Origin of the sequence: Donghicola sp. (genome assembly GCF_025210255.1) — a bacterium.
Lineage (GTDB): Bacteria > Pseudomonadota > Alphaproteobacteria > Rhodobacterales > Rhodobacteraceae > Donghicola > Donghicola eburneus.
Genome location: NZ_JAOARZ010000027.1, coordinates 1 through 55,574, shown reverse-complemented (window position 1 = coordinate 55,574; position 55,574 = coordinate 1). Strand labels below are relative to the sequence as shown.

General features: G+C 59.5%; 59 protein-coding genes (1 of these 59 running past the window's edge). 26 read left to right on the top strand and 33 right to left on the bottom strand.

Annotated features, from left to right (window positions below; translation table 11 throughout):
• The 7 genes from rnr to dapD all read right to left on the bottom strand — a co-directional run.
• Positions 1 to 763: the beginning of a ribonuclease R gene (rnr, locus tag N4A58_RS13520; protein ID WP_293710421.1), read on the bottom strand. Its footprint begins 1,493 nt before the window's first position; 763 of the gene's 2,256 nt are visible here — the first part of the coding sequence; the start codon lies at positions 761 to 763; its stop codon lies off the left edge, out of view.
• Positions 764 to 816: 53 nt separating this feature from the next.
• Positions 817 to 1,242 carry a GNAT family N-acetyltransferase gene (locus N4A58_RS13515; RefSeq protein ID WP_293710419.1) on the bottom strand — a complete coding sequence of 142 codons (426 nt, stop codon included), beginning with the start codon at positions 1,240 to 1,242 and terminating at the stop codon, positions 817 to 819.
• Positions 1,239 to 2,384, bottom strand: coding sequence for a succinyl-diaminopimelate desuccinylase (dapE, locus tag N4A58_RS13510; protein WP_293710417.1), 1,146 nt, complete (start codon positions 2,382 to 2,384; stop codon positions 1,239 to 1,241). The genes N4A58_RS13515 and dapE overlap by 4 nt, the downstream gene beginning before the upstream one ends.
• 57 nt (positions 2,385 to 2,441) lie before the next feature.
• A complete protein-coding gene (locus N4A58_RS13505; RefSeq protein ID WP_293710415.1) occupies positions 2,442 to 2,777 on the bottom strand; it encodes a hypothetical protein in 336 nt (111 codons plus the stop codon).
• 60 nt (positions 2,778 to 2,837) lie between these two features.
• A complete protein-coding gene (locus N4A58_RS13500; protein WP_072708476.1) occupies positions 2,838 to 3,869 on the bottom strand; it encodes a sodium:calcium antiporter in 1,032 nt (343 codons plus the stop codon).
• Positions 3,870 to 3,947: 78 nt separating this feature from the next.
• Positions 3,948 to 4,202, bottom strand: a complete 255-nt coding sequence (locus N4A58_RS13495) for a GlsB/YeaQ/YmgE family stress response membrane protein (protein ID WP_072708478.1) — start codon at positions 4,200 to 4,202, stop codon at positions 3,948 to 3,950.
• A gap of 132 nt (positions 4,203 to 4,334) precedes the next feature.
• Positions 4,335 to 5,162, bottom strand: a complete 828-nt coding sequence (dapD, locus tag N4A58_RS13490) for a 2,3,4,5-tetrahydropyridine-2,6-dicarboxylate N-succinyltransferase (protein WP_293710412.1) — start codon at positions 5,160 to 5,162, stop codon at positions 4,335 to 4,337.
• A gap of 162 nt (positions 5,163 to 5,324) precedes the next feature.
• Between dapD and N4A58_RS13485 the strand changes: the two genes are divergently transcribed.
• The gene (locus N4A58_RS13485) at positions 5,325 to 6,137 is read left to right on the top strand and encodes an LOG family protein (RefSeq protein WP_293710411.1); all 813 of its coding nucleotides are present in this window, start codon (positions 5,325 to 5,327) and stop codon (positions 6,135 to 6,137) included.
• Between the two features lie 31 nt (positions 6,138 to 6,168).
• Here the strand turns inward: N4A58_RS13485 and lpxK are convergent, their stop codons facing one another.
• The 5 genes from lpxK to N4A58_RS13460 all read right to left on the bottom strand — a co-directional run bounded on the left by lpxK (position 6,169) and on the right by N4A58_RS13460 (position 12,208).
• Positions 6,169 to 7,170: a tetraacyldisaccharide 4'-kinase gene (lpxK, locus tag N4A58_RS13480; RefSeq protein ID WP_293710410.1), complete on the bottom strand. Its 1,002-nt coding sequence runs from the start codon at positions 7,168 to 7,170 to the stop codon at positions 6,169 to 6,171.
• A gap of 3 nt (positions 7,171 to 7,173) precedes the next feature.
• Positions 7,174 to 8,388, bottom strand: coding sequence for a glycosyltransferase N-terminal domain-containing protein (locus N4A58_RS13475; protein WP_293710409.1), 1,215 nt, complete (start codon positions 8,386 to 8,388; stop codon positions 7,174 to 7,176).
• A 107-nt stretch (positions 8,389 to 8,495) separates the two neighbouring features.
• Positions 8,496 to 9,272 (bottom strand): 3'(2'),5'-bisphosphate nucleotidase CysQ, encoded by a 777-nt coding sequence (locus N4A58_RS13470; protein WP_293710407.1) that lies wholly within the window; start codon positions 9,270 to 9,272, stop codon positions 8,496 to 8,498.
• On the bottom strand, positions 9,259 to 10,605 hold the full coding sequence (locus N4A58_RS13465; RefSeq protein ID WP_293710405.1) for a TldD/PmbA family protein: 1,347 nt from the start codon (positions 10,603 to 10,605) through the stop codon (positions 9,259 to 9,261). The genes N4A58_RS13470 and N4A58_RS13465 overlap by 14 nt, the downstream gene beginning before the upstream one ends.
• A gap of 100 nt (positions 10,606 to 10,705) precedes the next feature.
• Positions 10,706 to 12,208, bottom strand: a complete 1,503-nt coding sequence (locus N4A58_RS13460) for a hypothetical protein (RefSeq protein ID WP_293710403.1) — start codon at positions 12,206 to 12,208, stop codon at positions 10,706 to 10,708.
• Between the two features lie 127 nt (positions 12,209 to 12,335).
• On the opposite strand from N4A58_RS13460, the gene N4A58_RS13455 reads away from it, so the two are divergent.
• Positions 12,336 to 13,088 carry an SDR family oxidoreductase gene (locus N4A58_RS13455; protein ID WP_293710401.1) on the top strand — a complete coding sequence of 251 codons (753 nt, stop codon included), beginning with the start codon at positions 12,336 to 12,338 and terminating at the stop codon, positions 13,086 to 13,088.
• On the top strand, positions 13,085 to 13,696 hold the full coding sequence (locus tag N4A58_RS13450) for an enoyl-CoA hydratase/isomerase family protein (RefSeq protein WP_293710399.1): 612 nt from the start codon (positions 13,085 to 13,087) through the stop codon (positions 13,694 to 13,696). The genes N4A58_RS13455 and N4A58_RS13450 overlap by 4 nt, the downstream gene beginning before the upstream one ends.
• 70 nt (positions 13,697 to 13,766) lie before the next feature.
• On the opposite strand, the gene hemN is transcribed toward N4A58_RS13450, so the two are convergent.
• The gene (hemN, locus tag N4A58_RS13445; protein WP_293710397.1) at positions 13,767 to 15,122 is read right to left on the bottom strand and encodes an oxygen-independent coproporphyrinogen III oxidase; all 1,356 of its coding nucleotides are present in this window, start codon (positions 15,120 to 15,122) and stop codon (positions 13,767 to 13,769) included.
• A 61-nt stretch (positions 15,123 to 15,183) separates the two neighbouring features.
• Here hemN and fnrL point away from each other — a divergent pair, with 61 nt between their 5' ends.
• Complete coding sequence (gene fnrL, locus N4A58_RS13440; RefSeq protein WP_072708500.1) at positions 15,184 to 15,930, top strand: transcriptional regulator FnrL; 747 nt, start codon at positions 15,184 to 15,186, stop codon at positions 15,928 to 15,930.
• A 58-nt stretch (positions 15,931 to 15,988) separates the two neighbouring features.
• Here the strand turns inward: fnrL and N4A58_RS13435 are convergent, their stop codons facing one another.
• Entirely contained in the window at positions 15,989 to 16,828 is an 840-nt protein-coding gene (locus tag N4A58_RS13435) for a universal stress protein (RefSeq protein ID WP_072708502.1), read from the bottom strand.
• 210 nt (positions 16,829 to 17,038) lie between these two features.
• Between N4A58_RS13435 and ccoN the strand changes: the two genes are divergently transcribed.
• The 11 genes from ccoN (at position 17,039) to N4A58_RS13380 (ending at position 28,776) form a co-directional block, all read left to right on the top strand.
• A complete protein-coding gene (ccoN, locus tag N4A58_RS13430) occupies positions 17,039 to 18,643 on the top strand; it encodes a cytochrome-c oxidase, cbb3-type subunit I (RefSeq protein WP_072708504.1) in 1,605 nt (534 codons plus the stop codon).
• 13 nt (positions 18,644 to 18,656) lie between these two features.
• Positions 18,657 to 19,382 carry a cytochrome-c oxidase, cbb3-type subunit II gene (ccoO, locus tag N4A58_RS13425; protein ID WP_072708506.1) on the top strand — a complete coding sequence of 242 codons (726 nt, stop codon included), beginning with the start codon at positions 18,657 to 18,659 and terminating at the stop codon, positions 19,380 to 19,382.
• Between the two features lie 11 nt (positions 19,383 to 19,393).
• Positions 19,394 to 19,582, top strand: coding sequence for a cbb3-type cytochrome c oxidase subunit 3 (locus N4A58_RS13420; RefSeq protein ID WP_072708508.1), 189 nt, complete (start codon positions 19,394 to 19,396; stop codon positions 19,580 to 19,582).
• Positions 19,579 to 20,442 carry a cytochrome-c oxidase, cbb3-type subunit III gene (ccoP, locus tag N4A58_RS13415; protein WP_293710392.1) on the top strand — a complete coding sequence of 288 codons (864 nt, stop codon included), beginning with the start codon at positions 19,579 to 19,581 and terminating at the stop codon, positions 20,440 to 20,442. The genes N4A58_RS13420 and ccoP overlap by 4 nt, the downstream gene beginning before the upstream one ends.
• A gap of 446 nt (positions 20,443 to 20,888) precedes the next feature.
• A complete protein-coding gene (locus N4A58_RS13410) occupies positions 20,889 to 21,764 on the top strand; it encodes a LysR substrate-binding domain-containing protein (protein ID WP_293710390.1) in 876 nt (291 codons plus the stop codon).
• Between the two features lie 101 nt (positions 21,765 to 21,865).
• The gene (gene ccoG / locus N4A58_RS13405) at positions 21,866 to 23,299 is read left to right on the top strand and encodes a cytochrome c oxidase accessory protein CcoG (protein WP_293710388.1); all 1,434 of its coding nucleotides are present in this window, start codon (positions 21,866 to 21,868) and stop codon (positions 23,297 to 23,299) included.
• A complete protein-coding gene (locus tag N4A58_RS13400; RefSeq protein WP_072708517.1) occupies positions 23,299 to 23,772 on the top strand; it encodes a FixH family protein in 474 nt (157 codons plus the stop codon). The genes ccoG and N4A58_RS13400 overlap by 1 nt, the downstream gene beginning before the upstream one ends.
• Positions 23,773 to 23,776: 4 nt before the next feature.
• The gene (locus tag N4A58_RS13395; RefSeq protein WP_293710386.1) at positions 23,777 to 25,969 is read left to right on the top strand and encodes a heavy metal translocating P-type ATPase; all 2,193 of its coding nucleotides are present in this window, start codon (positions 23,777 to 23,779) and stop codon (positions 25,967 to 25,969) included.
• 3 nt (positions 25,970 to 25,972) lie between these two features.
• Positions 25,973 to 26,131 (top strand): cbb3-type cytochrome oxidase assembly protein CcoS, encoded by a 159-nt coding sequence (gene ccoS, locus N4A58_RS13390; RefSeq protein WP_072708521.1) that lies wholly within the window; start codon positions 25,973 to 25,975, stop codon positions 26,129 to 26,131.
• A 164-nt stretch (positions 26,132 to 26,295) separates the two neighbouring features.
• Complete coding sequence (locus tag N4A58_RS13385; protein ID WP_293710384.1) at positions 26,296 to 27,867, top strand: hypothetical protein; 1,572 nt, start codon at positions 26,296 to 26,298, stop codon at positions 27,865 to 27,867.
• 12 nt (positions 27,868 to 27,879) lie between these two features.
• Entirely contained in the window at positions 27,880 to 28,776 is an 897-nt protein-coding gene (locus tag N4A58_RS13380; RefSeq protein WP_293710382.1) for a hypothetical protein, read from the top strand.
• Here the strand turns inward: N4A58_RS13380 and N4A58_RS13375 are convergent.
• The 3 genes from N4A58_RS13375 to N4A58_RS13365 all read right to left on the bottom strand — a co-directional run bounded on the left by N4A58_RS13375 (position 28,773) and on the right by N4A58_RS13365 (position 33,486).
• Positions 28,773 to 31,010, bottom strand: a complete 2,238-nt coding sequence (locus N4A58_RS13375; RefSeq protein WP_293710381.1) for a glycosyltransferase family 2 protein — start codon at positions 31,008 to 31,010, stop codon at positions 28,773 to 28,775. The genes N4A58_RS13380 and N4A58_RS13375 overlap by 4 nt on opposite strands.
• Positions 31,011 to 31,129: 119 nt before the next feature.
• Entirely contained in the window at positions 31,130 to 32,575 is a 1,446-nt protein-coding gene (locus tag N4A58_RS13370; RefSeq protein ID WP_293710380.1) for a D-alanyl-D-alanine carboxypeptidase family protein, read from the bottom strand.
• Positions 32,576 to 32,784: 209 nt separating this feature from the next.
• The gene (locus tag N4A58_RS13365) at positions 32,785 to 33,486 is read right to left on the bottom strand and encodes an HAD family hydrolase (protein ID WP_293710378.1); all 702 of its coding nucleotides are present in this window, start codon (positions 33,484 to 33,486) and stop codon (positions 32,785 to 32,787) included.
• Between the two features lie 87 nt (positions 33,487 to 33,573).
• Between N4A58_RS13365 and clpS the strand changes: the two genes are divergently transcribed.
• From clpS to N4A58_RS13350, 3 genes are read left to right on the top strand one after another with little or no spacing between them, the layout of a single operon-like run.
• Positions 33,574 to 33,912, top strand: coding sequence for an ATP-dependent Clp protease adapter ClpS (gene clpS / locus N4A58_RS13360; RefSeq protein WP_072708530.1), 339 nt, complete (start codon positions 33,574 to 33,576; stop codon positions 33,910 to 33,912).
• 19 nt (positions 33,913 to 33,931) lie between these two features.
• Positions 33,932 to 34,915 carry a class I SAM-dependent methyltransferase gene (locus N4A58_RS13355; protein ID WP_293710376.1) on the top strand — a complete coding sequence of 328 codons (984 nt, stop codon included), beginning with the start codon at positions 33,932 to 33,934 and terminating at the stop codon, positions 34,913 to 34,915.
• Between the two features lie 30 nt (positions 34,916 to 34,945).
• Positions 34,946 to 35,755 carry an SDR family oxidoreductase gene (locus N4A58_RS13350; RefSeq protein ID WP_072708534.1) on the top strand — a complete coding sequence of 270 codons (810 nt, stop codon included), beginning with the start codon at positions 34,946 to 34,948 and terminating at the stop codon, positions 35,753 to 35,755.
• Between the two features lie 7 nt (positions 35,756 to 35,762).
• On the opposite strand, the gene N4A58_RS13345 is transcribed toward N4A58_RS13350, so the two are convergent.
• The 3 genes from N4A58_RS13345 to N4A58_RS13335 form a co-directional block, all read right to left on the bottom strand.
• The gene (locus tag N4A58_RS13345) at positions 35,763 to 36,131 is read right to left on the bottom strand and encodes a hypothetical protein (protein WP_293710373.1); all 369 of its coding nucleotides are present in this window, start codon (positions 36,129 to 36,131) and stop codon (positions 35,763 to 35,765) included.
• 63 nt (positions 36,132 to 36,194) lie between these two features.
• Positions 36,195 to 36,428 carry a DUF2798 domain-containing protein gene (locus N4A58_RS13340; RefSeq protein ID WP_072708538.1) on the bottom strand — a complete coding sequence of 78 codons (234 nt, stop codon included), beginning with the start codon at positions 36,426 to 36,428 and terminating at the stop codon, positions 36,195 to 36,197.
• Between the two features lie 188 nt (positions 36,429 to 36,616).
• Positions 36,617 to 37,243, bottom strand: coding sequence for a DUF3047 domain-containing protein (locus N4A58_RS13335; RefSeq protein WP_293710371.1), 627 nt, complete (start codon positions 37,241 to 37,243; stop codon positions 36,617 to 36,619).
• Positions 37,244 to 37,414: 171 nt separating this feature from the next.
• Here N4A58_RS13335 and hemF point away from each other — a divergent pair, with 171 nt between their 5' ends.
• Positions 37,415 to 38,308 (top strand): oxygen-dependent coproporphyrinogen oxidase, encoded by an 894-nt coding sequence (hemF, locus tag N4A58_RS13330; RefSeq protein WP_293710369.1) that lies wholly within the window; start codon positions 37,415 to 37,417, stop codon positions 38,306 to 38,308.
• A 78-nt stretch (positions 38,309 to 38,386) separates the two neighbouring features.
• Here the strand turns inward: hemF and nagA are convergent, their stop codons facing one another.
• Genes nagA through hemE form a run of 3 tightly spaced genes read right to left on the bottom strand, consistent with a single transcriptional unit; the run spans position 38,387 to position 41,371 of the window.
• The gene (gene nagA, locus N4A58_RS13325; RefSeq protein ID WP_293710368.1) at positions 38,387 to 39,496 is read right to left on the bottom strand and encodes an N-acetylglucosamine-6-phosphate deacetylase; all 1,110 of its coding nucleotides are present in this window, start codon (positions 39,494 to 39,496) and stop codon (positions 38,387 to 38,389) included.
• Entirely contained in the window at positions 39,493 to 40,332 is an 840-nt protein-coding gene (locus N4A58_RS13320) for a BadF/BadG/BcrA/BcrD ATPase family protein (RefSeq protein WP_293710367.1), read from the bottom strand. Before N4A58_RS13320 ends, nagA begins: the two co-directional genes overlap by 4 nt.
• Positions 40,333 to 40,336: 4 nt before the next feature.
• Positions 40,337 to 41,371: a uroporphyrinogen decarboxylase gene (gene hemE / locus N4A58_RS13315; RefSeq protein WP_293710365.1), complete on the bottom strand. Its 1,035-nt coding sequence runs from the start codon at positions 41,369 to 41,371 to the stop codon at positions 40,337 to 40,339.
• Here hemE and N4A58_RS13310 point away from each other — a divergent pair.
• Positions 41,370 to 41,498, top strand: a complete 129-nt coding sequence (locus tag N4A58_RS13310; protein ID WP_293710363.1) for a hypothetical protein — start codon at positions 41,370 to 41,372, stop codon at positions 41,496 to 41,498. The two genes, hemE and N4A58_RS13310, sit on opposite strands and share 2 nt — an antisense overlap.
• Positions 41,495 to 42,454 (top strand): hydroxymethylbilane synthase, encoded by a 960-nt coding sequence (hemC, locus tag N4A58_RS13305; RefSeq protein WP_293710361.1) that lies wholly within the window; start codon positions 41,495 to 41,497, stop codon positions 42,452 to 42,454. Before N4A58_RS13310 ends, hemC begins: the two co-directional genes overlap by 4 nt.
• A gap of 16 nt (positions 42,455 to 42,470) precedes the next feature.
• Here the strand turns inward: hemC and N4A58_RS13300 are convergent, their stop codons facing one another.
• From N4A58_RS13300 to N4A58_RS13290, 3 genes are read right to left on the bottom strand one after another with little or no spacing between them, the layout of a single operon-like run.
• Positions 42,471 to 43,586, bottom strand: coding sequence for a CaiB/BaiF CoA-transferase family protein (locus tag N4A58_RS13300; protein WP_293710359.1), 1,116 nt, complete (start codon positions 43,584 to 43,586; stop codon positions 42,471 to 42,473).
• On the bottom strand, positions 43,583 to 44,278 hold the full coding sequence (locus N4A58_RS13295; protein ID WP_293710357.1) for a DsbA family protein: 696 nt from the start codon (positions 44,276 to 44,278) through the stop codon (positions 43,583 to 43,585). The genes N4A58_RS13300 and N4A58_RS13295 overlap by 4 nt, the downstream gene beginning before the upstream one ends.
• Entirely contained in the window at positions 44,275 to 44,799 is a 525-nt protein-coding gene (locus tag N4A58_RS13290) for a DUF721 domain-containing protein (RefSeq protein ID WP_092463966.1), read from the bottom strand. The genes N4A58_RS13295 and N4A58_RS13290 overlap by 4 nt, the downstream gene beginning before the upstream one ends.
• An 82-nt stretch (positions 44,800 to 44,881) precedes the next feature.
• Here N4A58_RS13290 and mutY point away from each other — a divergent pair, with 82 nt between their 5' ends.
• Together mutY and N4A58_RS13280 are read left to right on the top strand one after the other, a co-directional pair.
• Positions 44,882 to 45,952, top strand: a complete 1,071-nt coding sequence (gene mutY / locus N4A58_RS13285; protein ID WP_293710355.1) for an A/G-specific adenine glycosylase — start codon at positions 44,882 to 44,884, stop codon at positions 45,950 to 45,952.
• Between the two features lie 56 nt (positions 45,953 to 46,008).
• Positions 46,009 to 47,142, top strand: coding sequence for an alkane 1-monooxygenase (locus N4A58_RS13280; protein WP_293710353.1), 1,134 nt, complete (start codon positions 46,009 to 46,011; stop codon positions 47,140 to 47,142).
• Here the strand turns inward: N4A58_RS13280 and N4A58_RS13275 are convergent.
• The 4 genes from N4A58_RS13275 to N4A58_RS13260 form a co-directional block, all read right to left on the bottom strand.
• Positions 47,139 to 47,468: a potassium channel family protein gene (locus tag N4A58_RS13275; protein ID WP_072708560.1), complete on the bottom strand. Its 330-nt coding sequence runs from the start codon at positions 47,466 to 47,468 to the stop codon at positions 47,139 to 47,141. The two genes, N4A58_RS13280 and N4A58_RS13275, sit on opposite strands and share 4 nt — an antisense overlap.
• A 111-nt stretch (positions 47,469 to 47,579) precedes the next feature.
• The gene (locus N4A58_RS13270) at positions 47,580 to 48,695 is read right to left on the bottom strand and encodes a site-specific DNA-methyltransferase (protein WP_072708562.1); all 1,116 of its coding nucleotides are present in this window, start codon (positions 48,693 to 48,695) and stop codon (positions 47,580 to 47,582) included.
• 91 nt (positions 48,696 to 48,786) lie between these two features.
• Entirely contained in the window at positions 48,787 to 49,428 is a 642-nt protein-coding gene (locus N4A58_RS13265) for a ribonuclease HII (protein ID WP_293710347.1), read from the bottom strand.
• Positions 49,429 to 49,522: 94 nt separating this feature from the next.
• Positions 49,523 to 50,092, bottom strand: a complete 570-nt coding sequence (locus N4A58_RS13260) for a hypothetical protein (RefSeq protein ID WP_293710345.1) — start codon at positions 50,090 to 50,092, stop codon at positions 49,523 to 49,525.
• A gap of 157 nt (positions 50,093 to 50,249) precedes the next feature.
• Here N4A58_RS13260 and N4A58_RS13255 point away from each other — a divergent pair, with 157 nt between their 5' ends.
• Positions 50,250 to 50,528: a hypothetical protein gene (locus N4A58_RS13255; RefSeq protein WP_293710452.1), complete on the top strand. Its 279-nt coding sequence runs from the start codon at positions 50,250 to 50,252 to the stop codon at positions 50,526 to 50,528.
• A complete protein-coding gene (locus N4A58_RS13250) occupies positions 50,506 to 51,192 on the top strand; it encodes a helix-turn-helix domain-containing protein (protein ID WP_293710343.1) in 687 nt (228 codons plus the stop codon). The genes N4A58_RS13255 and N4A58_RS13250 overlap by 23 nt, the downstream gene beginning before the upstream one ends.
• A gap of 45 nt (positions 51,193 to 51,237) precedes the next feature.
• Here N4A58_RS13250 and N4A58_RS13245 read toward each other — a convergent pair whose 3' ends face one another.
• Together N4A58_RS13245 and N4A58_RS13240 are read right to left on the bottom strand one after the other, a co-directional pair.
• Complete coding sequence (locus N4A58_RS13245; RefSeq protein WP_293710341.1) at positions 51,238 to 52,458, bottom strand: acyl-CoA dehydrogenase; 1,221 nt, start codon at positions 52,456 to 52,458, stop codon at positions 51,238 to 51,240.
• Positions 52,459 to 52,605: 147 nt separating this feature from the next.
• Positions 52,606 to 53,679, bottom strand: a complete 1,074-nt coding sequence (locus N4A58_RS13240) for a hypothetical protein (RefSeq protein ID WP_293710340.1) — start codon at positions 53,677 to 53,679, stop codon at positions 52,606 to 52,608.
• A 303-nt stretch (positions 53,680 to 53,982) separates the two neighbouring features.
• Between N4A58_RS13240 and N4A58_RS13235 the strand changes: the two genes are divergently transcribed.
• A complete protein-coding gene (locus N4A58_RS13235) occupies positions 53,983 to 55,272 on the top strand; it encodes a tyrosine-type recombinase/integrase (RefSeq protein ID WP_293710338.1) in 1,290 nt (429 codons plus the stop codon).
• Between the two features lie 66 nt (positions 55,273 to 55,338).
• Here the strand turns inward: N4A58_RS13235 and N4A58_RS13230 are convergent.
• On the bottom strand, positions 55,339 to 55,574 hold a 236-nt coding region (locus tag N4A58_RS13230), incomplete at its 5' end, for a hypothetical protein (protein WP_293710336.1).

The following is a 55,574-nucleotide window of genomic DNA, read 5'->3' as shown; positions in this document are numbered from 1 at the left end:
TGTCGCGCATGTCCTCGCGACCCTTCATGCCAGCGGGCTTCATCGCGTCAGCTTCGGCAATCACCTTATCCGGGAAGGCATCCGGGATCCCGTGATGGTGTATCGCGATCAGGGATACGGCGCGCGGCGCGCTTGGGTCGCCAAGGCGTTCTACAATCCGCGCTTTGGGCAAGCCCATCCGGTGCTTGGGCCCAGCGGTTTCCGCCTCGACCAACTCGCCGTCTTTGGCTCCGCCAGTCAGACCTGCGGGCACGATCCATTCCTTGTCCGACCCCTTGTCGATCGGCACGATCCGGGCCCCTTCGGAGCCCTCGCGGTAGACCCCTAGCATCCGCTGCGGGTTTGCACCAATTTTGCGGATCAGGCGCGCCTCATAATGGTAGTCCTGATCCTTGACAGCCTGCAGCTTGCCCAGAATGCGGTCCCCTTCGCCAAGCGCCGGATCGGTCTGACGTTTGATATACAGGATGCGCGGCTCCACCCCTTCGCCATGCCATTCCAAAGGCTTGGCAAACTGATCCCCATCGATATCGGGTGCGTGCATCATCAACACGCTCACAGGCGGCAGGGTGTCAGGGTCACGATAGGATTTCTTGCGCTTTTCCAGATGCCCCTCGTCCTCAAGCTCTCGCAAGAGAAGCTTTAATTCGATGCGCGCAGCCCCTTTGATGCCAAAGGCTTTGGCAATGTCACGCTTGTTGGCTTGGGTCGGGTTCGCTTCGATCCAGTTCAGGATGTCAGCTTTTGTGGGCAACTGCTTCATACCTTCGCCCCTATCACAGGCAAAAGGCGCCGTCATTCACAAAGCGAGAGCCCTTATCGCAGGGGCCTGCGCATCAAGAGGTGCGGAATTCCCGCGTCCTCGAATTCATCGCCTTCGGCCACATAGCCCAGTTTTTCGTAGAACCCCAGCGCACTGGTCTGCGCGGTCAGGATGGTTTCCTTGACGTCGGGCAGCTTCTTCATTTCTTTCTCGCACGCCCGAACAAGCGCTGCGCCAAGGCCTGTGCCCCGAGCCTCTTTCAGCACTGCGACACGCCCGATTTTACCCGCGCTGCCCTGCAAAACGATACGCGCGGTGCCGACGGGACGGCCGTTCTTAGTCGCCAAAAGGTGCCGCGCGACCATGTCATAGTCGTCATGCTCAATCTCGGCGGGGACGCCCTGTTCATCGACGAATACGGTGAACCGGATCGCCATGCAGGCATCCAGATCATCGGTCGGGGTAATCTTGTAACTCATGCAAAATAGTCCGTCAGGATGCGGGTGTAGATGTCCTTGAGTTGGCGAATTTGCTCAACCACCACGTATTCATCCACTTGGTGCATCGAGGTACCAACCAGCCCGCATTCCACCACAGGGCAATGGTTTTTGACAAACCGCGCGTCCGATGTCCCGCCAGAGGTCGACAGTTCCGGCGTCTTGCCCGTCACGGACTGCACTGCACTGACGATCATTTCGCTAAAGGCGCCCGGTTCGGTCACAAAGCTGTCGCCCGAGATGTTGGTGGTCATCTGGACGTCGACCCCGAACTCTTCGGCGACTTTGTCCGCCTCTGCCCGCATCCAAGCGAGCAGACTGTCGCCCGTGTGAGCGTCGTTGAAACGGATGTTAACCGTGGATTTAACCTGATTTGGGATCACGTTCGTCGCAGCATTGCCCGTGTCGATTGTCGTGATCTGCAGGGTCGACGGATCGAAATGATCGGTCCCCTCGTCCAGCGTGTGACTGGCAAGGCGATCCATCAGGCGAACCATAGGCGCCATCGGCGTTTTCGCGCGGTGGGGATAGGCGACGTGCCCCTGCTGGCCAATGATGGTGAACTTTGCGGTCAGCGACCCACGGCGACCGATCTTAATCATCTCGCCCATTTCATTCGGGCAAGTCGGCTCGCCCACCAGACAGTCAGTCATGCGCTCGCCCTGCGCATCCATCCAGTCCAGCAAGGCGACGGTGCCGTCCCGCGCCGGACCTTCTTCGTCACCGGTGATAGTCAGGATCACTGCGCCGTCGGGCTTCTGGCTCTGGACGAAATCCACAGCCGCCGCGGCAAAGGCCGCCACGCCCGATTTCATGTCGCACGCGCCGCGGCCGTACATGTTCGGGCCTTTGATTTCGGCACCAAAGGGATCGACGGTCCAGTCCGCCACATCGCCCACGGGCACCACATCCGTGTGCCCGTTGAACCCCAGCGATTTCGCCGCGCCTTTGGCACCCCAACGGGCAAAAAGGTTTGGCGTGCCGTTCCGGTCCACCCGCGTGCACTCAAAGCCCGCATCTCCCAGAACACCAGCCAGCAATTCCAGCGCACCACCTTCTTCGGGGGTAACCGAGGGGCAGCGGATCAGGTTGGCGGTGAGATCGACAGGGCAGGTGTCAGTCATGGGTGGCTCCTTTGCTTCGGGGCCACTTTTATCGAAATCCGGACGGGATGACAGGGGTCAGTCGTAATAGGGGTCCATCTGCGCGATGATCACAGAGTTCTCGGCCAACGCGCGTTCCATCAACTCGCGCTCTTCAGCGCCAATCTCGTGGCCCTGCTTTTCTCGCTCTTCCAGCGTACCGTAACCGGTCACATCCAGCGGGGCCATATCGGCCTGCTTCAGGATGGCGACGGTTTCACGAACCGCCTCAGCCTCGTCTACGCCGCTGGCATAGCACATAAGGCCCGCGCCGGTGGCGTTCTTGGGCAGGCCGTCGCCCTTCTTGCGGCCAAGCTCGATCACCAGCGTGTAGACCTGCTGTTTCTTGCGGGGTTTTTCGCTTTTCTCGGACATATCGGCCTCTGGATAACTGGACGGCCTGTCGATGGGGCGCGGCGGGCGCGAAGTCAAGCCTTAGCGGGCTGTGACCTCGACCGCGACGGCGGTGGCGTAGACCGCCATCATCAACACACTCTCGATCCCGATCTTGGCGGGACCCTTGCGCTGACGCAGGATCAGCCCCCCCAGCAGCACCGCAGTCATCAGCATGCCCGTGGCCAACCAATACAGATCGCTCATCCCCACCGCGTGGTAGAGCGAACCGTCTCGATAGGCCACGTCCGAGAACACAAGGAACAGCGTGTCAAATGTGTTGCCGCCGATGATCCCACCCACCGCAAGCTGGAGCGCCCCGCGGCGCACGGCGACCAACGTCGTCACAAACTCGGGCAGAGACGTCACGACTGCCGTCACAAGTGAACCAACCAAGGATGACGACAGGCCAAAGCGTTCGATGAATTCACCGCCCACCTGCGAAATCACAAAGCCGCACGCGCCCATGATCGCCACCAGCACAACGAATACAGCGATGGGTTTAGATGCGGACTTGCCTGCCTCGTGGTCATCTTCAGGCTCGTCATGGCGGGTCTCGCGGGTTTCTACAGGTTTCCACATCGGGTTGTCGCTGACATCCCCTGCGATACGGACACCCCACACATACGCTAGGAACAGCGCGATAGAAGCCGGATGCACGCCGAAATAGGCGATGTCCGGTCCCGACATGGCCGCGATGGGCAAGGACAACAGGATCAAAAGCAGGACAGCTTGGAACAGGTTCGCGGGCTCTGCGGCAGCGTGTTCTAGATTGGCGCGCTTGTGCAGTAGGTCCGCGATCGCCAAGAAGAGAGTCTGCGCCGCGATCCCCCCAACCGCGTTCGAAAACGCGAAACTGGCGTCCCCGCTATAAGCCCCCGTTACGGAAACAACGACTCCCGATAGGGACGTCGCCCCGCCAAGGATCAGCGCACCTACCATCGCCTCGCCCAAGGCGGTGCGGTCGGCAATAATATCGGCCAATTCGGTGGCTTTGATCGAGACGACCACAACCACAAACGCAGCAATCGCAAAGACGGTAAACAAAAGCGGGGTGGACAGGTCTGCGAACATGGATCCTCAGCGCAAGCAAAAGGCCGGCATTTCCACGTGGAACAACCGGCCCTTGGTTATCCGGTAAAAGGTCCGGACTTATGCAGGTTTACGAACCGCACGAGCGATGGCGATTAGAATACACGCACCGATGATACCAACGATCAGCTGACCGATCACACCACCCAGAGTGCCACCAAACACAACCATCAGAACCGCGTTCAGAACGATCGCACCTAGAATACCCAGAACAATATTCAGCAACAAACCCATGCGTGCATGCATCAGCTTTTCAGCAATCCAGCCCGCAAGAGCACCAACGATAATAGCAAGAAGCCAACCAAGACCGGCCATAATTATTCTCCTCAAAGACGAAACAGTTACTGCCCACTCAAGTCCGAACGTCCGAGGATTGTTCCCAATAAAAAAGGGCGCCCCGCGATGGAACGCCCACAATCCGTTCACAAAACTGAACAGAATTCCTGATCAGTCACGCAGCAGTTCGTTGATGCCGGTCTTGCTGCGGGTCTTCTCGTCCACGCGCTTCACGATGACCGCGCAGTACAGGTTGATGCCGTTCTTCGAAGGCATAGAGCCCGAAACGACGACCGAGTACGGGGGAACTTCGCCGTACATGACTTCGCCGGTCTCACGGTCAACGATCTTGGTCGATTTGCCGATGTAGACGCCCATACCCAGAACCGAACCTTCGCGGATGATGCAGCCTTCGACGACCTCGGAACGCGCGCCGATAAAGCAATTGTCCTCAATGATGGTCGGGCCAGCCTGCATGGGCTCCAGCACGCCGCCGATGCCGACGCCGCCGGACAGGTGCACGCCCTTGCCGATCTGCGCACAAGACCCGACGGTCGCCCAAGTGTCGACCATGGTGCCTTCGTCAACGTAAGCACCAAGGTTCACAAACGACGGCATCAGCACAACGCCGGGCGCAATGTAGGCCGACTTGCGCACTACGCAGTTGGGCACGGCGCGGAAGCCAGCGGCTTTCCACTGGTTCTCGCCCCAGCCTTTGAACTTGCTGTCGACTTTGTCCCACCAGCCACTGTCCTGCGGACCGCCGGTCTGGATTTCCATGTCCTTGATGCGGAAGCCCAGAAGCACGGCCTTTTTCGCCCACTGGTTCACATGCCAGTCGCCGCTTTCGGTCTTCTCCGCGACGCGCAGGCTACCGCTGTCCAGAGCGTTCAGCGTGTCTTCGATCGCTTCGCGGGTCTCGCCAGTGGTGGCGGGGGTGATCTGGTCGCGGTTTTCCCACGCTGCCTCGATGGCGGCTTCCAGCTGCGCGTTGGACATTGGCAGGCTCCTTAGCAAGTGTTTGGCTGTTTCAAAACTTGCGGGCTTTTAGCCTGATAATCGGTCACTGTGAACGGGAAATACACATGTTTGATACGCCCGACTGGCAAAGCTGTTGGGAAACACTTAGCTCTTAAAGAACAGATCCCTATCGGAGCCATTATGAAAGATCATCGACAGAACCCGCTACCCGACGCCGAACGCGACATTCGCCTGGCCGAAGGCGTGCCCCGCACACCGCAAACTCTGTCCCCCTCGTACCAGTTGGCCTTCCACGATCTGGACTTCCTGAAGCAGGACGAACTGCGCCCCGTGCGGTTGCAGCTGGAATTGCTGAAGCCTGAACTGATCCTGAATGAACAGAACGTGCAGTCGACCGTCGTAATGTTCGGCGGCGCACGCATTCCCAGCCCAGAGCGCCGCGATATGGCCCGCAGCCCCGCGATGGCAGAGCTGTCACACTACTACGACGAAGCCCGCGAATTCGCCCGTCTGATGACCGAAGAGTCGCTGAAGACCGGCGGGACCGAGAATGTCGTCGCCACAGGCGGCGGCCCCGGCGTGATGGAAGCAGGTAACCTCGGTGCGATTGATGCAGGCGGCCGGTCCATCGGTTTCAACATCGTTCTGCCCCACGAGCAGGCACCGAACCCCTATGTGACGCCCGAGCTCAGCTTCAACTTCCACTACTTTGCCATCCGCAAGATGCACTTCCTGATGCGCGCCCGCGCGATCACGATTTTCCCCGGTGGCTTTGGCACCTTGGACGAGCTGTTCGAAACTCTGACCCTGATCCAGACCAAGCGGATGAAGACTGTGCCGATCCTGCTGTTCGGTCGCGAGTTCTGGGAGAGCATCGTGAACTGGGACGCCCTGAAAAACGCGGGCACCATCGCGCCCGAAGATTTGGACCTGTTCCACTATGTCGAGACCGCGCAAGAGGCGATCGATCTGATCAAGGCCTCCGAAGCCTAAGACCTCTGGGGGCGTGCATAGCGCCCCCGTTTCACGAGATGGGCAGCCCGATCTCGGCGAGTTTGGCATCCAACGCCGACCAATCCGCGATTTCCAGCCGCACGGGCAGCGTCAGCACCTTGCGGCGGAAGCTGTCCGGCAAACGCACCGCATCCTTCTCTGTCGTCACCAATTGCGCCCCTGCCCCGCGAGCGTCGGCCTCGAGCCTTTGCATCAAGGCGGGTGTCAATTCCTGATGGTCCGACAATGCCTCTGCCCGCACCAGCGGCGCGCCGAGGCTGCGCAAGGTGGCGAAAAACTTCTCTGGATGCCCAATCCCCGCAAAGGCGAGCAAGGGCATCATCGACCAGTCCATGCCCGTCCTCAACGGCTTCAATTGCCCTGTCATATGCGGCGTTGTGACGGCGTTGGCCCACTGGGCAGCGAACCGTTCCTGTGCCTCGGGCAAGCCAATCGACAACGTGATGTCCGCGCGCGCTTGTCCAACGCTCACAGGTTCGCGCAAAGGCCCCGCAGGCAGGCAGCGCCCGTTCCCGAACCCTTTGTCCGCGTCCGCAACAACGATCGCGATGTCCTTGTGCAGAGCGGGGTTCTGAAAGCCATCATCCAGCAGGATCACGTCTGCCCCTTCGGCAATTGCCAAGGCCGCGCCCGTCGCACGATCCTTTGCCACATGCACAGGCATGAAGGCAGCCAGCAGCAGCGGCTCATCCCCAACCTGTTGGGCCGTGTGCACCTGCTCTTTGACCGTCGTCGGTTCCGTAACAGACCCGCCATATCCACGGCTGACCGCGTGCGGCTTGTACCCAGCCTCAATCAGCCGCTGCGCAATTGCGATGGTGGTCGGCGTTTTGCCCGTGCCGCCCGCGTTGATGTTGCCAATGCAGATCACAGGGACACCCAGTTTTTCCCACGCGCCTTTGGCCAGCCGCCGCGCGGTCGCCGCCGCGTACAGCGCACCAACAGGGGCCAGAAGTCGGGCCCGCCAGTTCGGACGCTCCGGCGTAGTGTACCAGAAAGACGGTGCTTGCATGGATCAGAAAGCCTTTTCGTCGAGCTGCTCTTGCAGAATTTCGAGCACTTTATCAGTCACTTCGGCCCCGCGCGAGGCCACTTCCCACGCAGCATGGGCCTGCGCAGCCGCCTTGTCCGGCGCGAGCAGCAGTTGCAGCCCCTGCGCCAAGGAACTGGCATCCTTGACGATCCGCGCGCCGCCCGCGTTCACCAAACGGCTGTAGCTGTCCAAGTAATTGCCCACGTTGGGCCCATAAAGTAACGCGGACCCAAGCGCAGCAGGGGCAAAGGGGTCTTGCCCACCGAAGCCAGGCACAAGCGAACTGCCGACGAATGTGATCGGCGCAAGTCGGTACCACAGCCCCAACTCCCCGCAGACATCCACAACGACGACCTGCACATCCTCGGTGATGGGGTCGTCTTTGCTACGAAGAGCCACATGCCAGCCTTGGGCGCGCAGTGTTTCGGCCAAACCTATGCCTCTGCTCGGATCATCAGGCGCAATCACGCTCAGGAGCCTGTGAGAGAAGCGTGTCATCTGCCGTTGGGCCTCGGCCACCATCGGCTCTTCGCCGGGGCGGGTTTCAGCAGCCAGCCAGACGGGGCGGCCAGCCAGCGCGGGACGCAAGGCCTCTAGCTTGATCGGATCGGCGGACGGCGCAACACTGCCTTCCTCCAACCGGCCTAGAGGGATGGCCGGCGCTTTGGTCCCTCGCAGCTTGTTAATCCGGCGCGCTGCCAAATCGTCCTTGCAAATGATATGGTCAAAGCACTGGGCCAAGGCCTGCTGCGCCGCGCGATCAAACCGAAATCCTGGCGGGTCCAGCTCTGACGCGCTGGCGTTCGTCAGGGTCAACGGCACCTTTTGACGTTCCATCGCCCAGAGCAGCGTCTGCCGCAGCGGCGCGCCGCAATACAGCCCCATGTCCGGTTTGAAATGCTGCACAAAAGCCGTGGCCTGCGCCAGCGTATCCTGCGGCGGATGTTCGACCATTACATGATCAGGCAATGCACCGGGGCAGCCCAACCCCTCTTGCATGGTGAGTAAGACCGACGGCATCGGCTCGAGTGTTTCAAGCCGTGGGATCAAATGCAGCAATGCCGCCAAGTCGGGCGCACTGGCGGCATGGAGCCACACCAACATACCCTCGGGGCGCGGTGCCCAGAGGGCGTCTGCGTCCACACGGCGACCGGGTTTCAGGCCGACAGCAAGAGAAAGGGCAAGTTGGCGATACATGAGCGGATGTTAAGAAAGCCGAAATGGCGCAAAAAGCCTGCGCAGCCTACGGGTCTGGTCCAATCGGTCAAGCAAGTGTTGATCAGAGCAGCGTTTCGCAGCCAATTCTAGCGCAAAGCAGCGTAGATTTCCTGATGAAGCGCCGGATTCGCAGCGATCACGCCCTCGCTTGCGGGGTCAGGGCGGTTAAAGATCAGTGGCACATTCTTACGATCCGTCACGCTCACGCCAGCCTCGGCCGCAATCAACGTGCCAGCAGCAATGTCCCACTCCCACGCATCGCGCAGGGTCAGCATCGCATCGAACCGTCCCTCAGCCACCAGACACAAGCGATAAGCCAGCGACGGGCGATGGTGCCGCGTGATCTGGGGCAAGGATCGCCAGTTCTGCGCCTCCATGTTTGGGCGCGTGGCCAGAATGTCTGCACCAGCGAGCGTGTCGCGCTGCGCTGCCTTCAGGGCCGCACCGTTGCAGGTCGCACCCTGCCCAAGCGCGGCGGTGTAGTGCAAATCCTTGACCGGCAGATAGACGTGACCCGCAGTGATCTGCCCCTTGTCCGCAATGGCCAAGGAATGGGACCAGCTATTCTCGCCTTGGATAAAGGACCGTGTGCCATCAATCGGATCCACGATAAACACGCGATCCGAGTCCAAACGGGCAGCGTCATCCTCTGTCTCTTCGGACAACCAACCGTAATCTGGGCGCGCCTGCGTCAGGAACCCGCGCAAGAAGGCATCAACCTCTAGATCAGCTTCGGTGACGGGGCCCGCGTCCCCCGGTTTATTCCAGACCTGCGGCGCATTTCGAAAGTGGCGCAAGGCGATTTCACCCGCCTTCTGCGCCGCCTCTGCCAGCAAGGCCCGATCTGCATCAAGCTCCGGCAATGGTGAGCCCTTCGACAAGCAAGGACGGCACAACACGGCTCAGGTAGTCGCGGGCGTCGTTTGCGGGGGTGATCTGCATCAGCATATCGCGCAGATTTCCGGCAAGCGTACATTCGTTGACCGGATACGCGATCTCGCCATTTTCGACCCAGAAGCCCGAGGCACCGCGCGAATAGTCGCCCGTGGTCGGGTTGATGCTGCTGCCAATTAGCGATGTGACCAATAGGCCGGTGCCCATCTCGCGCAGCAATTCATCGCGAGTCTTGTCCCCTTGGGTAAGAGCAACGTTTGACACAACCGGCGACGGCGACGATCCCGTGCTGCGGCCTGCGTTCGCTGTAGACGGCATACGCAACTTGCGACCCGTCGACAGATCCAGCGTCCAGCCCATCAGCACACCGTCTTGCACAATGGTGCGCGGCGCGGTCGGCAGACCTTCGGCATCAAAGGGACGCGAGCCGGTTTGGCGCAAACGGTGGGGGTTCTCCAAGATAGACAGAGCCTTGGGCAGCACCTGACGCCCCAAGTCTTCGCGCACGAAGCTGGAGCCTCGTGCCACCATCGCGCCGTTCACGGCAGACAGCAGATGCCCGATCAATCCGGACGAAATACGCTCGTCATACATCACTGGATAGGCGCCGGTCGGGGGCTTGCGCGCGCCTTGACGTTCAACAGCCCGCTGGCCAGCCGTTGCGCCAATCTCTTCAGCGCTGCGCAGGTCCTCTTGGAAGGTACGGGAATCGCCGTCGTAGTCACGCTCCATCTTCAGGCCCTCGCCCGCGATAGCAACGCAAGACAGACTGCGTCCGGTGCGCCCGTACCCACCCGAAAACCCATTGGTGGTTGCGATCCAGATTTCGCGCGCGCCATAGCTCGCGCCAGCGGATTGCACTTGAGTTACGCCCTCTTGGGCAAGCGCTGCAGCCTCGGCGCGGCGCGCATCCTCTTGAAGCTCTGCCGCCGAAGGTTCCGCCGAAGAATCAGCGAGTTCCAGCGCCCCTGCATCGTAGTCAGTAGCGAACTGACCTGCTTCTGCCAGACACAGATAGGGGTCTTCGGGGGCTTCTTTGGCCATCGCGACAGCGCGCGCAGCCAGTGTTTCGATGGTCGCGCTGCTGGTGTCAGAGGCCGAAACATTGGCTTGGCGCTGGCCAACCATGACACGCAGGCCAATATCGACCCCTTCGGAGCGCTCCGCCTGTTCCAGCTGCCCCTGACGCACATCGATTTCCACCGAAGTGCCGTGCATCGCCATCGCGTCGGCGCTGTCTGCGCCCGCGCGCTTGGCGGCCTCGAGCAATTGCTGGGTGAGGGTTTGTAGCCGTTCCGTCATGCGGTACCTCCGATCTTAGGGTCCTGAGGTAGCCTTTGAGAGCCGCGCTTGCAAGGTTGGCCCCAACCGCAAAGGGACCAACCAATCTCTGTACGCACGATTAGCGGATGCGCTGGCCGTTGGCCTTGATCTGGCCACCGCTCAAGAACTCGATGGTCGAGGTCAGGGTGTCTTGGGCCTCAACCACGGTGAACATCGACAGCATCATGCGCGGGCCCATCAACTGTTCGGCAGGCAGGATGCCCATCTGGCCCAGATTATCGAGCAGACCGTTCAGACCGACCGCGCGCAGGCTGACTTCGCCCTCGGGACGGGGAAAGCCGTTAAAGGTCTCCAGATCCTCGTTGTCAAAGGTCAGATCGCCGGTGCCGGTGATCATCGCGCCAGCGGCCGTAACTTCCAGTTCACTCAGGCGCAGATTATCCAGCGTGACGGGCGGATTGCCCTCTTCGAACATTTCGGCGATTTTCTCGGACTGGGCAGGATCAAACAGCGCCTCGCGGATGATCGCATCCCCTTCGAGACCCAGCGCGATGGTGGCCGGAATGCGGGGCAGGATTTTCGCGGGATCAAAGATATCCCACAGCGCATCCGACATGGTGAAATCACGCAGCGCAACGCCGATCGCCGCAGGCGCAGGCTCTTCGGACGGCAGAACTGGGATCGTCGCGTTGGTGCCATATTCGGCGATCGCCAGCTCGATCGGCTGCGGGAAGGCATTCACTTCGATGGTGGCCGTGACGTCTTTGGTTAGCGAGTCATAGACAAGCCCCGCGTCGCTCAGACCTGACGAAACCGATCCGGCACCAGATGCGAGTGCGACCGCAAAGGGGCTGCCCTCTGCCACGCCGCTCACCGTGATGTCAGTGCCAGCAATGCCGCCGTCGAACGAGAAGGTGCCGCCTTCGCTTGCCATCTGGTGCAGGTCGGCCATCGCCGCCATGTTGCCCTCAGATTTCGAGGTAACCTCAACCGCATTCAGCAGCGCATCCAGCTTGACGGTGTCGTCGGTGTCGGGGTTCTTCATCGACACATCCATGTGGATGTTTTCGACCTGATAGGCTTGTTCCGTCGACGTCTCCTGCAGGTTTGACGTCCCCGACATGCCGTTCAGGGTGATATCGACCAGAGCATTCGGGATGGTTTGGCCGTCGGCCTTCAACTCATCCAGTCCAACCGACACAGATTCAGCGCTGTAAGTAGAAGTTAGGTCTTCGGGCGACCCGCTGACGATCATCGACGCACCGATCTGGCGGACATACAGATCCATATCCATGGTCTGGCCGTCTTCTTCGATGCTGACCATGCCGTCATACTCATTCGCGGTGGTCACGGTCACAGTGCCGTCGCCATTATCCTTCAGCTCGATGCTGGGCACGGTGAAAGACATTGTACCTTCGGGAAAATCTGTCGAAACCTTCAGGTCCATGATGACGAGCGTGTCGCCATTCATTTCTTCGCTGGCCGCCGTGTAGCCGCCATAGATGCTTTCCATCGCGGTCTGCCAACCGGCCCACACCTCTTCGGGGGTGACATCAGCGGCCGCTGCTGTGGCCAGTGCGCCCCACGCGACAGAGGCGCCTAGTAATAAACGGGTCGTCATAACGTACCTTTCAGAAAATAGCATTTGGCCAGACCTTCGGCGTTTCCTCGCAAAATCGTCAAGGCTGAATTTCTGGACCTCAACTTAGGGGTTTATTACGAATGTGCAAAGATCACAGGAGGACCAGATGGCAGACTTCGCGGGAAAATGTGTATTTGTGACCGGTGCGAGCCGCGGGATCGGTGCCGCCGCAGCACGGGAATTTGCGGCCGCCGGTGCCAACGTGGTTCTGGCCGCCCGCAAGGGAGACGAGATCGCAGAGTTGGCAGGTGAAATCGGGCCGCAGGCCTTGGCTATTCCCTGCGACGTCAGCCGCTATTGGGAGGTTGAGGCCGCCATTCAGGCCGCGGTCGGGACATTTGGCAGCCTCGATGTTTTGGTGGGCAATGCAGGGGTCATCGACCCCATCGGCCACCTACAGGACAACGATCCCGACGCGTGGGGCCACCTGATCGACATCAATGTCAAAGGTGTCTTTCACGGCATGCGCGCAGCCCTCCCCGTCATGAAAGCCCAAGGCGGCGGGTCTATCCTGACCATCAGCTCCGGCGCAGCCTCGCGCCCCGTCGAGGGGTGGAGCGCATACTGCGCGTCCAAAGCTGCAGCCCAGATGCTGACCCGTTCGCTCGATCTAGAGGAGCGCGCCAACGGCATTCGCGCCATTGGCCTGTCACCGGGAACTGTGGCCACTGATATGCAGCGCGACATCAAGGCCAGTGGTATAAACGAAGTCAGTCAGCTTGATTGGTCCGAGCATATTCCCGCCGAGTGGCCCGCGAAGGCGCTGGTCTGGATGTGCAGCGCCGAAGCCGATGACTGGCTCGGCGGGGAAATCTCTCTGCGGGATGAGGACATCCGGCGCAAGGTAGGACTGATATGATCGACGTAACCCGCGATGGGGACCTGTGGACCATCCGCATCAACCGCCCTGACAAGGCAAACTCTCTGACCAAAGAGATGCTGACGACGCTGGCCGATACCTTTGAGGCCGCCAAAGACGCCCGCGCCGTGATCCTCACGGGCGAGGGCAAAGTGTTCAGCGCTGGTGCCGATCTCGAAGAGGCCCGCGCGGGACTCGCCGTTGATACGGTGTGGGAACGTCTGTCCTCGGCGGTGGCGGCAGTTCAGGGTCTCACGGTCGCGGCGCTGAACGGCACACTTGCGGGCGGTGCGATGGGTATGGCACTGGCTTGCGACCTGCGGATCGCGGTGCCGACAGCAAAATTCTTTTATCCAGTGATGAAGCTGGGATTCATGCCCCAGCCCAGCGATCCCGTCCGCATGGCCAAATTGATCGGTCCGTCGCGGACGAAGCTCATCCTCATGGGCGGGCAAAAAATCACCGCAGACGAGGCCTTTGCCTTTGGCCTTGTGGACCGGCTGATCGCACCCGAGGCCCTGATGGACGAAGCGCACGCCATCGTTCAGGACACTTTGGCAGCGAAACCCGAGATCGCCATGGGCATCAAGGAATTATGCCGCCGCTGAGCGCGCCAAAGACGAACGCCCGAAGGATATCTCCTTCGGGCGTTTTTTATATATGGGCTTTGTTGCGATGTCAGATCGCGGAACTGTGGCCAGCTTTACTCAGGTCATAGGCGTCGAAATCACGCGCAATAATGCGGGTCATCGCGCGGGCCTCGGGCTTGATCGTCAGTTGCGTTCCCACAACCTCGATCATGCCTTCGTATTTCGTGGCGACCTCTTCGTAGTATGCCCGCAGCGTCGCGGTGCCCAACCCATAGTCGCGCTGGAGCTCATCCCCGTCGATCCCGAAGGTGCACATCAGCATCTCGATGATCCGGCCGCGCATCAGGTCCCCACCCTTGAAGGTGTGCCCGCGCGCTGTCGCGAACTGCCCCGCGCGCACAGCCGAGGTGTAGGCCGAAGTCGAGGACGCATTCTGTGCGTACCCCTGCGGAAACCGCGAAATCGACGATGCCCCCAGACCGATCAGCACATCAGCCGTATCGTCGTTGTAGCCTTGGAAGTTCCGGCGCAGCTTGCCCGTGCGCAGAGCCACGTCCAAACCGTCCCCCTTCAGAGCGAAGTGGTCGATGCCGATCTCGGTGTAACCGTCCCACATGAATAGTTGGCGAGCCGTCTCGAACAGATCGAGCCGCTCTTCGGGCGTGGGCAGCGCGTCAGACGGGATCATCTGCTGGCGCTTGGCCATCCATGGCACGTGTGCGTAACCGTACAGGGCCACGCGATCCGGCGACAGAGACAGCAGCTTTTGCACCGACTCGTTGATCCGCTCTTTGGACTGGTGCGGCAGGCCATACAGGATATCCGCGTTCAGGGACTGGATGCCCCGCGCACGGATCATGTCGACCGCCTTTTTGGTGACATCAAAGCTCTGGATCCTGCCGATCGTCTCTTGGATTTCATCGTCGAAGTCCTGAACCCCGATCGACGCGCGGTTCATCCCCGCTGCGGCCAGCGCATCAAGACGGGCCTCGTCAATCTCGTTGGGGTCGATCTCGACCGAAAATTCATAGTTCTCGGCGAACGGCGCAATCGCAGCGATGGACTGCGCCAAATCGGTCATCAGCTCGGCCGACAGCAAGGTGGGCGTTCCGCCACCCCAATGCAGACGCGACAGAGTGACGCCCTTAGGTAGAATTTGACCAAGCGATGCAATTTCTGCCTTGAGTGTCTGTAGATAGACCCGTACCGGATCATCGCTCTGCGTGCCCTGTGTGCGGCATGCGCAGAACCAGCAGAGCCTACGACAGAAGGGCACATGGATATACAGCGAGATACTGTTCCCGGCCGGAATAGCCTTCACCCACCCTTCGAAATCGGTCGGCGAGACGTCGTTCGAAAAGTGCGGCGCGGTGGGGTAACTGGTGTAACGCGGGACTTTTGCGTCAAACAGACCCAATTTGGCGAATTGTGTTTTCGTGTCCATACGCCTACCGTTAAAGATGACTCCTCGGGTCATCCTTGACCCAGATCAAGCGCGAACGATCATGTTGAACGATACTTTGAAATTTGATGCCCATAATTGCGATGGGTGCCCGATCCGGCATCGTGCCGTCTGTGCGCGATGCGAAACAGACGAGCTAGAGCTGCTCGAATCGATCAAGTACTATCGCAGCTTCGAAGCCGGCCAGACCGTGATCTGGTCCGGTGACCAGATGGATTTTGTGGGCTCTGTCGTGTCTGGCATCTCGACCCTGACCCAAACCATGGAAGACGGCCGCACCCAGATGGTCGGCCTGCTGCTGCCCAGTGACTTTGTCGGTCGGCCTGGTCGCGACCGTGCGGCATATGATGTGGTCGCGATCACAGACATGGTCATGTGCTGCTTCCGGCGCAAACCGTTTGAACAGATGATGGCTAAAACGCCCCACATCGCCGAACGCCTGCTGGAGATGACATTGGACGAACTGGATGCGGCCCGCGAATGGATGCTGGTTCTGGGTCGCAAGACTGCTCGGGAAAAGATTGCGTCGCTTTTGGCGATCATCGCCCGCCGCGACGCCACGCTCAAGATGCAAGCGACCCAAGGGCGTCTGGTCTTTGACCTGCCCCTGACGCGCGAGGCGATGGCCGACTATCTGGGCCTGACGCTGGAAACCGTGAGCCGCCAGATCAGTGCCCTGAAGCGCGAAGGGGTGATCGAGCTGGAAGGCAAACGCCACGTGACCATCCCCGACATGGGTCGCCTGCTGGAAGAGGCCGGGGACGACTCAGACGGTGGGATGCTCGCCTAACACCGGAATATAGAAAAGGCGCGGACCCCCGCGCCTTTTGTCATTCTAGCGTCCTGTCTTAGTGCGACAGGAACACGGGCAGCTTGGCGTTCTCTAGAATGCCGCGGGTTGCCCCGCCCAGAATCGCCTCGCGGAATCGAGAATGACCGTAGCCCCCCATCACCACCAGATCGGCGCCGCTGTCTTCGGCATGACGGGCCAGCACATCAGAAATCCGCGGCATGGTTTTCGCCAGAACCGAGATTTCCACGTGCACGCCATGACGCGACAGGAATTCCGACAAACGGCCACCGGGATCAGACCGTTCGGGCCCATGGGTCGGAGGATTGATGATCGCGATCGAGACGAACTCTGCCGCCTTGAGCAACGGCAGTGCGCGGCGCACGGCATTCAGCGCCTCGGCGCTCTCGTTCCAGCCAATTACAATGCGTTTGAAGGCGGTCGGGCCGTCATAACCCGTGGGCACCATGAGCACCGAAGTGTCCCCATCAAAGAGTGCAGCCTCCAGCACAGGCTCCAGTTCAACGCCGGTCGAATCCCCATAAGGTTGGGCCATCACGGCAAGGTCAGAGAATCGGGCGCGGGCGGCCACATGGCGGCCTAGGTCGGCTATTGCGGCGACCGCTGTTTCCACGTTCCAGCGCAGATCTTCGGGTTCCAGCTTGGCGCGAATCTGCGCCTCTAGATCGTTTGCTTCGGCTTGGGCGCGTTGCAGAGTTTCCTGCAAAACCATCGCATTGGCACCGGCATAGTAATAACCGGTCTGCGTGCGGTCGATGCCCATGGTCAGCACATCCAGATGCGCATCCCAAGTCCGGCACAGCGCCTTGGCCACATTGAGCGGGGCCTCGGCCGCCGCAGGATCAGTCACAGTAGTGAATAGTGTTTTGTAAGCCATCTCGTCCTCCTGAGTTGGACATCTGAGAGAGACTCTACCTTCGGACAAAACGCTCCACTTTGAGATGCATCAACAATTCGGATGCGACCTTGGTGACGCGATTGACTCAGATCAAAGAATTGTGAGCCTCAGACACGCCATATGACCCCAGTCAATGGAGCCCGTGTGTCCATTTCACTTCGGATTCGCGGGAAGACAAAGGGACGTGGTATGATAAACTATCTTAAGCTAGCCGCGCTGGGGGTGATTACGCTGTTCGCAGCCATCGCCGCCAACTACGCGCGCGACCTGGCCTACATGGTACACGCCATTATTATTATGGTTGTGGCCGGTGGCCTTTTTCTCTGGACCCTGCGCAACACCGATGAACCCGTCAAAAAAGTCGCCGTAGAAACCGGCTACATGGACGGTGTTGTTCGCTATGGCGTCGTCGCCACCGCCTTCTGGGGCGTTGTCGGCTTTCTCGCCGGGACCTTTATTGCATTTCAGCTGGCCTTTCCGGCACTGAACTTTGAATGGGCAGAAGGCTACGCCAACTTTGGCCGTCTGCGTCCCTTGCACACCAGCGCGGTGATTTTCGCATTCGGCGGCAACGCCCTGATCGCGACATCGTTCTATGTGGTACAGCGTACCTCGGCGGCGCGCCTTTTTGGCGGCAACGCTGCATGGTTTGTGTTCTGGGGCTATAACCTGTTCATCGTTCTAGCGGCGACCGGCTACCTTCTGGGCGCAACCCAGTCCAAGGAATACGCCGAGCCCGAGTGGTACGTTGACTGGTGGCTGACCATCGTTTGGGTCGTCTATCTGGTCGTCTTCATGGGCACCATCTTCAAACGCAAAGAGAAGCACATCTACGTGGCGAACTGGTTCTTCCTGAGCTTCATCGTCACCGTTGCTATGCTGCACATCGTGAACAACCTGTCGGTGCCCGTCAGCATCTGGGGTTCGAAGTCGGTGCAGGTCTTCTCTGGCGTGCAGGATGCGATGACCCAGTGGTGGTACGGCCACAACGCGGTGGGCTTCTTCCTGACTGCGGGCTTCTTGGGCATGATGTACTACTTCATCCCCAAACAGGCCGAGCGTCCCGTCTACAGCTATAAACTGTCGATCATCCACTTCTGGGCCCTGATTTTCATCTACATCTGGGCGGGTCCCCACCACCTGCACTACACCGCGCTGCCTGACTGGGCCTCGACCCTTGGCATGGTGTTCTCGATCGTCCTCTGGATGCCTTCTTGGGGTGGTATGATCAACGGTCTGATGACCCTGTCGGGAGCATGGGACAAGCTGCGCACAGACCCTGTAATCCGCATGATGGTGATCTCGGTTGGCTTCTACGGCATGTCGACCTTCGAAGGCCCGATGATGTCGATCCGAGCTGTGAACTCGCTGTCGCACTACACTGACTGGACCATCGGACACGTACACTCTGGCGCCCTTGGCTGGAACGGCATGATCACCTTCGGTGCTCTGTACTACCTCGTTCCCAAGCTCTGGAACAAAGAGCGTCTGTACAGCCTGAGCCTTGTGAGCTGGCACTTCTGGCTCGCGACCATCGGCATCATCCTTTACGCGGCATCCATGTGGGTGACCGGTATCATGGAAGGCCTGATGTGGCGTGAAGTGGACGCAAACGGCTTCCTCGTGAACAGCTTTGCCGACACCGTTGCTGCGAAGTTCCCGATGTACGTTGCCCGTGGCCTTGGTGGTGTGATGTTCCTCAGCGGTTCGATCATCATGTGCTATAACCTCTGGATGACTGTGGCCAAAGCGCCGGCGAAAGCCGAAGCCAGTGCCGCTGTCCCGGCTGAATAAGGAGTGCCGGAGCATGTCTATTCTCGATAAGCACAAAATCCTCGAGACCAACGGCTCGCTGCTGTTCGTGTTCGCCTTCCTCGTTGTCACCATCGGTGGCATCGTGGAGATCGCCCCGCTGTTCTGGCTGGAAAACACCATCGAAGAAGTAGAGGGCGTCCGCCCCTACTCTCCGCTGGAGCTCGAAGGCCGCAACATCTACATCCGCGAAGGTTGCTACGTCTGCCACAGCCAGATGATCCGCCCGATGCGCGACGAGGTCGAGCGCTACGGTCACTACAGCCTGGCGGCAGAGTCGATGTACGACCACCCGTTCCAGTGGGGCTCCAAGCGCACAGGTCCCGACCTGGCGCGTGTGGGTGGCCGCTACTCGGACGAATGGCACGTAGATCACCTGCGCAACCCGCAGTCGGTCGTTCCTGAATCGGTGATGCCGAAATACGGCTTCCTCGAGGACACCCTGATCGAAGCGGAGCACGTCCGCGACCTGATGGAAACCAACGCCTTTGTTGGTGTCCCCTACACCGAAGAAATGCTGGAAAACGCTGTGGCAGACTTCAACGTCCAGATCGACCCTTGGGGCGACTACGACGGTCTGCTGGAACGCTACCCCGGCGCGCAGGTGCGTAACTTTGACGGTCAGCCCGGCATTTCCGAAATGGATGCTCTGATCGCCTATCTCCAGATGCTGGGTACGCTGGTCGACTTCTCGACCTTCAACCCGGATGCCAGCCGCTAAGAGGTGATGTGATGGATATGTACACCATTACCCGCCAATTCGCGGACAGCTGGATGTTGTTGTTCCTCTTCGGGTTCTTCGTTTCCGCGATTGTTTGGGTGTTCCGTCCCGGTTCGACCAAAGAATACCGGAAGCCAGCGGAAAGCATCTTCCGCAACGAAGATCGCCCGGCAAATGACCACGAGGAGGCTCGGACATGAGCAAGAAACCTGAAAAGAAAGAGGTCGAAACCACCGGTCACAGCTGGGACGGTATCGAAGAGTATAACAACCCTCTTCCCCGCTGGTGGCTGTGGACCTTCTACGCCTGTATTGTCTGGGGTGTTCTCTACACCATCGCCTATCCGGCATGGCCTCTGCTGAACGGCGCAACCCCGGGTATTCTGGGCTTCTCGACCCGCCAGAACGTTGCAGAAGAAATCGCGTCTGTCGAAGAGGCGAACGCAGCGATCAACGACCGTCTGGCAAGTGCAGAGCTGACCCAGATTAGCGCGGACGCCGACCTGCAGAGCTACGCCAACAACGCCGGCGCTGCTGTGTTCCGCACTTGGTGCGCACAGTGTCACGGTTCGGGCGCAGCGGGGGCCACTGGTTACCCCAACCTGCTGGACGACGACTGGCTGTGGGGTGGTTCGATCGAAGAGATCCACACCACCATCAGCCACGGCATCCGCAACGAAACCGATCCGGATGCCCGCTACAGCCAGATGCCGTCCTTTGGCACTGACGAACTTCTCTCAAAAGCAGAGATCCGTCAGGTAGTGAACTACGTCATGTCCCTGAGCACAGAGCCTAATGATCCGGCTCTGGTCGAAGACGGCGCTGTCGTATTCGCAGACAACTGTGCCAGCTGCCACGCTGACGACGGCACAGGCGATCGTACCCAAGGTGCGCCCAACCTGACCGACGCCATCTGGCTCTATGGTGGGGATTACGACACCCTGATCACCAGTGTCTCTGAGGCCCGCTTTGGCGTCATGCCTAACTGGAACGAACGCCTGTCGGATGCGGAAATCGCTGCAGTTGCAACTTATGTCCACGGTCTGGGTGGCGGTGAATAACCGCCCCTGACCACAGAATACCCCGTTTTTTCCTGCGGGGTTGCGCCGACGTTCTGTCCTGTTCGCGCGTTTCCTAGAACGTCGGCGCTTTTTTCTCAGACCGAAATTTACCAACGGGTCTGCTTTTAGAAACGCCCCAATATCTCCCCAAAAGCCTCAAGTGTAAGCGTTGATCCCCGGTGATCGTGCGCAAACTGGACAAAATTTGGCCTTAATTAGACAATTAGGGTCGCTTGGTTCACGTTATACGTGTATACCCGTTAAGAGCACTGATGAGTTCTCTATGTTTTTGCAACCGCTTAACGATCATTATTATACTTCAGCGTAGGAAAAATAGAAATTTCAACTGTTTTGCTGCTTGAGTAAGTATGTAATGGTCATATTAACTTTGTATGAGTGTGTTTTTTCCACGCTGCTTTTGTAAAATTGTTAGTCGAGATTAATAAATGGATTGGCTTCGCATGCCTTCTCTGCCCGCGCTGCGGGCATTCGCTGCCCTCGCGCAGTCGGGGAGTGTCTCTCGCGCAGGGGCACTTTTAAACGTAACACACGCTGCAATCAGCCAGCAGATCCGGCAGCTGGAGGGGCATTTGGGGACGCCTCTCGTCGCACGTCAAGGTCGCGGTGTCATGCTGACACCAGAAGGCACGCAGCTGGCTCAGGTTCTGCTTCCAGCGCTTGAGACGATCTACCAGAAGGTCGAAGAGATGACCGATGGGGACGAGACCCGCCCACTGCAGGTTGCAGCGGCGCCTCTGTTCACCATCAACTGGCTCATGCCCCGTCTGGACGCGTTCCGGCAACTGCATCCCGAAGTCGAGGTCCTACTCAACCCGACATCCGAGATCGTTGACCTGCGTCCCGCTGGCATCGACATGGCAGTGCGCTACGGCGCCGGCGTCTGGCCTGCACTCGAGTCCACCCTGCTGCTGCCCTCCGATCTGGTTCTTGTTGGCAGCCCTGAACTGGTCGGTGACCGCGACATCTCTGGCCCCGCTGATCTGATGGATCAGAAGTGGCTGCAAGAGACTGGCTCGAACGAAACCGGTGTCTGGCTCGAAGCGCACGGCATTACAGCAGCCAAGGGTCCGCAGGTCACTCCCCTGTCGAACGCTCAGCTGATGGACGCCCTGCTGGATGGCGAGGGCATCGCTCTGGTCAGCCGCGCCATGGTCCGCCGCCCACTCAAGGACGGATCACTCAAGGTTCTGTTCGAATCGCCGAACGAAGCACTTGGCTATTACTTCGTGACCCGTCCCGGTGTTCAGCGGAAATCTCTGTCGACATTTGCCGAATGGCTGAAGGGCCAATTGTCGCAATAGCTATGGCACAGACTCGGGTTTGACCTGCATCAAAGCCCGAGATCAGCGCTCCTGCAAAAAGGGCAACAGCTAATGCCCTTTTTTCATACCGGAGCGATTCCGTGAGCCAAGCCGATCAGCCAGAAGACCAACTTTACGCCGCGCGCGAACCTATATTTCCCAGACGCGTCAGCGGTAAATTCCGGAACCTGAAGTGGGTGATCATGGCGATCACTCTGGGCATCTACTACATCACGCCCTGGATCCGCTGGGATCGCGGCCCCAACCTGCCCGATCAGGCCGTTCTGGTCGATCTGGCGAACCGCCGCTTCTTCTTCTTCTTCATCGAGATTTGGCCCCACGAATTCTACTTCATCGCGGGTCTCTTGATCATGGCGGGCCTTGGCCTGTTCCTGTTCACCTCTGCGCTCGGGCGTGTCTGGTGCGGCTATACCTGCCCACAGACGGTCTGGACTGACCTTTTTATTCTGGTCGAACGCTGGGTCGAGGGCGACCGCAACGCGCGTTTGCGCCTGCACCGACAGAAGAAGATGGACCTGCGCAAAGCGCGACTCAGGGCAACCAAATGGGCATTGTGGTTCCTGATCGGCCTCGCGACCGGAGGCGCATGGGTGTTCTATTTCACTGACGCGCCGACCCTACTCAATGATCTGCTGCATTTCCGCGCGCACCCTGTGGCCTATACCACTATGGGCGTTCTGACCCTGACCACCTTTGTGTTCGGTGGCTTTATGCGCGAACAGATCTGCATCTACGCCTGCCCGTGGCCCCGTATTCAGGCGGCCATGATGGACGAAGACACGATCACCGTCGGCTACCGCGAATGGCGCGGCGAACCCCGCGGCAAGCACCGCAAAGCCGAAGGCGCCGAGAATCTAGGTGATTGCATCGATTGCATGGCCTGCGTGAACGTGTGCCCCGTCGGCATCGACATCCGCAACGGCCAGCAGTTGGAATGCATCACCTGTGCGCTCTGCATCGACGCTTGCGACGACATCATGGCCAAGGTGGGCAAGCCCCGCGGCCTGATCGACTACATCGCGCTCTCGGACGAGAAGCTCGAACGCGAGGGCAACGCCCCCCGCCCGATCATGAAGCATATCTTCCGCCCGCGCGTCCTGCTGTACACAGCACTGTGGTCGCTGGTCGGCGTTGGCCTGATCATCGCGCTTCTCAGCCGTCAGGACATCGACATGACCGTCGCACCTGTCCGAAACCCGACCTTTGTGACCCTGTCCGATGGCTCGATCCGCAACACCTATGACGTGCGCCTGCGGAACAAGCATGGCGAGGATCGCGGATTTGTCGTAACCGTCGCGCCCTCTGATGTGTTCGAACTCAAGCTCGAAGGCTATGATGAGAACGTGACCGACGTTCCGGCAGACAGCACCAAACTACAGCGCGTCTATATCGTCGCCGCACCAGACACCGACGCCGCCCAAGCGGAGCGGACCGAAATGACCATCACGGTCACCGATCCGGTCGCCGAAGAGCAAGTGAGCAAAGACACCGTCTTTAACGGAAGGGATAATTGATGGCCCAAGCAGCGAAACAGGAATTCCGCCTCAAGGGATGGCACGTGTTTGCCGGATTTGTCGCGGCCTTCGGTGTGATCATCACTGTAAACCTTGTGATGGCGTACAACGCCATCCACACCTTCCCCGGGCTCGAGACCAAGAATTCTTATGTCGCCAGCCAAAAGTTCAACGAGGCGCAAAAGGCGCAGCTTGCCTTGGGCTGGGATGCCCAGATCCGTTTGGAGCGTGGCAATCTGATCCTGTCGATCCGCGATGAAAACGGCCGCCCCGTAAACCCCGTGATCGAAGAAGCAATTCTGGGCCGCGCAACCGAAGCGCGGGACGACACCACACCCGTTTTTGCATGGACCGGCAGCGACCTGTCAGCCCCCGTCACTCTGGGCCGTGGCAACTGGAACCTGCGCCTCAAGGCGCGGTCCGAAGACGGAACTTTGTTCCAGCAGCGCCTTGTGCTGCACGTGAAAGGTTAAGGAAATGACAGTCGCGATCAGTCGTCAGGCCCCTTCGGCGTGTCCGGCCTGTGTTGCTGCCCCCTCGGCCGAGGCGATCGCCGCCCGCGCCGAAGCGCTAAAAGATACACGGATCGCGCTATCCTTGCCCACCATTCACTGCTCGGCCTGCATCAGCGCAGTCGAGTCTGCGCTCAACGCCTATCCGGGTGTCAAGGATGCGCGGGTCAACCTGACCCTGAAGCGCGCCAACGTGGACGCCGAGATATCCGTCGATCCCGCCGATCTGGTCGGCCTGCTCGAAGGGATCGGATACGAGGCGCACGAACTCGACGTCGCCACAATCCAGTCCACCGCCACAGACAGAGCGGGCCGCGATCTGCTGATGCGTCTGGCCGTTGCGGGCTTTGCCTCTATGAACGTGATGCTGCTGTCCGTGTCCGTCTGGGCCGGTGCCGCCGACGCCACACGTGACATGTTCCACTGGATTTCAGCGGCGATCACCCTGCCTGCCATCGGGTTCTCGGGTCAACCCTTCTTCCGCAACGCGTGGAAGGCGCTGTCCGCAGGCCGCCTGAACATGGATGTGCCGATCACGCTAGCGATCTTGCTGGCCGTGGTGATGTCGGTCTGGGAAACCGCCCTGTCCGGCCACCATGCCTATTTCGACGCCGCGCTCACCCTGACCTTCTTCCTGCTGGCGGGCCGCTATCTGGATCACCGCACCCGCGCCGTCGCCCGCTCTGCCGCCGAAGAACTCGCGGCATTGGAAGTCCCCCGCGCCATCCGCCTCACCGACGGAACAGAGCAGACTGTCGCCGCCGCAGACCTGCGCATCGGGGACATGGTTCTTGTCCGCCCCGGCTCCCGCTGCCCCGTGGATGGCGAGATTGTCACCGGCACCTCTGAACTCGACCGATCGCTGCTGACCGGCGAAACCGTCCCCGTTGCCGCCGCGCCGGGCCAAGCGATCAGCGCGGGCGAGGTTAACCTGACCGGCCCCCTGACGATCCGCGCGACTGCCGTGGGGCAGGACACTTCGCTGCACCGTATGGCCGATCTGGTCGCCATCGCGGAATCCGGCCGCTCGCGATATACCTCGCTGGCGGACCGCGCCGCGAAACTCTATGCGCCCGGTGTTCACATCCTGTCGGCGCTCAGCTTTGTCGGCTGGTTCATCTATTCGCAGGACCTACGGACCTCGCTGAACATCGCGGCGGCGGTCCTGATCATCACCTGCCCCTGTGCTCTGGGGCTGGCCGTGCCTGCCGTGACCACCGCCGCCTCTGGCCGCCTGTTCCGCAAAGGGATGCTGATCAAGCACGAAACCGCGCTAGAGCGTCTGGCCACCGTGGACACCGTCGTGTTCGACAAAACCGGCACCCTGACCGAAGGCACCCCCGTGCTGTCCAACCTCGGCGATCACAGCACCGCCGATCTGGAAATCGCGCTGGCCTTGGCCGAAGGCTCCAGCCATCCCCTATCCCGCGCGATCACCACCGCCGCCCGCGCCGCTGGCATCAAGCCCGCGCAGATCACAGATATCACCGAACTGCCGGGCCAAGGCACGGAGGCCACATGGCGCGGCCAGACCGTCCGCTTGGGCCGCAACGACTGGATCGGGGCAGCGGCGGGCGACGTGACCTCCGCTTGGCTGCGTGTGGGTACGAACGCTCCCGTACAGTTCCGCTTTGCCGACGACTTGCGCGCGGGTGCAGCGGAAACGATCACAGCACTGAAAGCCGCTGGCAAACGAGTGATCCTGCTGTCCGGCGACAGTGAAACACCCGTGGCCGATCTGGCGCGCCGCCTTGGCATCGACGAATTCCAAGCGAACTGCCTGCCCCAAACCAAGCTCGCCACCATCGAATCCCTGTCCGCGAGCGGCGCGCATGTGCTGATGGTCGGCGACGGCCTGAACGATACCGCTGCGCTCGCCGCCGCAGATGTCTCGATCAGCCCCGCCACAGCACTGGATGCGGCCCGCGTGGCGTCGGATATCGTGCTCTTGGGCCGCGACTTGTCGCCAGTCGCGGACTCGCTCGTGACCGCCCGCAAAGCCACCAGCCGTATCAAAGAAAACTTCCGCATCGCGACCGCCTACAACGTGATCGCCGTCCCCCTCGCGATTATCGGTCTGGCGACTCCCCTGATTGCCGCGCTGGCCATGTCCTCCAGCTCGATCATCGTGTCGCTCAATGCGCTCCGCCTGAGGTAATTCATGCAAGTCCTGACTCTGTTGATCCCGATCTCTCTGATACTTGGCGGCCTCGGCCTTGTCGGGTTCGTCTACACCCTGCGCTCCAGTCAGTACGAGGACCCTGATGGCGATAGCCAGCGTATCCTAAGCGACCAGTGGGACGATCACCCCAAACCGTAAATATCAAAGGCATAAAATCACTAGGGATTGTTTCCGCTTCGCACACGACACAACCCAAATTTTTCAACGTTTTGCACCAAGAAGTACTGGAAAAAGTCCGGCCACCCCAAGTAACCTGCACCCATGCATGCACCTTGTAGCACGAAGGTAGAGACAGGTTTCCGATGGCTAAACAAAAGTACACGATCGCGGCTTTGTGGATGGAAGGCCCGCTAAGCTATCTGGAACAGCTCTGTATGAAATCCTTTGTGGATGCGGGGCACCACACCGTCCTCTACCATTACGGCCCGCTGGCCAATGTCCCCGACGGGATCGAACTGGCAGACGCCAATGAAATCCTGCCGCAGACCAATTTCCTGCAGCACGAACGCACCGGCAGCCCCGCGCTGCACTCGGACCTCTTCCGCTACAAAATGCTGAAGAAAATGCGCAATACCATCTGGGCCGATACGGATGCCTACTGCATGAAGCCGTTCGAAACCCCGAACGGGCACTTCTATGGCTGGGAATCGTCCAAACACATCAACGGCGGCGTTTTGGGGCTGCCCCATGACAGCGACACCCTGAATGCGCTTTTGGACTTCACCAGCGACGAATTTGCGATCCCCAGCTACTATGGCCCCGAATACGAGGCCGAGCTGATCGCCAAACGCGATGCAGGCGATCCGGTCCACGCCAGCGAACAGCCTTGGGGCGTCTGGGGGCCCCATGCGGTCACGCACTTCTTGCTGGAAACGGGCGAGTCGCGCTTTGCCCTCCCCCAAGAGGGGCTCTATCCCTTCACGTTCAAAGATCGTCGTTTCATGCTGAAGCGCAACTTTGACACCACGCCCTACATCACCGAGAACACGTTTTCGGTGCACCTCTATGGCCGCCGCATGCGCGCCCGCTTGGGCGAGGCGGGCGAACCCCCGCACCCCAAGAGTCTGATCGGCAAGCTTCTGACCAAACACGGCATTGATCCGGCCAAGGCCCCGATCCCCCGCAAACCCAAGAAAGCAGAGGATGGCACGATCATCACGCCGGTAACAGCTGTGCGCCCCGCGGACAAAGTCGGGCGCGGCAAGCTGAACCTGACCGATCTGGCCGACAAGTACGGCACGAACAAGGGCGGCAACAAATACCGCTATTCCGAAGCCTACCAGATGATCATGCAGCCCCACCGGAACCGCGCGATCAGCCTGCTGGAACTGGGTCTTCAGGACGGCGGACCAGAGCGCGGCGCAGAACCAGATCGCGAAACCACGGACGCACCCTCTGTCCGAATGTGGCTCGAGTACTTCCAAAAGGGCGAAATCACCGGCATCGACGTCTCTGACTTCAGCTGGCTCAAAGAGGATCGCTTTACCTTCCACCAGTGTGATCTGGCGGACGAAGCCGCGCTGGATAAAACCGTCGATCAGTTGGGCGAGTTTGATTTCATCATCGACGATGCCAGCCACGCCTCGCCGCACCAGCAGATGGCGTTCCTCAAGCTGTTCCCCAAGGTGAAATCCGGCGGTTTCTACATCATCGAAGGTCTGCGCGGGCAGCCCCGCCGCTTTGAACCGGCCAAGTTCACCAAAACCGCCGATCTGTTCGAAAGCTACCTCAAGGATGGCATCTTCCGCCATTCGGACACCAAGATCAGCGATCAGTTCAACGATCTGCGGCTGGATATCTCGGGGGTCATGCTGCTGCCCGCCTTCTTCATGAAGGTGAAGCAGACCAACCTGATGATCCTGCAAAAACGCTAAGGGGCCGCAATTTTGGCCAGCTTTGACTTTTCCTTGATGCAAAGCCTCGCTGCCGAGGAAAAGGGCGAGTACCACGAAACACCCAAGCATGTGGTCGTCCACATTCCGGGCAAGGACCGCCTGCTGGTTGGTTTCGATAACCTGTCTTGGAACCGCGAAGAAGGGCCGCGCAAGCCGTGGGCCTTTGACGTCGCGCGGAAAAACGGCTGGGGCGTCGTGGGCGTGATGTGCAAAAAATCCGACTGGTTCCGCGATCTGGCCCTGTTCCGCATCCTAGAGGGGATGCGCGATTGCGGGGTCTTCTCATCCTATCCTGCCGTCAGCATGTACGGCTCCAGCATGGGGGCCTACGGGGCCTGTGCTTTTGCCGATCTCGCGCCCGGGTGTACCGTCGTCGCGTTCAGTCCCCAGTCCACACTGGCCAAGGACCTTGCCCCCTTTGAAAACCGCTACGACCGCGCTGCAAACCGCGCCGACTGGAGCCAAGGCCCCTATCGCGACGCTGCCACTGGTCTGGCCGCTGCGGGCAAGGCGTATCTGGTCTACGATCCCCTCGTGCCCGAGGATCAGGCCCATATCGACCGCCTGACCCAACCCAACTGCGAAGTTCTGGGCTGGAACCATCTGACGCACAAGGTCCCGCCCAGCCTCAAACGGATGGAAATCCTGAAACCCGTCTCGACAGGGATGCTCGACGGCTCCATGACCCGCCAGCGTTTCTACGAACTGCTCCGCAACCGCCGGAACGCCATTCCCTACACTCTGCGTTTGTTGGAACAAGCGGCCGCAAAGGGACACATGAAACTGGCCCTATCGGCCACCGCCTATGCCCGCAGCCAGAAGGACAACTGGAAACTGCGCCAATTCCAGAAACACCTGAAAGCGCAGGCCAAAGAGCAAGGGCTCTAGAACTCCTGCTCGCCTTCCATTTCTTCGACAGTGAAAAAGAAATCTGCAGGCTGGTCTTTGAACACCACCTCGTCGGGCACGCAGTCAGGGCCGGTGTGGAACACCGCTGATCCGAAATGCAGGTGCATCCGGCTCAGCCGCTCCATCCGTTCGCCCGTGATATCACCGTAGAATTTGCGGTAGTTCTCGGTCGCCATCAGGCGATCGATATGCGCGCGGTGTTCAGCGATGCAGTGCTCATGGGCCGCCCGAATCTCCGGATCTTCGAGCAGGCGCGCCATCTCGGCCTCAACCCTTGGGATCATCCGCATGATGCTGCGGTTTTCCTCGTAATTGTTGTTCATGCGGAACCAATACGCCAACCCCTGATCGCGATCCACGTGGTTCACACGCCCACGGTCCCGCTTCACGAGGAAGCTCTCGGCCGAGCGCACCGCATAGTGGTTCAGCGACACCATATCGTAGCCCACAGTTGACGCGGTCGATCGCCACGCCGTCCGGTATTCCTTTTCCGGCATCGGCTTGCCAGAGCCATTCACCCAGTTGATCTGGTCCACCAACTGCGGCTTCAGTCCCTTGGGTCGGTGCACACCCATCTTCTTGAACAGGCCAATGTTGCGGAACAGCGTCTTGAAGCCCCACGCCTGATGCGGCTTGCGCGCCATCTCGGGCGCACAGCGGTCAAACTGGCCAATGATCGGGCTCGGATCGAATTCATGCACATCCGCATTGCCATAGAGCCGCCACGTCAGGCTGATCATGTTCGCATCGGGCAGCGCCTTGAACAGCGCGCCCAGCGTGCCATCGCCCACATGAACGTTGATGTATTCATCCACGTCCATACAGATGCACCATGCCGCGTTCTTCATGATCGGCTCTTTTTCCGCCGCGGCGAGCGCCGCGTGCTGCGGTTTCAGATCCATCTCGCGGAAGGGATTTTCGCGGTGCTCTACGATCCCCTTGCGCTGCAGCAGGTCAAAGAACGTGTCCGTCCCGTCCGTGCAATCGTTGGTAAAGACCAGAAACTTATCGACCCCGATCACGCGGTGATAGGCCAGCCACTCTAGAATAAAGGGGCCTTCGTTTTTCATCGTGGTGACGATGGCCACATCATTGCGGCGCTGGTTGTCCTTGCGGGTCTGCGCATCGGGCAAACGGCGCGGCTTATGACCCGCCGCTTCAGCAATGCTCAGCAGAAAATCACTCTCGACCAAGCTGGACTTGGGCACCAACCGCGACACTTGCTGGCCGCCGCCAGTCTCTTCGCCATAACGCAGGGCCATGCAGCGATAGAACCGGATCAAGTCCCGACGCGCGGGCACGCCGACCACACGGCGCCACCGCCACACCGCAGCCTGATCCGGCTGGGGCGCATAGCACCACCGGCCATGCCCTGCCCCTTCGTCAAAGCGCAGGCAAATGTGGTCCGCAAACTCGGGCAGCGCATTCGGGCGGATTGCCCAAGGATAGGCCCGATGCCCGACCAGTTGCACATAGGTGCCCGGCTGCGCCTCTGCGGCGTCAAAAACATTCGGGTGCCGACCATCCGGCGCAGGCAGCAAATCCAGCGGGTCCAAGGCCAGTACACACCGCGCCTGTCCCAAATACATCTCGCGGGCGAACTCGTAGAACGACCCGAACAGGATCGGCGAATGCCACGGGTCTGCCTCTGGGTGGTCCATCCGATCCTTGCCCGGCGCATCCGGCGCATTCATCGGGTGCGCCTCGTGGCCCAACTCGGGATGCCCCAAGGGCACATCTGCCGACAGCATCATGACCTTCAGATCGCGCAACGTCTTTGAACCTGCGATCTCGGCTTCGATCTGCAAGGAATCCCTGTCCGCCTTAGCCGGCTCTGCCCGATCCAGAATCAGCGCTGCCTCAAGACCATGGTGCTGCACCAAGTGCTCCAGCCACTCGCGCAGGATCGCGGGCCGTTCGTCGTTGCGGATCGCCACGACGCAGCGCTTGCCCGCAAAGAACTCTGTCTCGGGCGCATCGCCCACCACCCCATCGACTGCGGGGCACTGAATGGTCATGCTGTCCTTGAACCCGCCGACCTGCACCGGCACCTTGAACATTGCCTGCGGATCACGGCCGCGCAGCAATTCGGGCCGCAAGTAAGCCGTCATCTGGTCGCCATCTATCAGACAGCACAAGGCATCGGGGGCGTCGGGGGTGGCCAGAGCCTCTGGCAAAGAGGCGGCCTGTAGGCGTCGGCGTTCGAATTGCACAAGCAACTCCGTCTAGGTTCAAACAGCTTAACTCAATAAAACAATATGCTGCGATGGCAGCACTTTATACACGTATTGTGTCCAGTGTTTGCCCAATACCCCAAAAAAGGAAAGGGCCCTTACGAGGGCCCCACCATGAAACAGTTCATATTGCGCGCTTGCAGGCGTCTGCAGGCCAAATCTGCCGTGTCTCGCGTCAGCCCCATAAAGTTGGCATCGTATCCGGTGGACCGGACCGCCACTTGGCGCTCTGCCCCTTGCAGTGTCTCGATTTCCTTGAGCGCGGTGGTCACCAGCGCCCGCTCGGCCAGATGTCGGTTTCCAAACCGTCCCACATTGATACCCCACAGCTTGTCGTCGCTCAGGTTACGCGACACAACACGTGGTTCTTTGGGTTTGACCGGCGCGACCGCCGCCAGACTTGCCGCGACCGCAGGACTGGTGTCCACCGCCTCGAGCAGCGGGCGAGCCCGCGGGGTCAGCGGGTTCATATCGATGGTCGGCTCTTCGGTGTCCCCTTCGGCCAACGGGCCCTCTTGGGCGGCTAAGGCGAGCGCCGTCGCGATATCGTTGTTCAGACCCGCCAGCTGGATCGGGTCCTGAGGCAAGGGCCGCAGCACGGGCCGCAAACTCTTGGTCATGCTGATGCTGGCGTAGTTCTGACCGCCGCTGATGCCTGCATTCCCTTGGTATGGCGGACGCGAGGTCCGGCGCACAGCCACGCGGCTCGGTGCCTTTTTGAAGCCCAGATCCATCAGAGCAGCGACCTTCTTGTTACGGGCAGCGGTGGATGTTCCGCCAAACACCGTAACAATGATTCGTTCTTTACCGCGCAAAGCGGACGCTGTCAGGTTGAAACCCGCCGCCGAAGTGTAGCCGGTTTTGATCCCGTCCGCGCCCGCATAGTCCCGCAGGAACCGGCGGTTGGTGTGATACAGGGTCCGTCCCCCCACATCCACGGTGGTCCGTTTGAACAGCGAATAATAGGCGGGGTAATCATACAGCAGGTGACGGCCCAGAATGCTCATGTCGCGCGCAGTGCTCAGGTGGCCCTTGGCCGTCAGACCATGTGCGTTCTGGAAGGTGGTGCGCGTCATGCCCAGCGCCTTGGCCGTGCGGTTCATGCGCGCCGCAAAGGCCTTTTCCGATCCCGAAATCGCCTCGCCAATCGCGGTGGCGGCGTCGTTCGCCGACTTCACCGCAGCGGCGCGGATCAGGTAACGCAGGCGGATCTTCTGGCCCGCGCGCATCCCAAGTTTCGAGGGGGGTTCCTTCGCAGCGTTGGCCGAGATGGTGACCAGATCGTCTACGCCGATCTCGCCATGCTCAATCGCCTCAAAAGCGATGTACAGCGTCATCATCTTGGTCAGCGATGCGGGGTGCAATCGCGCGTCAGCGTTGTCGGTATGCAGGACTTCACCTGTTCGCGCATCCATCACGAGCGCCGCATAGGGCGCCGCAACTGCTGTAAGGGGAAGGACTACCAACAACCATACAAGTGCAACAAGCACGAGCCCAAACCGGGCCCACTGCACTGACGGGGGTGCCTTAACTGCTCTAGCCATGTTCTGCCTCAAACCGCCGAATTTTTTCGATCAGTCATTATTGTTTTATTGGGAAAAAGCTAACACAGCGTAAGCGTGTAATAAAGTCAGACTCTCGAAACGTGATCGTAGAATTGATCGTATCTGGGCACACTTTCGCCCACTACATCTAGTTCCTGTGGATAAGTTTTGACCCTTTCGGAGAGTCCCGATCCGAGAATCCTTGGGAATCAGGTCAGGGATTCCAGCAACTCCGGTAGTGCATGAAGCGATGATATTTCTCGGAATTTTGCGGATTCTTTGGGCGCCTCGGCATGTTCCAGCGCCCAAGTGATCTCGCTCGGGACATAAACGCCCCATGCACCGGCCTCGATTGCGGGAATCACGTCCGATTTCATCGAGTTCCCGATCATCATCGCGCCGCTCGATCCATTAGACCATTTAACGAATAGCTGCTCATACATCGCCGCCGTTTTGTCACTGACAATTTCGACACCATCGAACATCTCACCCAGCCCCGACTGCGCCAGCTTGCGCTCTTGGTCCAAAAGGTCGCCCTTGGTGATCACGATCAGCTTGTAGTGGCCCGCCATCTGCTCGACCACCTCGCCCGCGCCGGGCATCAACTCGATCGGATAGCTCAGCAAATCCTGCCCGCTGGCGATCAATTCCTTGATGACACGGGCCGGAACACGCTCGTCCGTGACCTCGATCGCGGTCTCGATCATCGACAGGACGAACCCTTTTACCCCGAACCCGTAGTGACCCACGTTTTTCTTTTCCGCAGCCAGTAGCCGTTCGGCCAAATGGTCAGGGTCGGCATAATCCTTTAGCAGGTCTGCAAAGCGTTCCTCGCTCATGCGGAAGTGCCGTTCATTGTGCCAAAGGGTATCATCGGCATCAAATGCCAGCGTTGTAACCGTATGTGCCATTCTCAAATCGACCTTAGGGGCTTTAATCTCTATCTATAACAGCTATATAAGGCGGTCAGAGGCCACGGAAGGGATGAATTCATCTCCATGACCCAGTTCCCTTGGACGATGTCAGACGAAAACGAAAACGAAGGCGACGGTTCTGTTGTTCTTCAAACCCGTCGCAAGACGCAGAGACCACCAATGTACAAGGTGCTGCTGCTGAATGACGACTACACGCCGATGGAGTTCGTGGTTCACGTGCTCGAGCGGTTCTTTGGCTTGAACCACTCACAGGCCTTCGAAATTATGCTTACCGTGCACAAAAAGGGTGTCGCCGTTGTCGGCGTCTTCAGCCACGAGGTGGCCGAAACCAAGGTGGCGCAGGTGATGGACTTTGCCCGCCGCCACGAACACCCTCTCCAGTGCACTATGGAAAAGGAGTAGGGCCGCGGCCCTGCCAATCATGGAAAACATCCGACTCTCTCTTGCGCTCGAGGCAGGCCTGACCCTGCCCGAGGACGGTCCCATTGCAGTCTTCCGTCCGCGCGGCGACACACCGCTTGATCCCCTGCCCCGCGACCGGGTCGAGGCGATCCAGAGCTTTGCCCCTGATCACGCCATGCTGACCGCGCGCGGCTACCGCGCTGTGACTGCGGAAACAGGCCCCTACGCGCTGTCCATCGTCTGCCTTCCCCGCGCCAAGGACGAGGCTCGCGACCTGATCGCCCGCGCCATGGCCGCCACTCCGAACGGCACCGTGGTGATCGACGGCGGCAAAACCGACGGCATCGAATCCGTGCTCAAGGACGTGCGCAAGCGCGCTGATGTCCACGGCCCGATCTCCAAGGCCCATGGCAAGATTTTCTGGTGCGCCGCGTCCGATGCCTTTGCCGACTGGCGCAAAGCGCCGTCCAAAAACGCGGATGGCTACCTGACTGCGCCCGGCGTCTTTTCCGCTGACAAAGTGGACCGCGCCTCGCAACTCTTGGTGAACACCCTGCCCAAGAAACTGGGCCGCCGCGTGACCGACCTCGGTGCAGGTTGGGGCTACATCTCGGCCAACATTCTGGACCGCGAAGGGCTGGAAAGCCTGCATCTGGTCGAAGCCGAGGCCACCGCTCTGGACTGCGCCCGCGAGACGGTCAATGACGACCGCGTCCGGTTCCACTGGGCCGACGTGACCCGCTGGCACCACCCTGAAAACATGGACGCCGTGGTGATGAACCCGCCGTTCCATACCAGCCGCGATGCTGATCCGGCCATCGGTCAGGCGTTTATTCGGGCAGCCCACGGGATGCTGGCGCAGAACGGCAAACTATGGGTAGTCGCAAACCGCCATCTCCCCTATGAATCAACCTTGGGCGAGTTCTTTGCCGAGGTGTCAGAGATCGCCGGTGACAGATCTTTCAAGGTGCTCGAGGCTGTGCGCCCGCGCCGCAGCCGCTAACGCAGCGGATTTACCAAGAGGTTTCGAGCTATGGGTTTTTCTATCCAAGGCAAGACGGCAATCGTCACAGGCTCTGCCAACGGCATCGGCTTGGCCATCGGCCGCCACTTTGCCAACAAGGGTGCGAACGTCATGTTCGCCGACATGGACGAAGCGCAACTCAAGGCCGAAGTCGGCGACATGGCCAAGAAAGAGGACAACGTCCAATTCTTTGCCGGTGATCTGCGCGAACGTCTGACCCAAGCGAACCTGCTGTCGGCCACCATCGACGCGTTTGATCGCGTCGACATCTTGGTCAACGCCTCGCGTCAGGTTCTGACATCGGACCCTCTGAACTCCGAAGATGACGCGGTCGAACAGCTGCTCCAGCAAAACATGCTGACCAGCTTGCGCATGACCCAGATGGTCGCCAAGCGCATGATCAAGCAGGCCGAAAAAGAGGGCAACGACAGCAACTCTGCCGGTGCCATCGTCAACCTGTCCTCGATCCTCGCGACCCGCACGCACCCCGATCTTCTGGCGTTTTCGGTCAGCGCCGCGGCGCTCGACCAGATGACCCGCTCAATGGCGGTCGCGCTGGCCCCCAACCATATCCGCGTGAACGCATTGGCCTTTGGCAGCGTCATGAGCTGCTCGCTCAAGGACACGCTCAAGGACAACCGCGACTTCCGCAACGACATCGAAAGCCACACCCCCATGGGCCGCATCGCCAGCCCGACAGAGGTGGCAGAGGCTGTGCATTTCCTCGTGTCCGACGCGGCCAGCTTCATGACCGGTCAGATCGTCACTGTCGATGGCGGCCGGACCCTGCTGGATACCGTCGCCGCCCCCGCGCACTAATTCCCGATCACGCGGGCGGGCAGAACGCTTGCGCCTGCGCCGTCTGACTGACCAGAGCATCCCTGCGCGACAGCAGTTGATCCAGCTTGCGCTGTTCGGTCGGAATATCTACGGCCACAGGCCGCTCGACCGTCCGCAGATTGCGCCCATTACACAGGCGGATCGACACATTCCCGCCAGAGCCCGCACAGAACTGCACGCGGCTACGGCTTTCCAGCGTCTGATCCATGCGGAAGCCCCTGTTCACCACCACCCGCTGCTCGGCAATCAGCGAATCCAGAATCCGCAGATCCTCGGACGCATCAGACAAGCATTTCTCGCGGGGCGTGGCGCACGCGGCCAGCACCAGCAATAGCGGCAGAGTGTATCGGAACATCACGGGTCTCCTGTGGATTGCACCCCTTATACGCAGCCAGCGGCACAAGGGGCAAATCACAGATCAGACGATGACCTCGACCCGCAACACCCTGCGCGCTAGGGCAAAGCCGATCGGCCCCACCACCATGCTCGCCACAAAGGCAATCGGCCACGCGGTCAGAAAATTCGGCCCCCACTGGGCCAACCACGCGGCGCTAAAGCCCATGTGGATCACGCTCATCACACCGGACATGAACAGCGCCATCATCCCAGAGATGAACAGTTGCGCGACAATAATGACTTTCTTGGGTTCCATCGGATCCTCTTTCATTCAAGAGGGGGCGCAGGCGCATCACGCAGGCATCCCCCCATAGGTTTGGGTTGGATGCCGCGGGTTCAGAGCATGCCCTGACTAAATCCTGCGCCGCTGCGCAAGGGACCGGGATAACCGAACCGGCCCAACATTTTTCGGCTCTTTGTATTTAGCTGCGGCGCAGCACCGCGTCAATTCGACGGGCCAATCAGCGCCAAATCCGACAGGGTCGCCCGCACATGGGTGTCCGTGTCATCGCTGTCCGCCGAAATCGCCAGCCCCACCAGCGCGCCCGCATCCCCGCCAAAGGCACGGGCATAATCCGATCGCAGGTTTACCTCTTCCGTATAGCGGCCTGTGCCTGCAGGGCGTTTGATGAACATGGCACCTTGGTTGTTCATATAAGGCGAGGCGGCAATCAGCCCCGTGTCCCCATCACGACCGCCCCACGTGTACAGCAGCACACGCACAGACGATTGCTTTAAAATCCAGCGAATGCCGCGCTCTTCGGCCTCGGCCACCAGATCACTGGGCAAAAAGACAAAGTAGAGTGACAGATTGCGGTCGTCGCCGCCCTTCTGAGTGAGATCGGTGGGGGGTACAGATTCGCTGACCTCCCACGTCCATCGGGCCTGTATGGCGTCTCGATCATAGGACGGCACCCGCTGCCACAGCAGCGAAACAGTCCCGTCCGATGCGACATCAACCGCATGACCACGTTGCAAATATTCGTTGGAGGCGAACAGAGAAAAGCGCTGTTCTTTCCATCCCCCGTCAAAAGGAACAGAGGCGCCCGCGATTGTTGCGGCCAACGACAATGGAAATATCAAAAATGCATAAAAGAATCGGTTCATATCGCCAATATAAGTTGGGATTTTGCGGTGTCGCGAACCTTTTTATCACAAATGCGTAACGCGCCGCATCGCGTCCCTCTGGTCAGTGTCCCGTCCACCTGCTAGCCATTTCCCAACGAACGAACGGAGGGGCCCATGACCGAAGAACTCGTCACCGAACGCGAACGTGCATCCGCATGGTTCAAAGAACTGCGCGACCAGATCGTCGCCGCGTTCGAAGGGCTCGAGGACAGTCATACGGGCCCTCTTTCGGACAGCATGCCCGCAGGCCGGTTCGAAGTGACCCCAACCTCGCGCACCGCTAACGATGGCTCTGACGCCGGTGGCGGCCTGATGTCCGTCATGCGCGGGGGCCGCGTTTTTGAAAAGGTCGGCGTGAACATTTCGACCGTCTACGGCACCTTGGGCGAACGGGCGCAGATGGCGATGGCCGCGCGCAAGGGCATCCCCGGCATGAAAGAGGACCCGCGCTTCTGGGCCTCTGGCATCTCATTGGTCGCGCATATGCAGAACCCCCATGCCCCCGCGGTCCACATGAACACCCGCATGTTCTGGACGCCCCATGCGTGGTGGTTCGGCGGCGGGTCCGACCTGAACCCCTGCATCGAATACGCCGAGGACACCCAGCACTTCCACGACACCCAAAAGGCGCACCTCGATCCCCACGGGGCCGACTGGTACCCCAAGCTCAAGGCATGGGCGGATGAATATTTCTACGTCCCCCACCGCAAGCGCGCGCGCGGCGTTGGCGGAATCTTTATGGATGACCAGTGCAGCGGTGATTGGGAATCGGATTTCACCCTGACCCAAGACATCGGCAAAGCCTTCCTGCCCGCCTACCTGCCGCTGGTGGAAAAGCGCCGCGACACCGACTGGACCGACGCGGACAAGGACACCCAACTGGTGCACCGCGGGCTCTATGCGGAATACAATCTGGTCTACGATCGCGGGACGAAATTCGGCCTCGAAACCGGCCACGATGCGAACGCCGTTTTGATGAGCCTGCCGCCTCTGGCCAAGTGGGTCTAAAGCATCGCGTCATGCGCTGACGTATGTACGTAAGCCATACGTCAGCCATACGCGAACCAGACCCTGTTTTTGGTGGGGTCAGAGGACCCTTTGCCCGCCCCGCCAGACCGCCTGCACATTCAGATCGTCGTCCAGATGAACCAGATCGGCAGGGCTCCCAAGCTCGATCCGGCCCAGGTCATCGCGCCCGATCACATCCGCCGGAACGCGCGTCGCCATGGCCAGCGACTCTTCCAGTGGCACACCTGCGTTAACCATGTTTTTCACGGCCGTGCTCAGGTCCAGATCGGCCCCCGCCAGCGTCCCATCCTCTAGGGTCAGGCGCCCGCCAGATCGCATAACCCGCCGATTATTCAGGGTAAATTCTGTCATCTCGGTGCCCGCAACCGCCATCGCGTCGCTCACCAGAAACAGCCGGTCCACCCCCGCTTTGGCCCGCCAAACCGTCGCCAGAAGCCCCTCGTGCACGTGCATGCCATCCGCAATCAGGCCCGCCGAAAGCCGCGGGTCCGCCAAAGCAGCGCCGACACAGCCCGGCGCGCGATGCTGTAGCCCCGTCATGGCGTTAAACAGGTGGGTCACAACGCTCGCCCCCGCCTGCGACGCGGTACGACAACGGTCATAATCCGCCTCGGTGTGGCCCAGCGAAACGATCACGCCGCACTGCACCAAGCTATTGATATGGTTGTCAGAAACAAGTTCAGGCGCGACCGTGATTTTCAGGCATCCCAGCACCCGCGCCGCATGGCAATACAGCTTCACATCCACATCTGTCATAGGCCGCAGCAGTTCTGGGTCATGGGCCCCAGCACGGGTCAGGTGCGGCCCCTCCAGATGCAAACCGACCAAACCCTGCACGCCCTCTTGGCGCGCCTCGACCACCGCATTCACAGCGTCCTGAAACACCTCAAGCGGTGCCGTGATCAGGGTCGGCAAAATCGACGTGGCCCCCAATTTTGCATGGGCTTCGGACATCAAACGCAGGGTCTGGGCCGTGGGCGCTTCGTTCAGCATCGCGCCGCCGCCGCCGTTCACTTGGATGTCCACAAAACCCGGACACAGGATGCCACCGCCCAGATCGTCCCCTTCGAGCGGGCCGGTCGCCAGAACGCGGCCCTCCTCTAGCGCGACGCCCATACCGTCGTGAAGTTTCACCCCATCAAAGACCCGCGCACCGGATAAGATCATGGCATTTCAGCAGCATAGGCAAAGGCCCCATCTAGGGCGCTGCCCTCCTGCTCCTTCAGGTTGGCCCGCATGTCCGCAGGCAAATAAGGTTTATACACGGGCCCCAAACTGCCCGTCAGGACCAAGGGCACCCCGTCTGTCCAGCCAATCCGCCGCAGCGTATCCGACAGATACGCCGCCCCACGATTCAGCAGGTCCATCGCTACCTTATCACCCGTTACCGAAGCGTTAACCACGAGCGGAGCAATTTGCCCAAACCACGCCGGATCAGCCAGAGCCGCGTCGCGCATAATCCGAGCGGGCCCGCCCTTCAAGAGCTCTGCGACAAGCGTGCTTTGCAGTCCGGCCCCTTCGTGCGTCATCAATGCGGCGCGCAACGCCTCTCGCCCCAGCCAAGCACCACTGGCCTCGTCCCCCAAAGCCAGCCCCCAGCCGCCCGCAAACTGCACGGCGCCATCTCTGAGGCAGGCCACATATGAGCCTGTACCAATACCCGCCAAGGCCCCGACACCAGACGACAAAAACGCGCCGCGCACCGCGATCGCGCGGTCGTCCAAGACCTTGAGATGTGGAAATTTCAGGGCATTGAGGACCCGCGCTGCGTCTGCCTCGTCCAAGACGCCTGCGAGCCCCATGCAGATGCGCGCATCCTGCAATTCGCCCGCAGAAAGCCCTAGTTTTTCTAGGCCCAAACGCAGGTTCGCCAGCGCGCCATCAAAGTCACTAGAGACATTCGCGGGGCCGGCAGTCGCCTCGGAATAGTCCGCGCCACGCCGCATGGCATAGCGCGAAACCGTGCCGCCGCCGTCCACTGCAATCAGGATCGGCGCGGTCAAAGCCTTAGCTTTCGCGGACGGTGTCGATCATCAGCTGGACATTGTCGGGGTTCGCGTCCGGCGTAATCCCGTGGCCCAAGTTGAAGATGTGCGGCCCGTTCTTGAAGGTCTGTACGATGTGGCGGGTCTCATCCACCAGCGCCTGACCACCGGTCACCATGTGCGAGGACGCCAAGTTGCCCTGAACGCAGCCATCGACCTGCACATTCGCTGCCGCCCATTCGGGGCTGACCGAGTTGTCCAGCGCCACGCAGTTCGCGCCGGTTTCCTTGGCAAAGCCGATGTACTTGTCGCCTGCTTCACGCGGGAAAGCGATCACGGGCACACCGGGGTGACGATCCTTGATTTCGCTGATGATTTTCTTGGCGGGGGCCAAGGCGTATTTGTCGAACGCCTCGCCTTTCAGCGATCCGGCCCAGCTGTCGAATAGCTTTACGCACTCGGCGCCCGCACGGATCTGCGCAGACAGGTATTCGATGGTCGAGTCGGTCAGACGGTCAATCAACGCCTCGAACAGAGGGGTGTTTTCCTGCATGAGCGCGTGCGCCGGACCTTGGTCCTTGGTGCCACGGCCCGCGATCATATAAGTTGCCACGGTCCAAGGCGCACCGGCAAAGCCAATCAGCGCGACCTCTTTGGGCAGAGCAGAGGACAGGTTGCTGACGGTCTGATAGATCGGGGCCAGATGGTTGTGGATGTCGTCCGCGCCTTTAAGCTTTGCGAAATCTTCTTCGGTTGTGATTGTGGACAGACGCGGACCTTCGCCAGTCACGAACCACAGATCAGCCCCCAGCGCATCGGGGATCAGCAGAATGTCGGCGAACAGGATAGCCGCGTCGAAGCCGTAACGGCGGATCGGCTGCAACGTCACCTCGGTCGCCAGATCGCTGTTGTAGCACAGGGACAGGAAATCGCCGGCTTCGGCGCGGGTGGCGCGGTATTCAGGCAGATAGCGGCCTGCCTGACGCATCATCCAGATCGGCGGTGTGGGCAGGGTCTCGCCCGACAGGGCACGCAGCAGCGGTTTGGTTTCGGCCATGATGTCCTCTGTTCTCTTTGGCAAGGTTGGTCCCTTGTCTGCGACCCTGTGTCAAGGTCTTGGCGGTGTGGCGCAACGTATCGCGCTTGCATTGGGCATCAAGGGCAAGCTATCGATTGCGCCATGACACAGATGCTTCCGACCCCCGATCAGCCGCTCAAAATCGGCACCCGAGGCAGCCCGCTCGCGCTGGCGCAAGCCGTAGAAACCCGCGCCCGTCTGATGGCCGCCTTCGATCTGCCCGAGGCAGCGTTCGAGATCGTGGTGATCAAGACGACCGGTGACAACCGCGCCATGATTGACGCGGACCGCCCGCTGAAAGAGATCGGCAACAAGGGTCTGTTCACCAAAGAGATTGAAGAAGCCATGCTGTCCGGCGGCATCGACATCGCCGTCCACTCGACCAAGGACATGCCGGTTCTGCAGCCCGAGGGGCTGATCGTGGACTGTTTCCTGCCCCGCGAGGATCATCGCGACGCGTTCATTTCATCGAACGTGGACAGCATCGCTGACCTGCCCTCTGGCGCCGTTGTCGGGACATCCAGCCTGCGCCGCCGTGCGCAGCTCTTGCACAAGCGCCCCGATCTGACCGTCGTGGAATTCCGCGGCAACGTGCAAACTCGCCTGAAAAAGCTGGCCGATGGCGTGGCCGACTGCACGTTCCTTGCGATGGCGGGCCTGAACCGCCTGGGTATGGACAGCGTCGCGACCTCGCCCATTTCCGAAGAGGACATGCTGCCCGCAATCGCCCAAGGCACCATCTGCATCGAGCGCCGTTCGAGCGACGACATGGCGGGCCAAATGCTGGCCGCGATCCACCATGCGGACACTGCGATCATGATGGCGGCAGAACGAACCTTGTTGGCGGGTCTGGATGGATCGTGCGAGACTCCGATTGCGGGTCTGGCCGAACTGAAGGATGGCATGGTCCGTCTGCGCGCCGAAATCCTGCGCCCCGATGGATCGGAAAGCCTGACCGACGAGGCGAGCGCGCCTTATGCCGACGCTGCCCAGATGGGCGCTGACATGGCCGCGCGCCTGCTAGAGCGCGCCGGAGAAGGCTTCTTTGACTTCAAAGGCTGAATGGATGGGACAGCCTCTATTGGCTGTCCTCACCCAGTTTCGGGGCAGCTTTGTCCAGTGACAACTCTGCCTCGGAAAAGCGGATCGGCGATCGCACACCGGGCACCCTATCCGGCGCGATCTGCATCTGGCGCGCGATGATCTGTGGATCGGCAAAGACTTCGGACATATCATTGATCGGCCCAGCAGGGACGCCCTGCGCCTCGCACGCTGTCAGCAGATCAGCCTTGGTCCACCCTGCAATCACGGGGGTCAGCGCCTGATCCAAAGCGGCCCGATTGGCGACCCGCGCAGGATTGGTCGCGTAGTCCGGAGCGGCTGCCAAAGCAGGCACCCCAAGCAATTCGCAGAACCGCGCAAACTGCCCGTCATTTCCGACCGCGATGATCAGGTGCCCATCGCTACACGCAAAAACCTGATAGGGCGCAAGATTCGGGTGGGCATTCCCCAGCCGCTGGGGCGCATCCCCCGTGGCCAGATAGTTCATCGCCTGATTGGCCATCACCCCGACCGCCACGTCAAAGAGCGCCAGATCGACCTGTTGCCCCCTGCCCGTCCGATCGCGCTGATACAGCGCCGCCAGAATCGCGTTGCTCGCATAGAGGCCCGTAAAAATATCGGTGACTGCGACACCCACCTTCATGGGCTGCCCCTCGGGCGATCCGGTCACGGACATCAGGCCGGACATACCTTGGATGATGTAGTCATAGCCTGCCCGCGCGGCATAGGGTCCGTCCTGCCCGAAACCCGTGATCGAGCAATAGACCAAGCGCGGGTTCACCTCGCGCAAGCTCTCGTAGTCCAAGCTGTATTTCTTCAGCCCATCAACCTTGAAGTTCTCGATCAGAACATCCGCTTCGGCGACCAGTTTGCGCACAGCCTCTTGGCCTTCGGGAGTTCGAAAATCGGCGATGACCGAGCGCTTTCCACGGTTACAGCAGTGGAAATAGGCAGCACTCCGGTCGCCCTCTCGTTCGATGAAGGGCGGGCCCCAGCGGCGGGTGTCGTCGCCCTCGGGGCTTTCGACCTTGGTGACCTCGGCCCCCAAATCGGACAGCAGTTGACCGGCCCAAGGGCCGGCCAGAATACGCGCCAGTTCGACGACTTTTACACCTGCAAGAGGCGCAGTCATTCGGCCTCGGCGAGCGCCTCGTCGAGGGCAGCAGAGAAGTCGGCATAGTTCATGTTCGGCTTTTTCTCGCCATTGATGAAGAAGGTCGGCGTGCCGGTGATGTTATCTTTGGCATCGTTCGCCTGATACCAATCCACCAGCGCCTGTGCCTTGTCCGCATCACTCAGGCACGCGTCCAGTTGCGCATCATCCAAGCCTGCAATCTTGGCATAGCGGCGCAGATGGCCAACCATGTCTGCCGCAGATTCGGCACGCGCCCATTCGCTCTGGTTTTCAAAGACCAGATCAGAGATCCCGAAGTAGCGCAGCGGACCGCCGCAACGCGCCACCATCGAGGCCCACAGACCGGGGCGGTCGAAATACGCCTCGCGGAAGACGAACTTCACCTTGCCGGTATCGATGTAGTTTTTCTTGATCTCCTTTAGCGGACCATCATGAAAGTTTTTGCAGTGCGGGCAGGTGAACGACGCGTATTCCACGATAGTCACAGGCGCGTCCTCTGCCCCCATGACCATCTCGGTCACGGTCGCTTCGGCAGTGGCCTCATCGGTGGCAGCGTCCGCGGTGGCGTCTTGCGCATAGGCTGCGGCGGGCAGCAGCGACGAAGAGGTTTCAGGCGTGCTGGTCAGCCAGAACGCGCCACCAAGGGCGGCGACTGCGATTAGGACGGATGCGAACAACTTACGGGTCATTTAGGCCTCACGTTTTGGGTCTTGTTCTTCAGGTATACGTTCTGCGCCAGCCGTTCCAGCGCAGCGCGAAGGTCATTGTCCCCCACGTCAGCGGCCGTCTGTGCAGCAGCAGCGCGAATTTCAGGGGTGGGCTGGGGCTTCGATTTTTTCGGTGCGTGGCCGAACTGCGCCTGCCCTTCTGCAAAGCCGGTCGGCGCAGTTTGCGTGATGTAGACCCGCGCGATCGCATTGTAGCCGTAGCAGGAATTGACGCGGTTGCGGATCATATCCTTTTGCATTTCCAGCATCGGAGCGTTCGCGCCGGTGGTCAGCAGGGTCAACGTCGCCCCCATGCCTTGGCGTCCATAGCCAACCTTCACGGGGCGGGCGATAGCGGCGATATCCTCGCCCACGACCTCGGACCAATGGGTCAGCAGACGCGCCACGGCAAAGCCACGCTTTTCGCCGACTTGGCGAATTTGCGTTGTCAGCAGATTGCTGGTGCGGGCAAAGCCGCGCGTGGATGGCTTGCGTGGGGCCATGGGTCTTGCATCCTTCTGTCTGGCACTATTCTAGTGACACGCGCCCCGAGGGCCAGAGCCCTATTGGCACAAAGGATAAAGAATGCGTGACACTTCGGCGATCCCGGTTCCAAAATCTGAAACATTGCTGGACTGGTACGATGGCCACGCCCGCAAGATGCCTTGGCGTGTCGGCCCTGCCGAGCGCAAGGCTGGCGTGCGCCCCGATCCCTATCGCATCTGGATGTCAGAGGTCATGTTGCAGCAAACCACTGTGGCTGCGGTCAAAGACTACTTCCTAAAGTTCACCGGAAAATGGCCCACGGTCAGCGACTTGGCCGCAGCCGAGGACGCGGACGTCATGGCGAATTGGGCCGGTCTGGGGTACTACGCCCGTGCTCGGAACTTGCTGAAATGCGCCCGCGCGGTAGCGGATGAACATGGCGGCGTGTTTCCACAGACCTATGCGGAGCTGCTGAAACTGCCGGGCGTTGGGCCTTATACCGCGGCGGCTGTCGCCTCGATCGCGTTTGATGAGCCTGCGGTGGTGGTCGATGGCAACGTCGAACGCGTCATGTCCCGTATTTTTAACGTGCAAACGCCGCTGCCCGACGCCAAGCCTGAACTGACCGAATGGGCTGCGACCCTGACCCCAGACGACCGCCCCGGCGACTACGCCCAAGCGGTGATGGACTTGGGGGCGACCATCTGCACCCCGCGCAATCCGGCCTGCGGGCTGTGCCCGTGGCGGGATAACTGCCGCGCGCGGCTCGAAGGCACGCCCACCGACCTGCCTCGCAAGAAGCAAAAGAAAGCCAAGCCCAAACGTCGTGGCATTGCCTATATCGCGCGCCGTGTGGACGGCGCCTATCTGCTGGAAACACGGCCAGAAAGTGGTCTACTCGGCGGTATGCTGGGGTGGCCTGGCTCTGACTGGGCCGAAACCGATCCCGTGCCTGCTCCTCCGATCCGCGCCGAGTGGAAGACCCTGAACGAAGAGGCAAAGCACACCTTCACCCACTTCCACCTGAGCCTAACCGTTCTGACTGCCCTTGTCCCAATGGAACGGCAGCCCGAGCGCGGCGAGTTCATTGAGGCAGGCGCATTTGATCCCGCGTCCCTGCCCACGGTGATGCGCAAGGCATTTGCCCTGACAGATCGCGGCAAAACGTGAATTTGACGCGGTTGGCAAAGGGCTTAGGCTGCGCGCAATGATCATTGGAGCCTGACATGATTCCCGCTGTACAAGTGTCCCGTTTTTCGCGCGCCCTGCCGTTCTGGCTACCGGTCCTGCTGTTGCCATTGGCGTGGTTCTGCGCGGTCACAGGAGGATTGGCGATTCTGCTGATGCCGATCGTGACGTGGTACATGTTCAGCGTGTTGGACGCCGTTGGCGGCTTGGAAACCGAGAACGCCGACCCCGAGACGCCCGAATCGGATTTGTTCTGGTACCGCGCGATCACCGTCATGTGGCCACCTCTGCAATTCGCTACTTTGTTCGGGATGATCTGGTACGTGACCCGCGCCGAACACCTGAATACGCTGGAGAGCATCCTGATGTTTTTTGGCGTCGGGGTGATCACGGGGACCATCGGGATCACCTATTCCCACGAATTGATGCACCAGAAAAACGCCAAAGAACGGTGGCTCGGGGACATCCTGTTGGCGATGGTGATGTACTCGCATTTCCGCAGCGAACACCTGCGCGTCCACCACGTCTATGTCGGAACGCCCAAAGATCCGGTGACCGCCCGCTATAACGAGGGCTTCCACCGGTTCTTTCCCCGCGTGCTGCGCGAATCTCTATTGTCCTCGTTCAGGGCGGAGAAAGCGATGCTGGCCCGCCGTGATCTGCCTTGGACGCACAAATCCAACCCCTTCTGGCGCTATTGGGCGCTGCAGGCGGCGATGCTGGTGCTGGCCTTTGTGATCGGCGGATGGGCAGGGCTTGGCCTATTCCTGTACCAAGCGTTCATCGCGATCTGGCAACTGGAAATCGTGAATTATGTCGAACACTACGGTCTGACCCGCAAACATCTGGGGGATGGCAAATACGAGCACGTCAAACCGCACCACAGCTGGAATGCCTCGCACAAGGGGACCAACTGGCTGCTGATCAACCTACAACGCCATTCGGACCACCATTATAAGCCCGACCGGCGCTTCCCCCTGCTGCAGAATTATTCCGAGGATGAGGCGCCGCAACTGCCCCACGGCTATCCGCTTATGACGATGGGTGCGATGATCCCCAGCTATTGGCGGCGGGTAATGAACCCCAAAGTGCGGGAATGGCGCGCCAAGTATTACCCCGAGATCGAGGACTGGAAGCCCTATAACAAAGGGCAGAACCCCCTGCCCCGTTAACGGTGCTCGCGAATATATTTGATGACGTCTTCGGCGAACGCGCCAACGGCAAGGAAAAAGAACCCCGCGCCGATAAAAATGTAGCCGGATGTGAACAGCTTGCCCGCAGGCGTGATGGGCACCAGATCACCGTAACCAACAGTCGAGATCGTGATGACCGAAAAGTAGAGAGCTTGGACGAATCCCCAGCCTTCGATATGCATGTAGATGACAGAGGCAATCGACACCAAAAGCAGGTTCACTGAAAACAGAGCCAGAACCAATTGGTGCGTGAACGCTTCGTAGATGGCCCGAAGCAGGCGGATGTAGGCCGTCAGTAGCTGCATCATCGCCTCGAAAAAGCGCCCCGCCGCGAATGGGATTACCAGCGGGGCGAAGTTGAGACCGCGTATGACAAAGAAACGCGGTCGCAGGCAACTGGAGTTGCTTGTTAGGGTTTAGTTGGTCCGGCCTTCCATTTCGGCGCGGATTTGCTGGCGCAGCACGTCGATCGGAATGATCTGGCCATCACGCTTGAAGTGCCAGTAGGTCCAGCCGTTGCAGCTGGGGGCACCTTCGTAATGTGCGCCGACCTGATGGATCGAGCCCTTGAAGTCCTTGCCGACCAGAGTGCCATCCGCACGGACAATCGCCTTGTAGCGGTTGCCGGTGGAGTAAAGCTCATCGCCGGGCTGGAGCATGCCACGTTCGACCAACTGGCCAAAGGGGACACGGGGGGCTGCACGCTTCGACGTCGACACCTCGAGGGCAGTCTTGTCGTAGGGTTTGACTTGGGCAATACGCTCTTCGGCGATGGCGCGATAGCTTTCTTCGCGCTCGATCCCGATGAAGTCGCGGCCCAGCATCTTGGCCACAGCGCCGGTGGTGCCGGTGCCAAAGAAGGGGTCCAGAACCACATCGCCCGGGTTGGTGCTGCCAACGATGACGCGGTGCAGCAGGCTCTGGGGCTTCTGGGTCGGGTGGGCTTTGTTGCCCTCCTCGTCTTTCAGGCGTTCGTGGCCGGTGCAAATGGGCAGGACCCAGTCGCTGCGCATCTGGACACCTTCGTTCAGGGCTTTCAGGGCCTCGTAGTTAAAGGTGTACTTCGCGCCTTCTGACTTGGACGCCCAAATCATAGTCTCGTGTGCGTTGGTCAGACGCTTGCCGCGGAAGTTAGGCATGGGGTTGGACTTGCGCCAAACCACGTCGTTCAGGATCCAGTAACCAGTGTTCTGGAGCGCTGCGCCAACGCGGAAAATATTATGATAGCTGCCAATGACCCAAATGGCGCCATTCGGCTTCAGCAAACGGCGGGCTGCAGCCAGCCAGCCACGGGTAAATTCGTCATAAGCTGCAAAGCTGTCGAATTGATCCCAGTGATCATCCACAGCGTCGACCTTGGAATTATCCGGACGGTTCAACTCTCCGCGCAATTGCAAATTGTACGGGGGATCCGCAAAGATCAGGTCAACGCTGTTTTCAGGAAGCGAGTTCATCAACTCGATGCAGTCACCGCCCAAAATAGCGTTCCTTGGGAGCGCGCACTGCGCGTCCTGCTTGGAATTCTTTGTCATTTTTTGTCTGCCTCTAACACCGGCGCTTAGTGCGCTCTAGTTGTGGATAAAAATGTGGGAAACCCGGCAGAAGGTCAATTTCTTTTTTGAATCAGGAAGTTAAGTTTTTGCCTTGATACAAGATGTTGTGGATAGGTTTGAAGGTACGCCTATGGTGCTCTGTTGCGCCCAAAAGCGTAAGTGCATCCATGTGGGCCTTGGATCCGTAGCCTGCATTCTTCTCCCAGCCGTAGCCGGGGAACTGCTCTGCAAGGTCGCGCATGATGCCATCACGGTGCTCTTTTGCGATAATCGAGGCCGCCGCGATTGACACGGATCGGCTGTCCCCTTTGACGATGCATTCAGAGAAACCATTGAGTTCAGGGGGAATTTTATTGCCATCTATCAACAGGTGCGCGGGCTGAACGTGCAAAGCTTCGACCGCACGGCGCATGGCAAGGAAGCTGGCCTGCAAGATGTTGATCTGATCGATCTCTTCGACCGAGGCGGTTCCGATCCCGTACTGCGCCTTTTCCAGAATCACCTCGAGAATCGCGGCACGGCGCTTCGCGGTCAGCTTCTTAGAATCGTTCAGACCCTCGGGAATGTCGTCGGGGTTCAGAATCACGGCGGCGGCAACCACGGGTCCGGCCAATGGGCCACGGCCCACTTCGTCCACACCGGCCACTGGGGATAAACCGCGCGCCATCGCGGCGCGTTCGAAAGAATCGTCGGGTGAAGTTTTTTCTGTCATGGCTGCATGTGGCCCCTGCCTCGCGAATCCCGCAACCACAAAAAAGGCGGACCCGAAGGCCCGCCAGTTGCGGTATCACGTGGCGAGAGGGGACTTAGCGACGCAACAACGCGACCCCACGATTACCAAGGCACCGGGGATCGTATCCCTGAACATCTCGGCGCTGTTCGGTGCGAATCTGGCGCAGACACTCATTCGGCAATTTGCGGATGCGGATCTTTTCAGAGACGAGGCAGCCCATCTCGTACATCGCAACATCACGGCCCTGACGGGTGTCGTATGTCCGCAAGCAGCCGCGCGGCATCACTTGCGTGGATGTCGGCGCGGGCTTCGTCACCGGAGGCTTGATGTGATTCCAATGGTTCGACGACCCGTGGCCGTAAGTGGGGCGGTTGTTGCCGTAGTACGGATTATGAGTCGGCACATAGGTGTGGCGATCACGCTCGTCTTTGTATCGGTCCTTGTAGTGTTCAGCGCGCTGCTCCGCTTCGTTTGCGCGGTTGGCGTTGTTTACCGCAAGCGCGATCCCCGCGAGCGCCGCGATTCCCGCCAAAGCACGCAGCGCGTCGTTGTTTTCAGCCGCATGGACGGGCTGCGTGGCACCGCCCACAAACAAGGCGGTCGCGAGGGTCAAAGTCGTCAGGGTTTTGCTGATCTTTTTCATTTTCGGGTCTCCGTGTGGGCCAGCGGGTGTATCTGATGCAGCCACCGTCGTCAGAAACCTGAAAGTCGAGCAATATCATAGGATTGCTATGAGATAACCAGCCAAAGACCCACGAATGTTATTGCATATCACAGCGGGGATCGCGCATTTTTGGCGCATGAAACGCATCCTCTTTGCCCTCGGGCTAGTGGCATTGGCAGTCCCTGCTCAGGCGGCCTGCTACGCCGACTACAAAGCGAAAAAAGACGATCCGCTGCGCCTTGCCTACGGGGTCACGCAGGTCTCTGGTGACTGCACCAAGAAAAGCGCGGCCAACGGTCTGCGCCCGAAACTGGCAGCAGATGGCTGGACCTTGCTGAATATCGTTGGCACCTTTGAAGAGTCTGGACTGGAACAACGCAAAGGCGCGGCGGGTGACTTCTTCCTTCGTTACTAAGGGAAACCGGATCGTCTGGATCGGATTCGCGGTGGTGATCGCGATTCTCGGCGTGGCGGCCGTATTCCTGATCCTGAGCCTGCCCGATGCGAACGCCTTTAACGCGCAGGTCGAGCAGATTTTCATAGAGAATGACACCCTGACCGGCCGCGCCGATCTGAAACTATTGGAAATTCTGGCGCAGTCTGGAACCGCCTTTTCCGACACGCTGGCCAGCTACCGGATGGTGATCTTTGTGCTCTTGGTATTTTCCTGCGCAATGCTGCTGTCAGCGCTGGTGTTCCTGCTGCTGCTGACGACCCTGGGCCGCCGCATGGCCCAGATCGAACGGTCGGGCATTCAGGTGCGATCGCTCGTGATCCAACGGAACGAGAACATGGTTTACCTGAACGACATGGGCTTCAAACTGACCCCCGCCGCGATTGAAACCCTGTCCGTTCTGGCCGAAGCGCGGATGGACGATGACATCCTATCCGGCTCTGAAATCGAAGGCATGATCAGCGGAAAGGCCTCGGCCGACTGCGAAGAGGCCGCAGGCGCCACCAGAATCAAACGCCTCCGCGACGCCTTGGGCAACCAGATGGTCAGCGAACTGCTCGTCCGGAGCATTGCGCGGCGCGGCTATATGCTGTCGGTGGCGAAGGACGCGATTGACGTTCGGTGAGTGTGAGTGGATCGCATCCGACGCTTGGCACGACAGAAAGTTCCCTCAGAAAAACGCCTGAAGCCCCGTTTGCGCGCGTCCCAGGATTAGTGCGTGTACGTCGTGGGTGCCTTCGTAGGTATTCACCGTTTCGAGGTTGATCATATGGCGGATCACTTGGAATTCGCCGCTGATCCCATTGCCGCCATGCATGTCGCGGGCGTGACGGGCGATGTCCAAGGCTTTGCCGCAGTTGTTGCGTTTGATCAGGCTGATCATCTCGGGCGCGGCCTCGGCTGCGTCCATCAAGCGCCCGACTTGCAATGCCGCTTGCAAGCCCAAGGTGATCTCAGTCTGCATATCCGCCAGCTTCTTCTGAAACAGTTGGGTCTGCGCGATGGGACGGCTGAACTGCTTCCGGTCCAGACCGTACTGGCGCGCCGCGTGCCAGCAGAACTCTGCCGATCCCATGACACCCCAAGCAATGCCATAGCGCGCGCGGTTCAGACAACCGAACGGCCCTTTGAGTCCCTCGACGTTCGGCAGCAAAGCATCCTCGCCAACCTCGACCCCGTCCATCACGATCTCGCCGGTGACACTGGCGCGCAAGGAAAGCTTGTTCCCGATTTTCGGGGCAGACAAGCCAGCCATGCCCTTTTCCAGAACAAAGCCTTTGATCTTGCCCCCATGCGCATCGGATTTCGCCCACACCACAAAGACATCCGCGATCGGGCTGTTGGAAATCCACATCTTGGAACCGGTCAATCGGTAGCCTTTGTCTGTTTTTTCAGCACGGGTTTTCATCCCTGCAGGATCGCTGCCCGCGTCGGGCTCGGTCAGGCCAAAGCATCCGATCAGTTCACCAGAGCACAGGCCTGGCAGATATTTCTGTCGCTGCGCCTCGGTGCCGTAGGCATAGATCGGGTAAATCACGAGTGACGACTGAACGCTCATCATGCTGCGATAGCCCGAATCCACGCGCTCTACTTCACGCGCAATCAGACCGTAGGACACGTAGGAGGCACCAAGCCCGCCATATTCCTCGGGCACAGTTGCACCCAACAGGCCCGCATCCCCCATTTCCTTGAAGATTTCCGGCTCGACGCGCTCTTGCTCAAACGCCGCAACGACACGTGGCTGAAGCTTATCTTGAGCGAAGGCATGGGCGCCATCCCGCAGCATGCGCTCTTCTTCGGACAACTGTGCAGACAAGAGCAAAGGATCAGCCCAGTCAAAGGAGCCCAGATCGGGGCGGTCTTTTTGCTTTAGCTTTGGGGTCTCGAGCATGGTCTGTTCTCCGGCAGAATTGAACGAACGTTCTTATTGGGAACATAGGCACTTCCCGGTGTCCAGAGGACAAAATGAGACTAAAAAATCAAAAGGCCTCTCACAGCAGATGTGAGAGGCCTTGAGAGACTAGTATTGATCCCGGTTTTACTCGGCACCCGAGCGTGACTTGCTAATGGCCTTCTTCGTCGAAGTCGGGGCATTCACTACGATATCACCCAAAACATCCGAGAAGATGTCGACACTCTGCAGAACTTCTTTTGAGAAATACTTGCCGGCCTTTAGCGGCTGCGGCTTGTCAGTTGCACTTCTTTCGATCTGCTGCAGATCATTGAACATAGGGCTTCCGGAAAAAAATGCTGCGTCTAGTGCTTTGGCATCTTCTGCATACCGTTCTTTGATGAAGTCAATTTTGGATGCAGGCAGTTTCACCTTCTCTCCATCTTGCCCCAAAGGATTGTCCCGCATGTATTCGGCCATCACGCGGCCAATCGAGCCTTTACCTTCTTTGAACTTTGCCACGCCCTTCTTGTCTTTTTTATGCTTGGCGATCTGAAGGTGCAATTTGCGCAGTAGGGCCAACTGGCTAACTGTGAGAGAAGAGTTGGCAGCGATTTCTTCGGTAATACGAAATTCAGGACCGCCAACAAGGAAGTGAAAGAAATCCTGAATCGCATCTCGGTTATAGAGTTCGTCACGGATAAAGGGACGCAGTGTGAACCTGTCTCCGAACACATCCCGCCATTTCGAGAACCGCTCGGTGTAGTCGAACATGCGTTTTTCAGAGCTTGTTTGAATGAAACGCTCGATCGTTTCGACATCATTGCCTAATTTCACGCGCTCCGCGAATGCAGAAAGAATTTTGCCGCCATGTGGCCGCACGTAGGCGACGAGACGGATACGGTCTCTCAGTTTTGGCCAATAGGTCTTGATGGCTTCATCGAAGACCACGGGATCGACGAACTGAAAATGCTCCGCAGAGACAACTCCATAGTTTGCATCGCTTTTTGCCAGGACGTCATAGACTCGTTTGAACCGCTTTTCGCGCTCTGCAAAGCGGCGCTTCAATGTCAACGTTTTGGCCAAACCGATGTGATTATTCGCGGTTGGATAGATGAGTGTTTTATTCGAAATATCGTAGGCTTTTGCGACGAGCGCCTTTTGGATCGAAGTCGAGCCGGTTTTGGTGTCGCCCAAGTGAATTACAAGCTCATTAATCATCCTGGACCTCTCAACTGATGCGATCTAAAATTTTATCGGCGTTAGGCTTGCCGACCTAATCTACGAGAAATTTCCGCGCAACTTGGCTCTAACTTGCTAGTTGATCAAGCCTTTTCTGGTTGGCTCCGGCCAACCTCGATCTTATGCTGAAACGCGTAATCTCAGTACAGACTGATAGCGTATTTCGGCTAGAGATGCTGGTGACCCCGACAGGAAACTCCGCACTTGCATCACAAGCCATTGTTTCCTCATAAAAACTAGCGTTTTACCCCTAAACCGTGTGGGGTAAACGTGTGGGGTTTTATGGGAAGCTATAGTTACATCGAGCCAAGAAGACGGCGCTGGTACTTCGTTTTGGACGTACCCAAAGATTGCCGTAAGGTCGTGGGAAAAAGGCGGATTGTTCAATCGCTCAAGACTGAGAGCGTAACCGTCGCTGAGCGCTCAAAAGGCGCACTTCTCGACTACTGGAAAACCACCTTCGAACAAATCAGAAGAGGTGAGAACCCGCTCCTAGAAGGCTTGCCTGAAATTCTCTCCGAATACAGGGACGAACTAGAACGTGCGTCCGGCGACGAAGAAGCAACGCTCCTCGGAGTACTCGAAGAAGTTAGCGAAAATCTGGCGAAGACATACAGGGTCAGTGCGCCAGACATTGTGTCGGCAATCAGGGGCAAGAAAGTCGAAACGACTGAAAAGATAGAAGATTGGTTATCCACGGTCGACAACAATCAAAAATCGATCGACCAGAAGCGTAACGATGTGCTTCGGATGTCGAGGAAGTTCCGCTTCACTGACCAAATCTCGTCACGCTCAGTGAGAAACTGGGTCGATGAATTGAGAGAGACAATCTCGGACGCCACTATTGGCCGCCTTCTCTCATCCTGTCGTAGTTACTGGAACTATCTCGACAGGCAAAATCTCATCAACGAAAAAACCCACGAAACCAAATTTCCCTTCGACAATGTTCTTCCTAAGAACAAAACCAAGCGAAAGTCGGGACGGGCAATCGAGAGCGAAAGAAAGGCATTCTTGGCCACCGAAGTCGTCGATCTACACAAAGCTGCTCTCAACAAAGGGGACCAAACTCTAGCAGACCTCATCGAACTCGGAATGTGGACCGGAGCTCGGATTGCAGAGTTGTGCAACATCAAGTGCGAGCACGTATCTGATAAAGAGATGGAGATAATCGCCTCTAAGTCTCGTGCTGGGCGACGGAAGATCCCTATCCACGAGAAACTGAAACCAACAATTGCACGCCTCAAACGAGACAGCACTGACGGTTTTCTCCTTTGCGGTCAGTCAAATTCGAACAAGTACGATGACCGTTCTGGAGCCGTTGGGAAGCGCTTTGGCTCTCTAAAAAAGAAGCAAGGCTTCGGCCCTGAGCATGTCTTTCACAGCATTCGTAAGACCGTGGCAACGCTCCTTGAGAATGCTGGCGTTCCTGAACAACACAGCGCCGACATACTGGGACACGAAAAGTCGACTATCACCTATGGCCTCTATTCTGGTGGAGCGTTCTACGACACGCTGAAAGCTTCGATTGAACAGCTTGAATACCCTGCTTTGGTGAATGAAGCAGCGCCATAGAAATGACTGAACAAAACAGGCCTCAACTGGGGCGCTAACTGTCCTCTCATGATGGCAAAGAGCCGTCTAAGCGCCCAGCAAAGGCGCGATCCAAAAATGAAATCCACCAAAGCCGTTCTCTCTTGAGGGCGGCTTTTTTCTTTGAGTGCCCACCATGAACCGTACGCCTTCGGCGAGGGCCGTCTTAGCGGATTGAGGAATTAGGCTTAAGGCATGGCTTATGTCATGTTTAAGCAACTTTCCCAACGTCGAGATTTTATCCCCGGAGGACACGCCGCGGCGGCGGCATTGGTCTGATGAAG

Bases quoted from the DNA above. Each gene is read 5' to 3' on its own strand.
- N4A58_RS13515 (WP_293710419.1), bottom strand. From the start codon at position 1,242: ATGAGTTACAAGATTACCCCGACCGATGATCTGGATGCCTGCATGGCG.
- dapE (WP_293710417.1), bottom strand. From the start codon at position 2,384: ATGACTGACACCTGCCCTGTCGATCTCACCGCCAACCTGATCCGCTGC.
- N4A58_RS13505 (WP_293710415.1), bottom strand. From the start codon at position 2,777: ATGTCCGAGAAAAGCGAAAAACCCCGCAAGAAACAGCAGGTCTACACG.
- N4A58_RS13500 (WP_072708476.1), bottom strand. From the start codon at position 3,869: ATGTTCGCAGACCTGTCCACCCCGCTTTTGTTTACCGTCTTTGCGATT.
- N4A58_RS13495 (WP_072708478.1), bottom strand. From the start codon at position 4,202: ATGGCCGGTCTTGGTTGGCTTCTTGCTATTATCGTTGGTGCTCTTGCG.
- dapD (WP_293710412.1), bottom strand. From the start codon at position 5,162: ATGTCCAACGCGCAGCTGGAAGCCGCCATCGAGGCAGCGTGGGAAAAC.
- N4A58_RS13485 (WP_293710411.1), top strand. From the start codon at position 5,325: ATGAAAGATCATCGACAGAACCCGCTACCCGACGCCGAACGCGACATT.
- lpxK (WP_293710410.1), bottom strand. From the start codon at position 7,170: ATGCAAGCACCGTCTTTCTGGTACACTACGCCGGAGCGTCCGAACTGG.
- N4A58_RS13475 (WP_293710409.1), bottom strand. From the start codon at position 8,388: ATGTATCGCCAACTTGCCCTTTCTCTTGCTGTCGGCCTGAAACCCGGT.
- N4A58_RS13465 (WP_293710405.1), bottom strand. From the start codon at position 10,605: ATGACGGAACGGCTACAAACCCTCACCCAGCAATTGCTCGAGGCCGCC.
- N4A58_RS13460 (WP_293710403.1), bottom strand. From the start codon at position 12,208: ATGACGACCCGTTTATTACTAGGCGCCTCTGTCGCGTGGGGCGCACTG.
- N4A58_RS13455 (WP_293710401.1), top strand. From the start codon at position 12,336: ATGGCAGACTTCGCGGGAAAATGTGTATTTGTGACCGGTGCGAGCCGC.
- N4A58_RS13450 (WP_293710399.1), top strand. From the start codon at position 13,085: ATGATCGACGTAACCCGCGATGGGGACCTGTGGACCATCCGCATCAAC.
- hemN (WP_293710397.1), bottom strand. From the start codon at position 15,122: ATGGACACGAAAACACAATTCGCCAAATTGGGTCTGTTTGACGCAAAA.
- fnrL (WP_072708500.1), top strand. From the start codon at position 15,184: ATGTTGAACGATACTTTGAAATTTGATGCCCATAATTGCGATGGGTGC.
- N4A58_RS13435 (WP_072708502.1), bottom strand. From the start codon at position 16,828: ATGGCTTACAAAACACTATTCACTACTGTGACTGATCCTGCGGCGGCC.
- ccoN (WP_072708504.1), top strand. From the start codon at position 17,039: ATGATAAACTATCTTAAGCTAGCCGCGCTGGGGGTGATTACGCTGTTC.
- ccoO (WP_072708506.1), top strand. From the start codon at position 18,657: ATGTCTATTCTCGATAAGCACAAAATCCTCGAGACCAACGGCTCGCTG.
- N4A58_RS13420 (WP_072708508.1), top strand. From the start codon at position 19,394: ATGGATATGTACACCATTACCCGCCAATTCGCGGACAGCTGGATGTTG.
- ccoP (WP_293710392.1), top strand. From the start codon at position 19,579: ATGAGCAAGAAACCTGAAAAGAAAGAGGTCGAAACCACCGGTCACAGC.
- N4A58_RS13410 (WP_293710390.1), top strand. From the start codon at position 20,889: ATGGATTGGCTTCGCATGCCTTCTCTGCCCGCGCTGCGGGCATTCGCT.
- N4A58_RS13400 (WP_072708517.1), top strand. From the start codon at position 23,299: ATGGCCCAAGCAGCGAAACAGGAATTCCGCCTCAAGGGATGGCACGTG.
- N4A58_RS13395 (WP_293710386.1), top strand. From the start codon at position 23,777: ATGACAGTCGCGATCAGTCGTCAGGCCCCTTCGGCGTGTCCGGCCTGT.
- ccoS (WP_072708521.1), top strand. From the start codon at position 25,973: ATGCAAGTCCTGACTCTGTTGATCCCGATCTCTCTGATACTTGGCGGC.
- N4A58_RS13385 (WP_293710384.1), top strand. From the start codon at position 26,296: ATGGCTAAACAAAAGTACACGATCGCGGCTTTGTGGATGGAAGGCCCG.
- N4A58_RS13370 (WP_293710380.1), bottom strand. From the start codon at position 32,575: ATGGCTAGAGCAGTTAAGGCACCCCCGTCAGTGCAGTGGGCCCGGTTT.
- N4A58_RS13365 (WP_293710378.1), bottom strand. From the start codon at position 33,486: ATGGCACATACGGTTACAACGCTGGCATTTGATGCCGATGATACCCTT.
- clpS (WP_072708530.1), top strand. From the start codon at position 33,574: ATGACCCAGTTCCCTTGGACGATGTCAGACGAAAACGAAAACGAAGGC.
- N4A58_RS13355 (WP_293710376.1), top strand. From the start codon at position 33,932: ATGGAAAACATCCGACTCTCTCTTGCGCTCGAGGCAGGCCTGACCCTG.
- N4A58_RS13350 (WP_072708534.1), top strand. From the start codon at position 34,946: ATGGGTTTTTCTATCCAAGGCAAGACGGCAATCGTCACAGGCTCTGCC.
- N4A58_RS13345 (WP_293710373.1), bottom strand. From the start codon at position 36,131: ATGTTCCGATACACTCTGCCGCTATTGCTGGTGCTGGCCGCGTGCGCC.
- N4A58_RS13340 (WP_072708538.1), bottom strand. From the start codon at position 36,428: ATGGAACCCAAGAAAGTCATTATTGTCGCGCAACTGTTCATCTCTGGG.
- hemF (WP_293710369.1), top strand. From the start codon at position 37,415: ATGACCGAAGAACTCGTCACCGAACGCGAACGTGCATCCGCATGGTTC.
- nagA (WP_293710368.1), bottom strand. From the start codon at position 39,496: ATGATCTTATCCGGTGCGCGGGTCTTTGATGGGGTGAAACTTCACGAC.
- N4A58_RS13310 (WP_293710363.1), top strand. From the start codon at position 41,370: ATGATGTCCTCTGTTCTCTTTGGCAAGGTTGGTCCCTTGTCTGCGACC.
- hemE (WP_293710365.1), bottom strand. From the start codon at position 41,371: ATGGCCGAAACCAAACCGCTGCTGCGTGCCCTGTCGGGCGAGACCCTG.
- hemC (WP_293710361.1), top strand. From the start codon at position 41,495: ATGACACAGATGCTTCCGACCCCCGATCAGCCGCTCAAAATCGGCACC.
- N4A58_RS13300 (WP_293710359.1), bottom strand. From the start codon at position 43,586: ATGACTGCGCCTCTTGCAGGTGTAAAAGTCGTCGAACTGGCGCGTATT.
- N4A58_RS13295 (WP_293710357.1), bottom strand. From the start codon at position 44,278: ATGACCCGTAAGTTGTTCGCATCCGTCCTAATCGCAGTCGCCGCCCTT.
- N4A58_RS13290 (WP_092463966.1), bottom strand. From the start codon at position 44,799: ATGGCCCCACGCAAGCCATCCACGCGCGGCTTTGCCCGCACCAGCAAT.
- mutY (WP_293710355.1), top strand. From the start codon at position 44,882: ATGCGTGACACTTCGGCGATCCCGGTTCCAAAATCTGAAACATTGCTG.
- N4A58_RS13280 (WP_293710353.1), top strand. From the start codon at position 46,009: ATGATTCCCGCTGTACAAGTGTCCCGTTTTTCGCGCGCCCTGCCGTTC.
- N4A58_RS13275 (WP_072708560.1), bottom strand. From the start codon at position 47,468: ATGCAGCTACTGACGGCCTACATCCGCCTGCTTCGGGCCATCTACGAA.
- N4A58_RS13270 (WP_072708562.1), bottom strand. From the start codon at position 48,695: ATGACAAAGAATTCCAAGCAGGACGCGCAGTGCGCGCTCCCAAGGAAC.
- N4A58_RS13265 (WP_293710347.1), bottom strand. From the start codon at position 49,428: ATGACAGAAAAAACTTCACCCGACGATTCTTTCGAACGCGCCGCGATG.
- N4A58_RS13260 (WP_293710345.1), bottom strand. From the start codon at position 50,092: ATGAAAAAGATCAGCAAAACCCTGACGACTTTGACCCTCGCGACCGCC.
- N4A58_RS13255 (WP_293710452.1), top strand. From the start codon at position 50,250: ATGAAACGCATCCTCTTTGCCCTCGGGCTAGTGGCATTGGCAGTCCCT.
- N4A58_RS13245 (WP_293710341.1), bottom strand. From the start codon at position 52,458: ATGCTCGAGACCCCAAAGCTAAAGCAAAAAGACCGCCCCGATCTGGGC.
- N4A58_RS13240 (WP_293710340.1), bottom strand. From the start codon at position 53,679: ATGATTAATGAGCTTGTAATTCACTTGGGCGACACCAAAACCGGCTCG.
- N4A58_RS13235 (WP_293710338.1), top strand. From the start codon at position 53,983: ATGGGAAGCTATAGTTACATCGAGCCAAGAAGACGGCGCTGGTACTTC.